Source organism: Paenibacillus sp. VTT E-133291 (assembly GCF_002264395.1).
GTDB lineage: Bacteria > Bacillota > Bacilli > Paenibacillales > Paenibacillaceae > Paenibacillus_AQ > Paenibacillus_AQ nitricinens.
In genome coordinates this window covers 1-51,983 of the sequence record NZ_NFVA01000050.1, presented here as the reverse complement: position 1 = coordinate 51,983, position 51,983 = coordinate 1, and the positions used below count along the sequence as shown (strand labels likewise).

General features: G+C 42.7%; 43 protein-coding genes. 15 read left to right on the top strand and 28 right to left on the bottom strand.

The genetic code is table 11. The features are described 5' to 3' along the window. The first annotated feature begins 187 nt into the window (after window positions 1-187). The gene (locus tag CA598_RS19315) at window positions 188-1,582 is read left to right on the top strand and encodes an MATE family efflux transporter (protein ID WP_094877529.1); all 1,395 of its coding nucleotides are present in this window, start codon (window positions 188-190) and stop codon (window positions 1,580-1,582) included. A 54-nt stretch (window positions 1,583-1,636) separates the two neighbouring features. On the opposite strand, the gene CA598_RS19310 is transcribed toward CA598_RS19315, so the two are convergent. From CA598_RS19310 to CA598_RS19295, 4 genes are all read right to left on the bottom strand, one after another. Then, window positions 1,637-2,977, bottom strand: a complete 1,341-nt coding sequence (locus tag CA598_RS19310; protein ID WP_094877528.1) for an FAD-dependent oxidoreductase — start codon at window positions 2,975-2,977, stop codon at window positions 1,637-1,639. Window positions 2,978-3,153: 176 nt separating this feature from the next. Next, window positions 3,154-3,909: an SDR family NAD(P)-dependent oxidoreductase gene (locus tag CA598_RS19305; RefSeq protein WP_094877527.1), complete on the bottom strand. Its 756-nt coding sequence runs from the start codon at window positions 3,907-3,909 to the stop codon at window positions 3,154-3,156. 153 nt (window positions 3,910-4,062) lie between these two features. Next, entirely contained in the window at window positions 4,063-5,430 is a 1,368-nt protein-coding gene (locus tag CA598_RS19300; RefSeq protein ID WP_094877526.1) for a sensor histidine kinase, read from the bottom strand. Beyond that, window positions 5,408-6,148: a response regulator transcription factor gene (locus CA598_RS19295; RefSeq protein ID WP_094877525.1), complete on the bottom strand. Its 741-nt coding sequence runs from the start codon at window positions 6,146-6,148 to the stop codon at window positions 5,408-5,410. Before CA598_RS19295 ends, CA598_RS19300 begins: the two co-directional genes overlap by 23 nt. Window positions 6,149-6,306: 158 nt before the next feature. On the opposite strand from CA598_RS19295, the gene CA598_RS19290 reads away from it, so the two are divergent. After that, a complete protein-coding gene (locus tag CA598_RS19290; protein ID WP_094877524.1) occupies window positions 6,307-6,954 on the top strand; it encodes a hypothetical protein in 648 nt (215 codons plus the stop codon). Window positions 6,955-7,089: 135 nt separating this feature from the next. On the opposite strand, the gene CA598_RS19285 is transcribed toward CA598_RS19290, so the two are convergent. Further along, complete coding sequence (locus CA598_RS19285; RefSeq protein WP_094877523.1) at window positions 7,090-8,028, bottom strand: DMT family transporter; 939 nt, start codon at window positions 8,026-8,028, stop codon at window positions 7,090-7,092. Window positions 8,029-8,168: 140 nt separating this feature from the next. Between CA598_RS19285 and CA598_RS19280 the strand changes: the two genes are divergently transcribed. Together CA598_RS19280 and CA598_RS19275 are read left to right on the top strand one after the other, a co-directional pair. After that, the gene (locus CA598_RS19280; RefSeq protein ID WP_094877522.1) at window positions 8,169-9,512 is read left to right on the top strand and encodes an aminotransferase-like domain-containing protein; all 1,344 of its coding nucleotides are present in this window, start codon (window positions 8,169-8,171) and stop codon (window positions 9,510-9,512) included. Between the two features lie 113 nt (window positions 9,513-9,625). Beyond that, the gene (locus CA598_RS19275; RefSeq protein ID WP_094877521.1) at window positions 9,626-11,104 is read left to right on the top strand and encodes an alpha/beta hydrolase; all 1,479 of its coding nucleotides are present in this window, start codon (window positions 9,626-9,628) and stop codon (window positions 11,102-11,104) included. Here the strand turns inward: CA598_RS19275 and CA598_RS19270 are convergent. From CA598_RS19270 to CA598_RS19235, 8 genes are all read right to left on the bottom strand, one after another. Continuing rightward, window positions 11,086-12,060, bottom strand: a complete 975-nt coding sequence (locus tag CA598_RS19270; RefSeq protein WP_256990552.1) for a MerR family transcriptional regulator — start codon at window positions 12,058-12,060, stop codon at window positions 11,086-11,088. The genes CA598_RS19275 and CA598_RS19270 overlap by 19 nt on opposite strands. A gap of 162 nt (window positions 12,061-12,222) precedes the next feature. Beyond that, window positions 12,223-13,320, bottom strand: a complete 1,098-nt coding sequence (locus CA598_RS19265) for a polysaccharide deacetylase family protein (protein ID WP_094877519.1) — start codon at window positions 13,318-13,320, stop codon at window positions 12,223-12,225. A gap of 15 nt (window positions 13,321-13,335) precedes the next feature. Continuing rightward, window positions 13,336-14,688, bottom strand: a complete 1,353-nt coding sequence (locus tag CA598_RS19260) for a 6-phospho-beta-glucosidase (RefSeq protein WP_094869208.1) — start codon at window positions 14,686-14,688, stop codon at window positions 13,336-13,338. Beyond that, on the bottom strand, window positions 14,636-15,649 hold the full coding sequence (locus CA598_RS19255) for an N-acetylglucosamine kinase (RefSeq protein WP_094869207.1): 1,014 nt from the start codon (window positions 15,647-15,649) through the stop codon (window positions 14,636-14,638). Before CA598_RS19255 ends, CA598_RS19260 begins: the two co-directional genes overlap by 53 nt. Before the next feature lie 30 nt (window positions 15,650-15,679). Then, window positions 15,680-16,669 carry a LacI family DNA-binding transcriptional regulator gene (locus CA598_RS19250; protein WP_094877518.1) on the bottom strand — a complete coding sequence of 330 codons (990 nt, stop codon included), beginning with the start codon at window positions 16,667-16,669 and terminating at the stop codon, window positions 15,680-15,682. 133 nt (window positions 16,670-16,802) lie between these two features. Further along, entirely contained in the window at window positions 16,803-18,188 is a 1,386-nt protein-coding gene (locus CA598_RS19245; RefSeq protein ID WP_094869205.1) for an ABC transporter substrate-binding protein, read from the bottom strand. Window positions 18,189-18,241: 53 nt separating this feature from the next. Next, complete coding sequence (locus CA598_RS19240) at window positions 18,242-19,120, bottom strand: carbohydrate ABC transporter permease (protein WP_094869204.1); 879 nt, start codon at window positions 19,118-19,120, stop codon at window positions 18,242-18,244. Beyond that, window positions 19,117-20,010, bottom strand: coding sequence for a carbohydrate ABC transporter permease (locus CA598_RS19235; RefSeq protein WP_036687229.1), 894 nt, complete (start codon window positions 20,008-20,010; stop codon window positions 19,117-19,119). Before CA598_RS19235 ends, CA598_RS19240 begins: the two co-directional genes overlap by 4 nt. Before the next feature lie 361 nt (window positions 20,011-20,371). On the opposite strand from CA598_RS19235, the gene CA598_RS19230 reads away from it, so the two are divergent. Next, on the top strand, window positions 20,372-21,169 hold the full coding sequence (locus CA598_RS19230) for an ATP-grasp domain-containing protein (protein ID WP_094877517.1): 798 nt from the start codon (window positions 20,372-20,374) through the stop codon (window positions 21,167-21,169). Here CA598_RS19230 and CA598_RS19225 read toward each other — a convergent pair. From CA598_RS19225 to CA598_RS19215, 3 genes are all read right to left on the bottom strand, one after another. Next, a complete protein-coding gene (locus tag CA598_RS19225) occupies window positions 21,164-22,513 on the bottom strand; it encodes a bifunctional folylpolyglutamate synthase/dihydrofolate synthase (RefSeq protein WP_179283709.1) in 1,350 nt (449 codons plus the stop codon). The two genes, CA598_RS19230 and CA598_RS19225, sit on opposite strands and share 6 nt — an antisense overlap. Before the next feature lie 14 nt (window positions 22,514-22,527). After that, window positions 22,528-23,574, bottom strand: a complete 1,047-nt coding sequence (locus CA598_RS19220) for a hypothetical protein (RefSeq protein WP_094869201.1) — start codon at window positions 23,572-23,574, stop codon at window positions 22,528-22,530. Between the two features lie 67 nt (window positions 23,575-23,641). Then, window positions 23,642-24,175: an N-formylglutamate amidohydrolase gene (locus CA598_RS19215; protein WP_143812425.1), complete on the bottom strand. Its 534-nt coding sequence runs from the start codon at window positions 24,173-24,175 to the stop codon at window positions 23,642-23,644. Between the two features lie 475 nt (window positions 24,176-24,650). Between CA598_RS19215 and CA598_RS19210 the strand changes: the two genes are divergently transcribed. From CA598_RS19210 to CA598_RS19195, 4 genes are all read left to right on the top strand, one after another. Then, window positions 24,651-26,033, top strand: a complete 1,383-nt coding sequence (locus CA598_RS19210) for an ABC transporter substrate-binding protein (RefSeq protein WP_094877514.1) — start codon at window positions 24,651-24,653, stop codon at window positions 26,031-26,033. Between the two features lie 156 nt (window positions 26,034-26,189). Continuing rightward, window positions 26,190-27,032, top strand: a complete 843-nt coding sequence (locus tag CA598_RS19205; RefSeq protein ID WP_094869198.1) for a carbohydrate ABC transporter permease — start codon at window positions 26,190-26,192, stop codon at window positions 27,030-27,032. After that, entirely contained in the window at window positions 27,032-27,865 is an 834-nt protein-coding gene (locus CA598_RS19200) for a carbohydrate ABC transporter permease (protein WP_094869197.1), read from the top strand. The genes CA598_RS19205 and CA598_RS19200 overlap by 1 nt, the downstream gene beginning before the upstream one ends. A 100-nt stretch (window positions 27,866-27,965) precedes the next feature. Beyond that, window positions 27,966-28,997: a LacI family DNA-binding transcriptional regulator gene (locus CA598_RS19195; protein ID WP_094877513.1), complete on the top strand. Its 1,032-nt coding sequence runs from the start codon at window positions 27,966-27,968 to the stop codon at window positions 28,995-28,997. Between the two features lie 281 nt (window positions 28,998-29,278). On the opposite strand, the gene CA598_RS19190 is transcribed toward CA598_RS19195, so the two are convergent. The 8 genes from CA598_RS19190 to udk form a co-directional block, all read right to left on the bottom strand. Then, window positions 29,279-29,509, bottom strand: coding sequence for a hypothetical protein (locus tag CA598_RS19190; protein ID WP_094877512.1), 231 nt, complete (start codon window positions 29,507-29,509; stop codon window positions 29,279-29,281). A 24-nt stretch (window positions 29,510-29,533) separates the two neighbouring features. After that, complete coding sequence (locus CA598_RS19185) at window positions 29,534-30,646, bottom strand: GerAB/ArcD/ProY family transporter (protein ID WP_094877511.1); 1,113 nt, start codon at window positions 30,644-30,646, stop codon at window positions 29,534-29,536. A gap of 18 nt (window positions 30,647-30,664) precedes the next feature. After that, the gene (locus CA598_RS19180; RefSeq protein ID WP_094877510.1) at window positions 30,665-31,867 is read right to left on the bottom strand and encodes a Ger(x)C family spore germination protein; all 1,203 of its coding nucleotides are present in this window, start codon (window positions 31,865-31,867) and stop codon (window positions 30,665-30,667) included. A gap of 42 nt (window positions 31,868-31,909) precedes the next feature. Beyond that, on the bottom strand, window positions 31,910-33,022 hold the full coding sequence (locus CA598_RS19175; protein WP_094877509.1) for a GerAB/ArcD/ProY family transporter: 1,113 nt from the start codon (window positions 33,020-33,022) through the stop codon (window positions 31,910-31,912). A 21-nt stretch (window positions 33,023-33,043) separates the two neighbouring features. Further along, a complete protein-coding gene (locus CA598_RS19170) occupies window positions 33,044-33,814 on the bottom strand; it encodes a Ger(x)C family spore germination protein (RefSeq protein WP_094877508.1) in 771 nt (256 codons plus the stop codon). Beyond that, the gene (locus CA598_RS19165; protein ID WP_094877507.1) at window positions 33,811-34,242 is read right to left on the bottom strand and encodes a Ger(x)C family spore germination protein; all 432 of its coding nucleotides are present in this window, start codon (window positions 34,240-34,242) and stop codon (window positions 33,811-33,813) included. Before CA598_RS19165 ends, CA598_RS19170 begins: the two co-directional genes overlap by 4 nt. Before the next feature lie 3 nt (window positions 34,243-34,245). Next, window positions 34,246-35,838: a spore germination protein gene (locus CA598_RS19160; protein ID WP_094877506.1), complete on the bottom strand. Its 1,593-nt coding sequence runs from the start codon at window positions 35,836-35,838 to the stop codon at window positions 34,246-34,248. Between the two features lie 152 nt (window positions 35,839-35,990). Further along, entirely contained in the window at window positions 35,991-36,626 is a 636-nt protein-coding gene (gene udk / locus CA598_RS19155) for a uridine kinase (RefSeq protein ID WP_076116417.1), read from the bottom strand. A 157-nt stretch (window positions 36,627-36,783) separates the two neighbouring features. On the opposite strand from udk, the gene CA598_RS19150 reads away from it, so the two are divergent. Continuing rightward, complete coding sequence (locus tag CA598_RS19150; RefSeq protein WP_094869191.1) at window positions 36,784-37,896, top strand: threonine aldolase family protein; 1,113 nt, start codon at window positions 36,784-36,786, stop codon at window positions 37,894-37,896. On the opposite strand, the gene CA598_RS19145 is transcribed toward CA598_RS19150, so the two are convergent. The 4 genes from CA598_RS19145 to CA598_RS19130 are packed head-to-tail and all read right to left on the bottom strand — an operon-like array spanning window position 37,870 to window position 42,883. Beyond that, a complete protein-coding gene (locus CA598_RS19145; RefSeq protein WP_094877505.1) occupies window positions 37,870-39,186 on the bottom strand; it encodes a glycosyltransferase family 2 protein in 1,317 nt (438 codons plus the stop codon). The two genes, CA598_RS19150 and CA598_RS19145, sit on opposite strands and share 27 nt — an antisense overlap. Before the next feature lie 19 nt (window positions 39,187-39,205). Further along, window positions 39,206-40,753 carry a lipopolysaccharide biosynthesis protein gene (locus CA598_RS19140; protein ID WP_094877504.1) on the bottom strand — a complete coding sequence of 516 codons (1,548 nt, stop codon included), beginning with the start codon at window positions 40,751-40,753 and terminating at the stop codon, window positions 39,206-39,208. Further along, entirely contained in the window at window positions 40,728-41,855 is a 1,128-nt protein-coding gene (locus CA598_RS19135) for a polysaccharide pyruvyl transferase family protein (RefSeq protein WP_094877503.1), read from the bottom strand. The genes CA598_RS19140 and CA598_RS19135 overlap by 26 nt, the downstream gene beginning before the upstream one ends. Beyond that, window positions 41,852-42,883 (bottom strand): glycosyltransferase family 2 protein, encoded by a 1,032-nt coding sequence (locus tag CA598_RS19130; protein WP_094877502.1) that lies wholly within the window; start codon window positions 42,881-42,883, stop codon window positions 41,852-41,854. The genes CA598_RS19135 and CA598_RS19130 overlap by 4 nt, the downstream gene beginning before the upstream one ends. Window positions 42,884-43,111: 228 nt before the next feature. Between CA598_RS19130 and CA598_RS19125 the strand changes: the two genes are divergently transcribed. From CA598_RS19125 to CA598_RS19105, 5 genes are all read left to right on the top strand, one after another. Then, complete coding sequence (locus tag CA598_RS19125) at window positions 43,112-44,338, top strand: Zn-dependent hydrolase (RefSeq protein ID WP_094877501.1); 1,227 nt, start codon at window positions 43,112-43,114, stop codon at window positions 44,336-44,338. Between the two features lie 282 nt (window positions 44,339-44,620). Further along, the gene (ald, locus tag CA598_RS19120) at window positions 44,621-45,754 is read left to right on the top strand and encodes an alanine dehydrogenase (protein ID WP_094869185.1); all 1,134 of its coding nucleotides are present in this window, start codon (window positions 44,621-44,623) and stop codon (window positions 45,752-45,754) included. An 812-nt stretch (window positions 45,755-46,566) separates the two neighbouring features. Further along, the gene (locus CA598_RS19115; RefSeq protein ID WP_094877500.1) at window positions 46,567-47,838 is read left to right on the top strand and encodes a PucR family transcriptional regulator; all 1,272 of its coding nucleotides are present in this window, start codon (window positions 46,567-46,569) and stop codon (window positions 47,836-47,838) included. Between the two features lie 68 nt (window positions 47,839-47,906). Next, window positions 47,907-48,635 carry a protein-glutamine gamma-glutamyltransferase gene (locus CA598_RS19110; RefSeq protein WP_094877499.1) on the top strand — a complete coding sequence of 243 codons (729 nt, stop codon included), beginning with the start codon at window positions 47,907-47,909 and terminating at the stop codon, window positions 48,633-48,635. A 357-nt stretch (window positions 48,636-48,992) separates the two neighbouring features. Continuing rightward, the coding region (locus tag CA598_RS19105; protein ID WP_143812424.1) for a purple acid phosphatase family protein at window positions 48,993-51,983 on the top strand (2,991 nt) is incomplete at its 3' end.

Here is a 51,983-nt window from a genome sequence, read left to right as displayed (position 1 = left end):
GGCAGACGCGCACGGTTCAGGTCCGTGTGGGTTAATCCCCGTGGAGGTTCGAGTCCTCTCGACCGCATACCTAAGTGCTTATAAATTAGCTGTACTTTTGAATTGCTCTTCAACCTGAAGAGCCTTTTTCTATTTATAAGGATATTTCAAATTTGGATAACTCTAATGTAAAAGAAGTGAAGCGAAGATGGAACCTATTGTAAATGTCAATACGAAGCGAAGTGTGCGGTTTCTTGAAAAATATTTTTCAGGAGAATCGTTAGATTATCGCCATATGATTGCTTTATTTATCCCTATTCTGGTAGATCAGGCCTTTATAGTGGGGCTAAATCTAGTGAATACGGCCATGATCAGTTCGTCCGGTGTGGCGGCTATCAGTGCGGTGAACATGATTGATTCCCTTAATCTTTTTCTCATTAGTGTGTTTATCGCGGTATCAACAGGTGGTACGGTTGTCGTAGCGCAGTATAAAGGAAGCGGCAATAGTCTTATGGTATCAAAAGCTACCGCAGGCGCCACTTCATCGGTTTCCCTTATGGCTTTTGTTATTGGTATGTTTGGCATTCTTTTTCACAATCCGCTGCTCAACTTACTATTTGGAGCGGCCTCGCCAGAGGTAATGCACAACGCCCGAATCTATTTAATTGGGAGCTGCATCTCCTATCTTGGAATAGCTGTGGTAGAGGCAGTTTGTGGTGCTCTTCGAGGAATCGGAAGGACGAGAGCCTCGCTTGCGCTATCGCTCATTATGAATTTAGTTTACGTCCTCTTGAATCTCGTATTTATTAACCTTTTGCATATGGGCGTTCTTGGGATGACTATTTCTATAAATATAGCCCGATATTTGGGTGCGATATGCGCTCTTTATTATTTGTTCCGGATGGACAATGAATTGCATATTCGAATTCGTGACTTATTGGTTGTTCAATTCTCTATGCTCAAAAAAATAATGTTCATCGGTATGCCTTTTGCGGCAGAGCAGATGTTCTTTAATGGTGGTAAGATTCTGACGCAAGTCTTTATCGTCAGTCTCGGTACTTACGCGCTTGCTACAAACGCTATTGCCTCTTCCTTTGCGGGGATTATGCAAATTCCGGGTAATGCGCTGTCTTTGACGATTATTACAGTGGTCGGACAATGTATGGGAAGCAATAATGTTAAGGATGCCCGGAAATTTATTAAATCGTTTCTCGTAGCATCTTCCCTTTCCTTTGTGGTGATGGGATTGTTAGTTATGCCTTTCTTCCATCCGCTAGTGTCGATGTTCCATCCACCTGCAGAGATTGTGAGGGATATCTTCATAATTGTACTTATTAATACAATCGTACAAATACCGCTGTGGTCTGTTAGCTTCATAACACCGTCAGCGCTTAGAGCAGCGGGGGATTCCAAGTTCACATCTATGGTGTCTATGTTGAGTATGTGGTTGTTCCGTGTAGTACTCGGATACATTTTAGGGATTGTTCTCGATTTCGGTCTACTTGGGGTTTGGTTAGCTATGAACTGTGAGTGGGGAATTAGAGGATTCATATTTCTACGGCGCTTCATGGGTAAGAAGTGGGTTCAGCATCGTGTTATATAGTAAAAGTAAAAGACACCCCGTGTGGGTGTCTTTTTGTTTGCCATGCATGTAGTATTATTCTTTGATCTGTGAGAACAAATCATTCAAAGCTTCACTCATTGTAGGGTGAGTAAAGATATGATCTCTCAGAAAGGTAAAATCTTGCCCTGTTTGTATTGCCATGCTCACGATATTAATCACTTCGCTGGATTCCGCACAGAACAATGTAGCTCCTAGGATTTTATTGGTTTTTGCATCTACAATTGCTTTTAGGAAGCCCTCGGTTTCATTGATTAAGCGGGCACGGGGGATAGCTGCTGAAGGTAACTTAGCGACTTTGATTTCAAGTCCTTGTTCCACGGCGGCTTCTTCACTTATTCCTATTCTGGATAGTGGGGGATCAATAAATACGCTATATGGAACAACGTCACGGTCATTTGTGGTATGGGAATGATCCCCGAAGAGATCATTTCTTACAATTCTATAATCATCTAGTGAGATATAGGTAAACTGTAAACCGCCTTTGACATCGCCGAGGGCCCAAATATGGGGAACAGTGGTTTTTAGAGAAGGGTCTACCTTAATGGCCCCCCGATCGGTCACTTCAATACCGGCGGCTTCTAAATTTAAACCCTCAATGTTTGGTTTTCTCCCCGTTGCAACTAACACAGCATCGACTTCCAACTCTTGAATAGTACCGTCTATAGTATAGGAGATGATGGCTCCGTCATTAACATCCTTCAGTCCTATAATCTTTGCATTCAGTTTGACCTCAATGTTCTTCTTGGTAAAGGTTTGGAGGACGGCGTCCGCGACATCGCGGTCTTCTTTAGGAATGAATTTCGAGGAACCCTCCAGCACCGTAACCTGTGAGCCGAATTGACTGTAGATCGAAGCGAATTCCAATCCAATATAACCACCACCAATGATGGCTAGTTTAGTTGGGAGCTCCCTAAGATCCATAATGGATGTGCTGGTATATACGAACTTACTATCTTGTATCCCATCAATAGTAGGAATGATGGTTTCAGCGCCCGTATTAATGAAGATTTTATCGGCGGTTAAGATTTTCGTCTCACCTGCATCCTTTACTTGGAGTTCGTGTTCCGATAAGAAGGAAGCTTCACCATTGATAATTTCTATATTCTCGTTCTGATTTAGATTATCGTAATTTTTTTGGCGTAGACTTGAAATAAGCTGATCCTTATTATGGACCGCTTCTATATAATCTTCCCCTTGATGGGCTTGATAAGCTAAGGATTTCGTAGGGATACAGGCGATGTTAATGCAAGTTCCACCGTACATTTTCTTAGAGCGTTCAATCACGGCTACTTTCCATTTTCGATTAGCTAGTTCTGTGGCAAGGGTCTTTCCACCTTTACCGAAACCAATAATAATAGCGTCAAACTTGTTCATTTTAATACCTCCGGGTCACACAGGATGTTTTAGATTATGCATATGCATAAATAGCATGTTACTTTATTATTACCCTAAATCCGAAGGTCATTAAACGAATAATAAGGAGAATTGAAGGCAAAAAAGAGATCTCCAAAAAAGGAAATCTCTTAGTCATTCATAGGATAGAGTATAATTTATCGTAATTTAATCGATCCCCCATCGACCATGATCGTTTGACCCGTAACATAGTCGGAATCTTCGCTAGCTAGGAATACTGCAACACGGCCGATATCACTTTCCAGCTCGCCCAGTCTTCTCAAAGGGATCTTCGAAATCATGCTTTGGTAGTACTCTGGGTTCGCTTCTGCCCACTCCATCATGCCAGGTGAATTAGCGATAGGAGAGATGAGGTTTACATTGATCCCGAATGGGCCAAATTCATTGGCGGCTACACGAGTAATTCCGCGGATGGCTTCTTTTGCGGCCGCATAGGAACCTTGATTGACATCGCCATTAATCCCAGCACCCGATGAAAAGTTTATAATCTTTCCTTTAGTTTCTTTTAAATAAGGTAGTGCGGCTTGCATGAAATAGAAGGTAGGATAGAATCCGGTGTTAAAAGATAAATCCAAATCCTCCTGTGTCATTTCTTCGATCGAACTCATTCTAGATGCATGTGCATTGTTGACCAAAATATCTATCTTTCCAAACTTCTCAGCCACCTGCTGTGTAATACCTGAAAGTTTATCGTGCTCCATTAGATTGGCTTGAATGAAGATTGATTCAGGTTGATATGCTTGTAATTCCTTAATGGTTTGGTTACCAGCTTCTTCGTTGAGATCGATAATAACTACCTTGGCACCTTCTTTAACAAATGCCATGGCCATTCCTTTACCGATACCGCCAGCTCCACCTGTGATGATTGCAACTTTCCCTTCGAGTCTATTCATGTTGACATCTCCTTATTTGAAAAAAATGTTGCCGCATGTCCAAACCTTTATCTGTATTAAGGGATAATTGTTCTTCTCCATACTTTACCCAAATTAGTAACTAACTTTACTATGAAGTGAAATTTATATTATTCCCACCCCATGAGTTTAAAATTAATTATGGATAAGTAAAGGGAAGCCTATGGAAATTATCGCTCCACCATCTCTACGGTTCCCCGCCGTGATCAGACCTCCGGAGCGCTCGACGATCGCACGGGATATGGCTAGTCCTAATCCTGATTCCCCATCTTTTCCTTTAACAAATCGGTGGAACAGGTACGGAAGCAGGTCTTCTGAAATGCCAGGACCATCATCACTAACGGATAGTTGAACTTGTTCCTCTTTAATAAAAGCATGAATGTAGATATGTTTGTTGGCATAACGAGTGGCATTGGAAACTACATTCAGAAGGGCTTGCAGCAGCTTATCTCTATCAGCCCGGATCGTAAGTGGCTTACAATCATCGTAGGCTACATGTAGGGTCAGCCCTTTTTTTATTAAAAGAGGGTTCATACGTTCAATCGTTTCTACGACTAAATCGTCCAGAGAGATCTCGCTAGATCTAAATATATCTTCTTCACTATCCAGCTTGGCAAGTAGGGTCATCTCCGTAACGAGTTTCTTCAGACGACTACTCTCACTCATAATAATATCCAGACCTTTATCGATGCCTTCCCCTTCAAAGATGCCATCCTTGATCCCTTCAGCATAACCAGAAATAGACATCAACGGGGTTTTTAATTCATGGGAGGCATTCTGGAAAAATTGCTTCTGCACGTGGTTAAATCGATTCAATTCGCCAGCCATGTCATATACAGATTTAGCAACAGCGCCAATCTCTCCACCAGCTTTAATCAGCTTAACTTCAGAGAAGTGGCGTTCTTTTACCTTTTTCAGCTCTTGCTGTAGCTTCATTAGAGGTTGGATTAGTTTTTTTGTGATAAATAGAGCAAATAGGAACATAAATGCACCTGCTGCACCGAAAACAATCAGTAGTCTTTTGAGCAGCGCTTGTTCAATCGTTGTAACTGCACTCATGGGTGTAAGCAGAGTTAGCGTGCCTATTGGCGTGGCTTTCACTTCTGTTATATATCTGGTATCTGTTCCATTCCAAATGCTCTGGAGATCAGAGGTCTGACCTGCGACAAACTGCGAAGTGGAGTCTAGCGTGATCGAACTCATATTCGATGAGGTGGACAATACTTTTCCTGTCTCATCGCTAAGAATGGCTTCGACGTTTGCTGCACCTACAGAGGAGGACATGAACGCTGGCAATGTACGGATTTCAGTCTCTATATCGGCCCTTTGTGCACTCTCTTGAATCATAGTGGCTGACATGGCTGTACCAAGGGTTCGTAATTCCGCCTTTTGTGTTCCAACGAAATGATTGAGCAGCACGAAGTGGATCACAAAAGCGGTAATAGACAGGAGTAACACCAATACAATGCTAAAAGCAAAATTAATCTGATGAGCTAGCTTCATTGATTTCCACTCCTTCCTCAATACGCATGCGATAGCCATGTCCCCACACGGCTTCAATCGGCAGCAGATCCAGCTTTTTTCGCATTCGTTTAATTAAATGGTCTACGGCACGGTCGCTCCCGAAATAGTCATCGCCCCATACATGGGTTAGTAGCTCATCTCTTGTAAATGCGCGATTCGGAGAAGTTGCGAACACTTTTAGAAGGGTGAATTCTTTGCTAGTGAGTTCAATCTCCTTTCCATGCCAGAACACTCGTCTTTCATCCAATAATAACTGTAGGTGGCTAACTTCAATATGCGTCGGTGTGTGTGGACTACTACTTGCGGATTCCATTGGATTACTCATTTTATACCACCGTTGTAACTGGCGTTTAATGCGAGCAACTAGCTCCCGAGGGCTGAATGGCTTGACCAGATAATCATCACTGCCAAGCTCTAAGCCTAATATTTTATCCACTTCATTATCCCTTGCGGAGATCATAATAATGGGTACTTCGGCTTCATTGCGAATTCGCCGGCAAAATTCGTACCCGTCCATGCCGGGCAGCATAACGTCGAGCACCCACATATCCGGGGGGCTTGTCTGCCATAAGGTCCATGCTTCCTCAGCACTGCCAAGGCCAATCGTGCGGTAATTTTCTTTTTGTAAATAAGCTTCTACAAGATTACGTATATGTTGATCATCGTCTACTACGGCAATGAGATAGTTGGTATTCATTTCGTTACCTCCAGATTATTCTTCTACAAGTATATCAATCTGCAGGTGGGTATAGGGGTCTGCCATCGTTTTTCCACAAATTAACCAATGTTATGCCACACCCCTTTTGTATGCTTGGACTTGTAAGATCATTCAAATCGACGAGGAGTGTTGTATTTATGAATCAACAGATGTTATTTAAAAAGTTAGCGTTGTCCGCCCTACTAGTGTCCGCAGTTGCCGCACCGACTGCAGTGAACGCAGCTAGTGAAGCTAAGGATCAAAGCGCGAAATCAACAAAAGCAGCGGTGGTTACTCCAGCAACGAGTGGAGCACTTTCTGCAACCTTAACTAAGATAGATTGGGTAGATCCTTTGGAGCTAGCTAAGACCTATGCACCTAATACCCTAGAAGATTGGAAGAAAACTTTGGACGAATATTATAAGAATGCTGGATTCAGTGTGACCGGAGCTACCGGGCTTGTGCCTGCGCAACCGGTGGAGGGAGTTCAATTCACAAAAGAAATTCTATCCGACGATGCCCTGCCAGTGAGTTATATTGAAGCGGGCCACAGTGCTCAATTAGTATTGCCTGATGATATGGAGCGGGATACTGAATTCACTACTACTTCAATTAAAGCTGTAGCAGCGACTTCAATAGCAATTTCCATGGCAGATCTTAGTGAAGCTGATAAAGCCTTTTTTAAAGCTCAAGAAGATCTGAATAGTGCAGCTAAATCCAAGGATGCCACCGTGATTAAGGAAGCTCTGGCTAATCTGTTGGACCATTATAAAGAGAAGATCAAGGATCTAGAAACAGCTAAGTAACAGCAATTAACGCGGCTGGGTACAAAGTAGAGATATTGAAAAGGTAAAAGTATAAAAAGACACCTCGAGGGGTGTCTTTTTTTCATGATACGAAGAATGGCTAAGCAATAATTCCTGCAAATCTGCAGGTTCCCTCTAATCCAACTCAATTCCACTCTTTACTTGAAGCCTAGCCTTTTTGCGCCAATTCACTCCTATTACCCCGGCGATAATCATCACGGTGCCGGTCCAATGGTACCATTCCAGTTGTTCATTCAGCAGAAGCACACCGCCGAGAATAGAGACAACCGTCGAAAGACTGCCGAAGATACTCACGCGGGATGCTTCCATTCGAGATAATGCGTAGTTGGAAAGGAAGGAGGTCACGAGGGAGGAGAGTACCCCAAGATAGATCATGGAGAATATGAATTTAGGCTCCTGAAAAGGTGTGAAATATTGATTCAAGGTTCCTGCCGAACCATGCTTAATGATGGAAAGTCCATTGAAGAATATAAACCCGAATAAAGTGATCATATAGGTAAGTTCCTTGGGACTCCAGGTACGTGTTAGCTTTCGGGCTGCGACGTTATAACCGGCAAGGGATAATGCTGAGATCAGTATGAGTAAAACTCCCCAAAGACTAGAGGAAGATATACTGACACCCGGAATGGCAAAGATAAGAATAATGCCCGCAACCGAGATTAGTGTAGAGATCTTCTGAAAGCCGCTCGTAGTTTCCTTCAAGAACAACGTCGCCAAAATGATGGTGAAGATAGGCATGGTCGCCTGAATAATGCCTGCTACAGATGAGGTTGTATGCAGAAGCCCGAAGGCTTGAAGCGTAAAATACAACGAAGGGTATAGTAGAGCAAGTGGGATTACCACTGCTGCCTTGGATATTCCGAACTTCACCCGCCGCCACCCTGGAAATGCAAATAACGAAGCGGCAAGGAAAGATAATGTGAAGCGGTGAGCTAATGTATCGAATGGGTCAGAGACGGTTAAGGCCATTTTTACAAATATAAAAGAAAATCCGACAATAACAGCATTCAAGACCGCAGCTATGATCGCTTTTTGAGTAGAAGATTTATTCATCAGTATGACCTCCAAAGTGTTGCGCGCATTTAGGACCGGTCCTGTTATGCTCTTTATTCTAAGGCTAGAATAGCTATGCTACAATGTAATTATTGTTCATCTGTACCGGTACAAATTAGATTCGGAGGAAGGTGAAGAGGATGTATAAGTATTCGGAAATAATCAATGATCTAGAATTACAAATCGTTGAAGACACGTATCGAGAAGGCGACAAGCTACCCTCTATTCGGGAACTAGCACTTCGTTATGATTGCAATAAGAGCACGGTGATTCGTGCACTCCAGGACCTTCAAGATAAACATCTAATCTACGCAGCTTCAAAGAGCGGATATTATGTCATGAAACGCAGTGGACAGCGGAAAGAGGAAGGTTCGCACTGGATCGATTTTACGGCATCTGCACCAGACCCTGATATTTTTCCATATCTGGATTTTCAACATTGCATCAATAAAGCGATTGATATGTACCGTAAGGATCTGTTTATCTATGGAACACCGCAGGGGCTGCCGTCTCTTATCCGTGAAATGCAGCGACAACTGGCTTCTTATCAGGTATTCGCTGATCCAAAGCAGATTTTTATCACCTCTGGTGTGCAGCAGGCCCTTGGACTCTTGACCCGTATTCCTTTTCCGAATGGTAAGGAGCGAGTATTGATTGAACAGCCGAGTTATCCTTTGTTTATGGAGTATTTGAAGACATATGAAATCGAGGCAGAGGGGATACGGCGTTCTAATGATGGGGTGGATTTGGATGAATTAGAGCGGTTATTTAAAACTGGTGAATTTAAGTTCTTTTATACCGTTCCACGGTTCCATAATCCGCTGGGCGTTTCCTTTACACGAAATCAGAAGAAGGCGATTGCCCAGCTTGCAGCTAAATACGATGTGTATATCGTAGAGGATGACTACATGGCAGATTTGGAGCAGGATGCGAAGCAAGATCCGATCTATGCCTATGATAATACATCACATGTTATTTATTTAAAAAGCTTCTCCAAGATTATATTCCCAGGTCTGCGCGTTGGTGTGGCCGTACTTCCCGAGGTGCTCTGTGAGTCCTTTAACCGATTCAAAAGACTGATGGATATAGATAGCTCTATGTTGTCGCAAGCTGCGCTGGAGTTGTATTTGAAAAGCGGGATGTTCGAGCGCCACCGAAAAAAAATGCGTTCCTGCTACGGAAAAAGATCAATGCTCCTCCACGATTCGATTATGAAGGAGGCAAATGCAGCGTCTGAAGAGCATTATTCCTATGTTCCAGCCAGTCAGCTAGGTGTTCATACTTATCTGAAATTGGAGGATAACCTTAGAGCAGAGCAGATGATCAAACGGCTGCAAAAAAAGTCCATTCGAGTGGAATTGGCGGATAGCGGTTACCTTTCCTATTTTGCAAAAAAAGAGAGGATTCTAAAGCTCAATGTATCTAGTGTAAAAGAGCCTGATATTCCCTCAGGTATTGAACAGGTCATTCGAGAAATACGCTGAATATTCCCCCAATCCTCCATTCGAATTAATTTTTTTGATTCTCCTCTAACAGGAGGTTTTATACTTGGTTCAGGTCGACAGCCAGTAGAGAAATCCAAGGAGGATTATAGATTATGAGATGGATTGAAATCATGCTTGTCTTATTTAATGTATTGATTTTGAGTGGGTTAATACTAGGACGCCCCAAATCACAACGCGGGTGGCTGATAGGCGGCGGAATTCCTGCTGCTTTACTGCTTGTCCACGCTTTCGTGGAAGGCTTGCGGTGGCCGATGATCCCAATGTATCTGGTCACACTGTGGGCGATTGTAGGAGGGGTAAGGCCTTTCTTCCGATCCACAGCAAGGGCAGAAAGAAAGCCGCGACAGCGCTGGAGGGCGCTAATTCTCGGAGGAGTTGGAGTGGTTTATGCTGCTGTGTCCATTGCGCTGCCGATCCTATTCCCTGTATTTTCTTTTGCGGAGCCCACAGGTCCTTACGCGATAGGGACCGTCACCTACCATTGGACCGATTCTGCAAGAGAAGAGAAATTTACGAAAACATCCGGTGATTCCCGCGAATTAATGGTACAAATCTGGTATCCGGCAAGTTCGGAGGCTACTGGAAAAAAGGCGCCATATTTATCTGATCCTGCTCCGTATATAGAAGGACTGCATGAATTTTTGCACTTGCCGGAGTTTGTATTCTCAGGATTTAAGCTAGTCAATACCCATGCTATTGCGAATGCCGGATTAGCCGATACAGAATCTAAATATCCTGTGCTGCTCTTCTCGCATGGATTTATGGGCTACAAGAATCAGAACACGTTTCAAGTCGAGCAATTGGCAAGTCACGGCTATATTGTCGTTGGGATTGAACATGCTTATAGCAGCGTAGCTTCAGCATTTCCAGATAAGCCTGTGGTGAAGTTTGATTCAGAGGGGAAAATGGGCTATGAGCAAATGAAGTATTCTTTTATGGATCGGCGTAATGAAGTTTGGGTAGAAGATGCGAAGTTTGTGCTTGATCGAATGGAGGCCTTGTCTGCGAACGACCCTAGCGGTCTGTTTACTGACCGGATCGATCTTGAACATATGGGCATGTTCGGACATTCCTTTGGGGGAGCTACGACGGTGCAAATGCTGCTGGATGATCAGAGAATACAAGCAGGCATCGATATGGATGGGGTACTTTACGGTGAAAAGCGGATTCCTGCAGACGGCCTAAAGAAGCCTTTTTTGCTCATGAGTGCCGATGAAACGTTAAAAGGAGTAGACCAAACCACTGATGAAGAAATCGCCGCATTGGGAGCGAACAGAGACGAAATTACAGCCTACTATAATGAGATGTTTGCCCGTTATGAGCCGGTAACCGTTGGCGGAAACTATTGGATGACATTCAAAAACAGCACACATATGAGCTTCTCCGATCTATATCTGCTCACCCCGTTGTTTAAATGGATGGAGGGCGTGGATGTGCGTGGAACGCATGAGCTGATTAATGAGTACACGCTCGATTTTTTTGACCATTATTTGAAAGGGCAGCCCTTGCAATATTTGAACATCAACCTGGGAGACCATCCGAAGTTCACACTTCAACAAGGCGCCGAATGAGCGTTGTCCTGCTCGAGTTTCCATTGTAGTCCTTGCATCAGCAAGGCATTTCCTTTTACAATAACATCCCATTTGGGGTTGAGGAGCAGGCACAGTTTATTAAAGCGTTCTATTCGTTTGGAAGGAGCAGTTTGCATGCATTGAGCAAATTGGCGGAAAAAGGCAGCCTTATCGCGGAACTGCTCTGGACCTGCATACATCATCACAAAATCTTCAACAATTGCCTGTACAACAGCGCTGTCTGCTGATAATTTGTGTTGCAGGGCTGTCTCCACCCGGATTCGGATACTCTCCAGCGTTCTGATCCAGGATGCAGCGGGAACACGAGGGTGCTTGACCATATTTAAGAAGGGTAGTTCGAATCGGACGAGCTCCTCCATGTACTGCGCATCATTCATTAGCGCTTGCAGCTCATTCCAAGCTATGGTTTGCCCGGCCGTCACTTTGACTTCATTGATAATATATTTATTGAACAAATACAAAAAAGTATTCTGCCATTCGGACGGCAATTGACCGAGCGGCTGTATTTCTTCTATTTTGCTGGAGATGAACTCGTTTCGTTTAGCAGCATTCATGGACAAGGAGTCAGCCAGCTCATTCATGTAATCCATGGAATTGCCTGATGAATGATGCTCTTCAGCTTGGCGTAGAATCGAAATCATATTAGTCAGTGTACTAACCTGCGTCTCCAGTGCTTCGATTTGCCAGTTGAGTGCTGTATTGAGCTGAATCTCTCCAGCGATGACTTGGCGAATCTCGTCAATGCCGAAGCTCAAATAACGCAGTGTTGTGATCAGCCGCAGGCGGGAAATATCTTCGGGCGTATATAACCGATGTCCACCTTCGCTATGACTCGATGGCTTCAAAAGATCAATGTCGTCATAATAACGGATGGTTTTAATGGTTGTGCCCAGCAGCTTAGCCGCCTCGCCGATGGTTTTGGTATCTTTACGCAAGAAATCACCCCTTCTGATGGAATCATACGATGTTAGAATTGATTGTACCGAAAGGAACGACAACTTACAATTTGCCATTCCCACAACGCAAAACAGCGATCCACCAATAATGGGGGACCGCTGTTTTTTACCGCAACTATTTATCAGTATGGATGATGTCTCTTATTGATCTTCTAGAATCTCTGACTGCCAGCCTAACTGTCTGCACATTTCGCTCATCTTGCGGATATTCAGCCTTGCCTCAATCCGGGTTAAGCCCAGTCTGATCGAAGTATCAGCAGCCCAGCGAAGTAAGTACACTAAGGTATCGGCTTGCGCTTCTTTAGCCGCATAATCTAATAATACGAGGGTATTGTCTACGACACCGGCGCGTACATATCCCCAATAGCTGCCATCAAATTGCCGTAGGGTAAACAACTCGCGATCCTCTGTCACTCCAACCTCTACTAGTGGACTCTCCAGATGCTCCAGCCACTCCTTTTCAGAAATGAAATGCAGTGTATATTGCGGAATGTTCCACTCAGTTGTCTGGGCCGCGAGATCGGCAAGCTGCTTACAATTTTCTAAAGGAACCCAATTTTCCGCGGAATGATCTAACTCCGCCGGAACTTCTACGGCTATTTTCCAAGGTCTATAGTTTACTTCTACGCCAATGGACCCTAGGATCTCAGGTACGCCGACACTCTCCAAGCCTCTTTGCTTGGCGATCCGAATAAGTGCTCTTAATGCATCCGGTGAACCCTTTGCAACATCATTGCTATGCATAACCACAATGGTTCCATTCTCTACCTTAGGTTCAACGTTGGCAACGATTTCTTCTGCAGAAATACCTGCCCAGTCTCCGCAATCAACGCCCTCAATATCCAGATAATCGCCCCATTCTGTCAGCCAATCGAGATTCTCATCCCGGTAGGAGCAGTATGGAAAACGCATGAAATTGGGAGACGGAAGACCTGTTGCGTCTTGATATGCCAGCTCAGTCAGCTTCAATTGCTCTAAGAATACCGTCTTTGGTACTTGGGCCATTCGCCGATGATGATACGTATGCGGAGCAAGCACATGACCCCGGGAGAGAATTAATCTCGCCTTCTCTGGATGCTGATCCATCCATTCTCCAGTGAAGAAGAAGGTACCAACCGCCCCTTCCTCCTCTAGAACATCCAGCCATAATTCAACGGGAAGCTGGGAAGGCCCATCATCAAATGTAAACGCGCATAATGCTTGGTTGACATCGCCTTTCCAAACCGCTTTAGCTGACATATTGACGCCTCTTTTCTATGATTGTTTGCCAAAAAAGTTCGGCAAGAACTCTTTATTGGCTTCCAGCATTTCATCCAGCATCCGAACCGCCACATCTACAGATGGAACGAGTGGATGATGTACCATTGCCTGAAGGGCAAGCGCACGATCACCTGTTACAGCGGCATCAATGGCTAGCTGCTCGTAGGTTTTGACAGCATGAATAAGCCCTTTGGCCATCGGTGGAATCTTAGTCAACGGTAAAGGTAGTGGTCCGTTCTTGGTGACAACACAGTTCACTTCAATACTTGCATCATCTGGCAAGAAGTCCAGTATGCCACGGTTAGCAACATTTAAGGTCTGGATGTCGTTTGAACCGTTATGGAGCGATCTCATGAGATTAACTGCTGCTTCTGAATAGAAAGCACCACCGCGTTGTTCTAGCTGTTTCGGTTTCTCGCTCAGCTCTAAGTTGGCGTATAGCTCAAATAGCTCTTCTTCTACGCGTTTGACGACTTCAGCACGGTTGATACCTTGCTTAAACGATTCCATCTGCTCTTCGAGCATGGCATCCGTCATATAGAAATATTTCAAATAGTAGGAAGGCACGGCGCGAAGAGATTGTAGGAATTCTGGATTCCACTCTCGGGCGGGCACGTTCTTGGCACTGTAGCCCTCTGTGAGCATGTCATCCAGTTTATCTTCACCATCAACGTCGATTCGAGTAATCCAGTGCAAGTGATTCAGACCCACAAACTCAGCATATACACGGTCGGCAGCTACGTTATATTTGGAAGATACTTGCTTGATCAGGCCGATAGGTGCATTACAGAGACCGATACTCTTTACTTTGGAGTATTTCAGAACAGCCTCAGTGACCATTCCTGCAGGATTGGTGAAATTGAGGAGCCATGCGTTAGGAGCCAGCTCTTCAATATCCCGGCATACATCCAGAATGACAGGGATCGTACGCAGTGCTTTCATCATTCCGCCAGGACCTGTCGTTTCTTGACCAATGACACCATATTTAAGAGGAATCGATTCATCACGTGCGCGGGCATCAAGCATACCGACACGCATCTGAGTGCTGACGAAGTCTGCGCCTTCGATAGCCTTCCGGCGGTCTGTTGTAAGATGAACTTCAATCGGTAGCCCGGATTTCTCAACCATACGTTTAGCGAGATTTCCAACAATGTTCAGCTTGCGAAGTCCAGGTTCGATGTCTACGAGCCATAGTTCACGAACAGGAAGCTCCTTGTAATGAAGAATAAATCCCTCTACCAATTCGGGTGTATACGAAGAACCCCCACCGATAACTGCGATCTTTAATCCTTGATTAGTTGCCAAGATCAACCACTCCTGTCTTTTTTGTTTGTTGGATCGATTCATAATCTTGAAATTGCCGCATACTCTCATACACTTCACTACTAAGGGTCAAACCATCTTGATCCATCGCAGACCATACGGCACCTACTACAGGCTCTGTGGCAAGAGTCACCACAGTTGCATGTGGGGCTGCGGCTTGTACAGCTTTCTCAATAGGTCCGCGAATCCAGCCGCGATCCCCACGGGTTAGCAGACTTCCCGCCAGAACCACATCGAAAGTATCCTGCTCCATCCCAAGCTTGTGGATGACTGCAGCAGCGGACTTCCCTAACTCAACGCCTTGCCGATTTAGAATCTCTAAGGCTACAGCATCTCCTTCAGCTGCTGCTTCGAAGAGCAAGCGTGCAGCATGAACAGGGACCCTTTTCCAATGATTGAGGAAATCATTAAACATATCTGCAACTTCCTCATAACCTAGCAAGTTGAGTAGAAGTCCGGTCAAGAGGGTAGGTTGTTCCCGTCCATCCCAAGCTCTTATGACAGAACGAAAGACTTCAATGTTGAGTGCACCGCCACCGCCGAAGTCACCATACATGTAGTCAAAACCACCACACTGATAGTGCTCTCCTTGCGTGTTTCTGCCAGCCGAATTGGTGCCTGTGCCGCAGATTAGTGCAACTCCATAAGGGCGAGTCGTCCCTGCACGTAATCCGATCATGGTGTCACAGTTAATGGTGTAATTGATAAATCCGATCTCGCGAATCATTGGATGGAGAATAGCATAATCGGCCTCGCGGTCAGCACCGGCAAGCCCAAGATAAGTATGTTGGATGTCCTCCAATCGGAGTCCGGCCTCATTTAGTGCCCCGAATGTGGCCTCTCGAATACTGTTGGCTGCCTCAAGGGCGCCTGTCTGGTGGTTGCCGTTACCGCTCCTGCCCTTACCGAGAACATTGCCATGTTCATCGCATAGCAGAGCATAGGTTTTGGTGCCTCCACCATCGATTCCCAAGTAGTAAGTCAATGGTTGTCACTCCTTGTTTATATTATTTAATTACTTGGAAGTAGTAGATTCCCGTACTATTAACTCTGGGTCAATCTTTACACCAGCTCCGCGCTTCATCTTTCCGGAGATACGCTTTAAGAGCATTTCGGCAGCTGCTAATCCAATTTTGTCCGAGGGCTGACGGATCGTTGTTAAATATGGATGAAGCTGTGAAGCGATATAATGATCATCATAGCCAATCACAGCTACCTGTTCGGGTACCCGAATGCCAGCTTCCATCAGCGCGTTGATAACGCCAAGGGCGATATTGTCATCGCCAGCGAATACTGCAGTAGGTAACTGTCCTTTGTTCAGCCAACGCTTACAGGTATCGTATCCCATTTCAATTTCGAATTCGCCATGTACAATTTCAAATGGAGTAAGATCTTTTTCCTCAAGCGCTTGTAGGAATCCGGCACGCCGCTCCCGTGTACTACGGAACATTTCCTGTCCACAGAGATGAGCGATTGATGTATGGCCGAGCGCTAACAGATGACGGGTAGCCATATATCCGCCTTTGAAGTTGTCGATTGTAATAGAGTAGGTGTCATTCTCAGGCTTTTGGTTATCGATTAGTACATAAGGGATGCCTCGTCGTTTCATTTCCACAATATAATTGTCCTCTTCTATCGGAGAGAGCAGAATCAAACCATCTACACGATCTTCTTGGATCAAATAATGGCTATCATCCGATTCGATGCCTGTTGAGATGGATATGGCTGAAAAATAACCATGCATCGCTAATACTTCATTCAGCTCTTTGACCACCGCGTCAAAAAAGGAATCCTGCAGCGTGGTGACAATAATACCGATAATTCCCGTCTTACCGCTTGCCAGACTGCGTGCCGCTGCATTAGGGCGATAATCCAGCTCTTTAATGGCCTCCAGCACCTTCTGGCGATTATTCTCGCGTACCGATTCGGCCCCGTTTAAGACCCGGGATACGGTTACAACGGATAATCCCGACTTTTTGGCTACATCAAAAATACTCACTTTCATCTCAAGCTCTCCTCGCGGCAGATTTTCCGATCCTGTTTTCTACCTTCAGTATACAGGGTTGGCAGACTGTCCGCTGAACGTATGATTTCAAACAGGCATACCGTCCCTAAAGGGACGGCATACTTGCCAAATATTAACGATGAATGATCTCCGTAACTTTTTTCTGAATCGTCGTCATCACCTCTTCCACCGTCTTATGTCCAGTTTCTACTGGCTGCAATTCATTAATGAACATGTCATTAATTTGCGAGTAGTTGGTGATCAAATGGTTATAGGATTCGAAGCCATAGTTCACAGCACCCTCGTAGACATTTTTGATATCTTGTGGATCGATGCCGTCAAAATGTTTATAGTAAGCTTCAGCAGCTTCGGTGTTGACGGGTGGGTTACCGCCACTAAGCTCAATGGATTTCTCCTGCACTTCGGTAGTGATCAAATATTTGATCCATTCCAAAGCTTCCTTCGGATGTTTGGAGTCCTTCAAGATCAGCAGCGGATCGACGTAAAGTGTGCTGCGCACCTTATCGTTTCCTCCCCATGGTACGGCGGCTACGCCGATTTTGAAGGGAAAGTCATTCGCACCTGCAAGGTTCCATGAGCCACCGATAGACATCCCGATTTTACCTGCAACGAAGGGATCGCCGTTCTGTCCGGCTACGCTTTTGCTCCACTCAGAGGAAGGGGAGACCTTATCCTTGAAGACGAGATCAAAGAGCTTGTTATAGGCGGCAATCACTTCAGGGGAATCAAAATAAGTCTCAGAAGGCACACCGCCATTAGTCCATGTATCCTCTGAATAAGGCTGCGCTCCAAAATATAATGGCCGCATATCGCGTTCAGACCAGGTAAAGTCTACGCCATATTGTGTTTTGGCAATATCATCGGAGACGAGAGTCATTTGTTTAGCTTGGTCGACCATCTTTTCAAACGTCCAGCTCTTATCTTCATAATCGCTTGTTGGGTAAGTCAGCTTGGCAGCATCAAACATGTCTTTGTTATAGAGCATTAAGGTGACATACATATTAACTGGGATACCATATGTGTGATCTTTAACCTTATAGATATTCATGAGGTTCTCTGGGATGTTGTAATCCGCTGGCTTGAAACCATCCTCTTTAATTAGGTCGGTCAAATCGAGCAGCATATCCTTGTTGTAGTATTCTGCGAAACCTCCATAACCCCAGTGACTTGTCACATCTGGTGATTTGCCACCGGCAATTAGCGTTTGCAGCTTGCTGTCGAACTGCTCATAAGGTGCTTTTTCCACTTTCACTTTAATGTTAGGGTGCTGCTTTTCGAAATCAGGAATTAATTTCTCAACAAATGTCCGGTCCTCTGAATCTATTGTGTAATGGGTGATGGTTACCGTTTCTGCCTTGCCTCCTGAATTGGTCGAGCCGCCATTTCCTTCGGATAGAGTGTTACCAGCCGATTTACCTCCGCTACAGCCTGACAATGCCAGAACAACTAGCATGGTTGTTGCAAGTAAAAGCGCACTACTTTTCCTGTTCTTGTTCATTAGCTAAACCCTCCATGATTTCAAGTATATTTGGCCGCCCTGTTGGCGGATTATTACTTAATCCCTGTAAGTACAATCCCTTCGACGAACTGTTTCTGTGCTACAGCGAACAGCGTAACGATTGGAACCATAGCCAGAACTGAAGCGACCATCAGCAGATGCCATGGTGGAATGCGGAATCTCGATGAGGTGAGAGAAGCCATCCCGACGGGTAGCGTGAACTTCTCTGAAGAGCTTAGGTATAGCACCGGTGTAAGCAGATCGTTCCAGTTGTAGATAAAAGCAAAGATAGCTACAGTGGCTAGGGCAGGCTTGGAGAGTGGGAGTGCTATAGTAGCCCACATCCGTATTTCGCCGCAGCCATCAATGCGTCCGGCATCAAACAGCTCTTCAGGCAACGTGGAGAAGAATTGGCGCAGCAGGAAAATGTTATAAGCTGAGCCGAAGAAAGCAGGCACAATCAAGGGTAGAAAGGTGTCGATCCAGTTCATTTGTGAAAAGAGTACGAATTGCGGAATCATAATGGCTGGATAAGGCAACATCATTGTGCTCAATAATAGAATGAACCATATCTGATTCCCTTTACCTCTAAATCTGGCGAATCCATAGGCGACCAGCGCCGAAGAAATTAATGTACCTACAACGCTGAGACCGGCGATAATTAAACTGTTTTTGTAAAGCGTACCGAACTGCAGGGTATCAAAAATTTCTGTGTAATTGCTCCACTGCCAGCTCTCCGGTAGAAAGGTGGGCGGGAACTTCAGCATCTCGCGTTTGGACTTAAGTGAAGTGGAGACCATGAAGAACAAAGGAAGCAGCATCAGAAAGGTTGTTACTACTAAAGTGATAAAGCTGAAAATCTTAACAGGTTCCACTTTCCGGCGGCGTCTTGTTCCTTTAGTCTGGGGGCTTAGCGCTCTTACTGTACTCATTTGCGTCCGCCTCCTTCGTAGTGAACATAACGGTTAGATAATTTCATAATTAGTGCGGTGCACAGCATAACTACGATGAGGAGCACCCAGGCCAAGGCTGAGGAATAACCGGCACGATATTCTTTGAAAGCACTGGTGTAGAGATTATACACATAGAACCAGGTTGAGTAATTTGGACCTCCTTGAGTCATGACAAAAGCTTGGGTAAAGACTTGGAAAGAATCGATCAGCCCCATAATTAGTTGAAAGAGCAGGACAGGAGAGATCATTGGTAAGGTAATGTTCAAGAAAATTCTGAAGCGTCCAGCACCGTCAAGATTGGCTGCTTCGATCAAACTGGCCGGTACGCCTTGCAGTCCTGCGAGGAATAAAATCATTCCTGAGCCTGCTGTCCAGAAAGTCATGATGATTAAGGCGTATAGCGCAGTGTCGGGGTTCATCAGCCAAGCCGGTCCATGAATGCCGAACCAGGAAAGAATGTAATTGAAGAGCCCGATTTGCGGGTTGAAGATCCAGTACCATAGCAGGGACATAGCCACGCCGGATACCATACTTGGAAAATACATTGCTGTTCGGAAAAAGCCGCGGAGAGGAATGGTCTGGTGGAGCAATAGCGCAAAACCAAGACCAAGTGCAAGCTGGATGGGAACACCGATGAAGGTATATCTCAGCGTGACAACTACCGATTTCCAGAACAGGTCATTGTGAAACATCTCTGTGTAGTTAGCGAGCCCGATGAACTTAGGTGGGTGAATGATGTCATAATCAGTGAAGCTGAAGTAAAGCGATGACAAAATAGGATAAAGGGCGAATACAAGGAAGCCGATAATCCAAGGAGAAATGAACAGATACATATAAAACGTCTGCCGCCTGTTCTCGCGATTGATCATGACACATCAACCTTTCAGTTTTAAAGTATAAGCGCTTTAACTTTTGATCATGACAACACTATTTAATAGCAATAATACTAGAAACTCAAAATCAAAAGTTTAACCGCTTTAACTTTTTGGTTCGCTTGATAAGCTTATCATAGAGGATGATTAATAAATAATCAACACTTATTTTTTCTGTAAAAGCGTTATCAGTCATAAAACATAACATAAACTCTATATATTTTCTGAGAAAGAGCCTATTTATCAAGATTTTGAGTGTGTGTTTGTTAGCTTAACTAACATATAAATATGTTTTCGATTGATATTTCTCATGCTATGATTAGGTTTGGTATTATTTTGTTGGAAATGAGGAAACTGAATGACGACTAGGCCTTACTTAAAAATGATCCAGCATTCTGTTACAACCTCAGGGATTACCTTTGAGGAAGTTACACCGAATTTCGTATATAGAGCGTCGGATGGATTGAAATCCTTTGTGATGGTAGACGCTGAAATAGGTCTGAATAGCAGTGCCTCTACAATTATTGCTATGAGTAAATCTCTAACTTATGACGTTCTTCACAAAGAGGATGTTGCGGCTGTAGAACATACCTATTTAGCACATCCCGACGAAAAATTTAATCATTCAGATCCTTATGAATTAGCCGAGCGTTCTTTTTATAAGTTCAATAAGCAGGTAGTTGTGAAGCAGGATAACGGGGCGCAGGGAAATCATGTTTATAAAATTAATGAGATAGCCGATCTGCACGAAAAGCTGGATTTATTATTTTCTTTGCAGCTTAATGGGGCGATAGGTCCTTATTATGAAGCGGAGATTGAGTATAGAATCGTAACTTTTAATCATCAAGCGCGTGTATTCCTTGGCAAAAAAAGAGTGCATTCCTGGAAGCATAATTTGATTAATGGGGCTCTTGCGATTGAAGTTAACGATCATGCCAAACGAGTGGCGCTAGCGGAGCTTGCTTCCCGGGCTTCTAAAGCACTAGGCCTTGATTTCTGCTCCGTAGATATTTTAGAGACAAATCAAGGCCTCATGGTTATTGAAGTCAATCATAAGGTGATGTTAGATGAGTATTGTAAGCAGAATCCAAGTAAGGTGCCAGCTCTATCTGATCTTTATAGGGAAGTAATTCTCCAGCGCTTGGATCAGTTATAATCCGATATCGAGCAGCGATTGCCCGAATAATCGTTTGGCGTTTCCGATAAAGGTTTGCGTGCCGACAATAACAATAATTTCGGAGGAAGAGCTTGCCTTTAGGTGTGAGAGAGCATCCTCCAAATAAGGGAACTCGTAGCTTTTTTCGATAAAATGTTTGGCGATATGAAGTGCATCTGTAGGAAAAGAAAGATGACTTATATCAGGCTTTGTGACGATGATTTGCTCCGAGACCGTACTCATCATTTCAATAACTCCTGTATAATCCTTATCTTTAGGGACACCGATGATTGAAGTTACAGAGCGGTTGCGGTCAGGATTAACGAGTTGAATAAGTTCAGCCAAATAGCTTGCAGATTCTTTATGAATCGCCCCATCAATAATCGTTAATGGATCATGAGAGATCACTTCACATCGCCCCGGCCACTGCAGTTTTGCAAAACAATTGCCAACGAGTTCCCTATTGAGGGAACCTCCTGTAATATCCTCACATAGTGCGACTGCAGTGGCTGCATTGAGTGCTTGAAACTGCCCTAATAACGGAATCGTTAAGGATGGATAAATCGCTTGATTTGTCCGAATATCAAAAGTAGTTCCAACCGGTCCAATCGCAATAGAATCAGTCCCAAATTGCTCCTCATAATACTGTGCAGAATGGGCGCTAAGGTTCTCCTTTATAGTCGCGAGTACGCTCGGTTTCTGTTTGCTGATATATACGTTTGTTGCTTTATTTTTGACGATGCCCAGCTTATGAAGCGTAATACTGTTTAGGTCAGGTCCCAAATTAGCTACATGCTCTTCCATAATCGGAGTGATGACAGCCCAGTCATTCTTCAGAACATTGGTGTCATCAAATCTTCCACCTCTTCCGCATTCAATCACATTGAAGTCAGTAAGATTCTCCTTGAAGTACAACGCCGCAATCGCTAGACCTACACCAATAGGACCTTGATACTCATCTGTGGCAAGCTGATCTTCAATCCTTTGGAATTCCTCGCCAACTATATTTCCTAATCGTACAAAATCGTCCGTGGATATGGCCTTCCCGTCAATCCGTATTCTTTCGTTGAAATCAACCAGATGGGGTGAGGTGAATAAGCCCACTTTATATCCTAAGTGACTTAACAAAGAGGAGATAAATCTAGAGGTGGAGCCCTTACCTTTACTGCCTGTGACTAGTATGTATTGTTGATCTCGATCCGGATTTCCGACTAGATCCAGCAATGCTCTGGTGAATTCCGGTCGTCTAACTTGTTCATCCAAAGATTCTGTGATGTTGTTAATGGCTCTCAGATAAGAGCTGTAGATCATATCTTCTACCTGGGATTGTGAAGTGAATTTCACGATCATCGCTCCATTTAGTTAATTTTTGCTCGTTCTTCGGATAGTGTTGTATAGATGATGATCGGAAGTAGTACAACGGAAATACCAACAGTCAGAGCGATGCTCCAGTTCAAATCTTTATACAGCTGCACTACTGTAAACAATAAAGCGATTACGGGCAAGACCAGCTTATTTAAGTGTTTTAAAAATAGAGAGTTCATGCTTCTTTTTACAGTAACCGATGTGCCGATGTTGGGGATTTCTAATTCATTTCGTGACAAAGCAGTGATTCCGATAAATAAGTGGCTGTCGATAAATTTAAGCTGCTCATTCTCCTCATTTAGCTTGATTAGCTGGGCAATATGCTCCGTATCTATGTCTAAGATGGGGACGGCGATTTCTTTATGGTTGTAGGAAATGACGATTTTATCGGTCTCTTCCATGCCCAGCAGTTTTCTAACATTGGGGTGAATTCGGCATAAGTTTTGGTGCTCATCAAAAGGGTAGGGATGTCCTACTCTTAGCGTAAGCTCTCTTTTGCCAATAAAAAGATTTCCTAATGCGGTTAAGGGCCGTTTGATTCCCAGATGTATAAGTTTATGTATGCCTGGCTTGGATTGAGGACTTGTTCTTGCACGGGTAATGATTAGTTGATCATCCTCAGTGGCCTGAGTCTCAAGCAACAACATGATGTACCTGTTGAAATACAGCGTATTCGGCTTGGCTGTGTGATCCTCTTTTAGAGTGATGTTTATGCGAAAGCCATTCTTAGGATTAATCAGCTCGACATGATTCGAATATTTACGGACGAGTGTTGGACATGCTTTGACATAAGGTTTGGCAATCTCGTTCACTTTAGGAATTCCCCGAAGGATTGTGTTGTACTCCGGTTTAGTGATGGTTAATCCTGTTAAGGGGCAGTCTCCTAGCTTGTCCTTTGCTCTTTTAGATAATTGTATACTCCCTCTTGGGATATCACCTTTTGATAAAAGTAAACAGCTAACCTGAGTGCCATTCTCTGCTGTAAGCTCGACAAAAATATGGTGAACTAAGCCTAAATCAACCAGCTCATCGGGATTCATCGTAATTTCATCTCTGGCAGTATAGCTTTGTTTGTCTAATATGGTGAAGGTCTGCTCGATGTTTATGTTAGGCGCCTCCCAATTGATTGATAATTTGTTCGAGGGAATGAATGGTTTTTTGGAATAAATCAAAGGATTTCGGGTTACGATAATTTCGATTAATTTCAATTTGAACACTTTGAACTAACAATTCTTTGGCTGAATATGAAGTGATCGTTCCGGGATGAGATGCAGAAAATGTATGGTTTTGATGAACATTGGTAATACCATTATTGAAAAAAATACGTACAACCTCATTTATATTATTTGCTTGTATGGATGTTCCGTGTAATGTGCCTAAATCCATATCGAATTCTCTATCTTTAGAAGCCCCATGCAGGTCTATAACGAATTTAATTTGATGTTCTTTGACAATTGTTCCAAGTGCAGCTTTATATTCTCCGCCAAGGATGTAATTGGGATCTTCTTTGGAGAAGCTATTGGAATAGATACAATGACAACCTGTGAGCTTTTGTAATAGCAGAGCAAGTGAACCTGTATACATATCCGCAGGTTTTACAGCATTTTCTCTATAGTGGTTAATGGCATGCGGAGCTGACACAAGTACCGGGAGAGCGCCTTTTACAATGGTGTAGGAGGGCTCCACTCCAATATCGCCAAAATAATTGTTATTAGAGAATTGTAACTCATACTTCTCGATCAGAGATAAGATATGCCATCACCTATTCCTATTTACTATTGTGAATACAAGAAAGTATAAGTTTCACGCTTTAGCTTATATTTTTATATTTCACGCTTAAACGATCACCGTCCTTACTTAGGACGCCGAAGGCGTTTATACTTGTCTATTATAACGTTCGAAGATTTCAGATGGCTAGTTTTACCAATAAAAAGGCTATTGTAATGTGGAAAACGGTGTGCTAATATTTCAATTGAAAACGTTACCGATAAGGATACCGGAAAAATAAAGAAGATTATTTAAGTCAATTGTAACCGCTGACATTATTTCGGTAGCGCTACTCGGAGAAACGTCTTCAAATGAAATCATTAAATAAAAAGTATGAGGGGGAAGAAAAATGAAGAACATCAAAAAATACTTAGGGCTCATGTTGGTAATGTCTATGGTTGTAGTCTTGGCAGCAGGATGCGGTAATAAAGAGAACAATACAGCAACAAATGATGGAAACGCTTCATCTGGAAAAAAAGGATCGGTTTACTTTTTAAACTTCAAGCCTGAAATTGCAGAAATATATGAAAAAATCGCTAAGGATTACGAAGCAGAGACAGGAGTTAAAGTGAAAGTCGTAACGGCTGCTGCAGGTACTTACGAAACGAAATTGAAATCGGAAATTTCTAAGTCCGAAGCACCTACGATTTTCCAAATCAACGGACCTGTTGGTTTTCAATCTTGGAAAGATTACACCTTGGATTTGAAAGATACTAAGCTGTACAGCTATCTATCCGACAAAAGCCTGGCTGTAACTGAAGGTGAAGGTGTATATGGTATCCCTTACGTGGTTGAAGGATACGGTATTATTTACAACGACGCGATTATGAAGAAATACTTTGCGCTACCTGATAAAGCTGTGTCGATCTCTTCCACCACTGAAATCAATAACTTCGACACTTTGAAAGCAGTAGTAGAAGATATGACCGCTAAAAAAGATCAACTGGGTATTAAAGGCGTATTCGCTTCCACTTCCCTCGCTGCTGGTGAGCAATGGAGATGGCAGACTCACTTGGCTAACTTGCCACTGTACTATGAATTCAAGGACAACACTGAGTTTGATAACACAGTTCTTGCCGGTTTAGCCTCTAAAGAAGTTGAATTCAAATACAATGATAAATTTAAAAATATCTTCGATCTTTACATCAAGAACTCTGTGACTAAAGAATCTTTGCTAGGCAGTAAGTCTGTAGCTGATTCCATGGCTGAATTCGCACTCGGTAACGCAGCTATGGTTCAAAACGGTAACTGGGCTTGGTCACAAATCAATGATGTTGACGGTAACGTAGTGAAAGCAGATGAGATTAAATTCTTGCCTATCTACACAGGTATGGAAGGCGAAGAGAAACAAGGTCTGGCTGTAGGTACAGAAAACTATTTTGCAATCAACAGCAAAGCATCTGCTGAGAACCAACAAGCTTCTATCGCTTTCTTGGAATGGTTGTTCTCCAGTGAAAAAGGTAAAGCTTATGTAACGAACGATCTAGGTTTCATCGCTCCATTCAATACCTTTGAAGAAAATGAAAAACCAGCAGATCCACTGGCTAAAGAAGTCTCCGCTTGGATGGAAAAAGATTTGACCTCCGTAGCTTGGACATTTGCAGCATTCCCAAGTGAAGAATTCAAAAATGTCTTTGGTGATGCACTCTTGCAATATGCTCAAGGGAATAAAACCTGGGATGAAGTTGTAACCATCTTTAAGGATACTTGGAAGGCTGAAAAAGCAAAATAAAAAAGGCGTGGAAAGATGATTGAATAATTCTCAGTTGTCATACAGATATAAGCTTAGTGCCACTGGAGTCGAGACGGATTTCAGTGGCACTAAGCAACAATTCGAGTAAATTACATCTAGTTCATCATTTTCCATACTGAGATAGGAGAAGACTCCATGGAAAAATCGATAAGAAAATATTTTGCTCTTTTTGCGTTACCGACCATGATAGCCTTTGGGATCGCGTTTGTTGTACCTTTTCTGCTGGGGATATATTTATCCTTTACAGAGTTTACTACCGTCAATGATGCAAAATGGATCGGGTTTGGCAATTACATTAAAGCATTTTCAAATCAAGAATTTCTAAATGCACTGGGTTTTACGGTTAAGTTTACAGTTCTATCGGTTCTTACGATTAATGTATTCGCCTTCATACTGGCGATGTTGTTAACTAGAAAGCTAAAAGGGACTAATGTATTTAGAACTATTTTTTTCATGCCTAACTTGATAGGCGGTATCGTATTAGGATACATCTGGCAGCTGATTTTCAATGGTATTTTGTACAAATTTGGAGTTACTTTAACCTCTGACGCAACTTATGGATTTTGGGGATTAATCATCCTTATGAATTGGCAATTGATAGGTTACATGATGATTATCTATGTTGCAGGTATTCAAAATGTGCCTAAGGATATAGTAGAAGCGGCAAGAATTGATGGAGCTTCACGTTCGAAGATTCTACGTAATGTGACGATTCCACTCGTAATGCCGTCCATTACCATTTGTTTATTCTTAACGTTATCGAATTCATTCAAATTGTTTGACCAAAACTTAGCGTTGACTGCGGGTGCTCCTTCTAAGCAGACCTCGATGTTAGCACTCGACATCTACAATACGTTCTACGGAAAAACAGGATGGGAAGGTGTCGGTCAAGCGAAAGCCGTCGTATTTTTTGCACTGGTAGCCTTAATCGCCTTAATACAACTTGTCATTACTAGAAGAAAGGAGGTTGAGAACTAATGCAACAGACTAGAGCAAAAGACTACTCCATTTTCACCATTTTGTTGGTCTTGGCCATTGCGTTCTTATCTCCGATCTTTATTGTTCTGATGAACTCCTTTAAAGGTAAGTTTTACATTAGTGATACACCTTTCTTACTCCCTAATGGAACTACTTTTGTTGGTTTGAAGAACTATACTAGCGGTATAGCGAAGATTGATTTCTTCAGTGCTTTCGGAATGTCCTTGTTTATCACGGTGTGTTCGGTTGCTGTAATCGTGTTATTCACTTCCATGACCGCATGGTATATTACTCGGGTCAAATCAAAATTTACAGGTATGATGTATTATGCTTTTGTGTTCTCAATGATCGTACCATTCCAAATGGTTATGTTCACCATGACTAAAACGGCTAACGTTCTACATCTGGACAATCCAATCGGGATTATCTTGATCTATTTAGGATTTGGATCAGGGCTGTCTGTGTTTATGTTTAGTGGATTTGTGAAGTCTATCCCTCTTGAGGTTGAAGAAGCGGTTATGATCGATGGATGTAATCCGCCACAAGCCTTCTTTAAAGTGGTATTGCCGATCCTGAAGCCGATTGCTGTAACTGTAGCTATTCTTAATGTAATGTGGGTGTGGAACGACTTTCTATTGCCAGACCTGCTGATTGGTACAGAATATAAAACGATTCCTATTGCGATTCAGTACCTAAAAGGTGGATATGGATCGATTGACATGGGAGCTATGATGGCGATGCTGGTCTTAGCGATTGTGCCAATCATTATTTTCTACCTGACTTGTCAAAAGTACATTATCGAAGGTGTCGTTGCAGGAGCCGTTAAGGGTTAAATAGAATATGTATGTAGAAGCGAGTAGGGTGCTTTTCTTGTTGAGTCTTTTCTTCAAGAATCCCCTACTTTCTTATTTAACGTGTAAAGGAAAGATAGAGATGGAGAGACTGACTATTATAGATATCGCTAAATTATGTGGGGTTGGCGTGACTACAGTATCTAGAGCTATAAATAATCATCCGGATATTAATGAAGAAACAAAAGCGATGGTTATGAAAGTCATCAAAGAAAATCATTATGTTCCGAATAACAGTGCCAGAAATTTAAAACGTTCCGATTCGAAAACGATTGCAGTGTTGATCAAAGGGATATCTAACCCATTTTTCAGCCCGATGATTAAAGTATTTGAAAAAGAGATCCAGCGAAAGAAATACTCCTTCATCCTACAACGTGTCGACGAGAATCAGGATGAGATCGAAGTGGCGATTGAGCTGGAGAAAGAAAAACGCCTGAAGGGAATTGTGTTCCTGGGGGGATTATTCTCACACTCTCAAGAAAAATTACAGCAATTGACGGTTCCATTTGTCCTGAGTACGATTGGAATGACGGAAGAGTTTGATCTAAGTGACTATTCTTCTGTATCTGTAGATGACTTTAATGAGAGCTATAAAATTGTGGACTATTTATGTAATCTAGGGCATGAGAAAATCGCAGTCATTACCGCGCCTGAAGATGATGTGAGTATCGGTAAATTGAGATATGAAGGGTATAAGAAGGCTCTTTCTGATCATGGGATAGCTTATAATGAACGGTTAGTACGCCGGATGAAAGAGAATATTGACAGCTATAGTATGGAAAATGGGTATGCGGTTACAAAAGAACTGCTGGAGTCAGGGGAAGAGTTTACTGCTATCTTTACCTCATCAGATAGTATGGCCATCGGTGCTTGTAAAGCAATATTTGAAGCAGGTAAGCGAGTTCCAGAAGAGTACTCTGTGGCAGGTTATGACGGACTGGATATTTCCTTCTATTATAATCCTTCCATTACTACCATCAAACAGCCTGTAGTAGAAATTGCGGAAGCGACGATTAAGATTTTGTTTGATCTCATTAATAAGAAGGTAAATCATGCGCATCAGATCTTCCCTGCAGAATTAATGATTAGAGAATCTACGAGGTCTATATTGTAGTGTCAAGCAGTTCATATGTTTAAGTTTATTTACGAATCGGGGTGGGGAGATAGAACCGCAAGAGATTAAATCTAACGATATCAACAGCATCACACGGTTTCTCACCGCATTCGGTGACCCTGCTGCTCGCATTGTGGACAATAAGAAGAGGGGACAGGAGGTTTATTACTGGTTGGCTCGTGAAAGGGTGGCGACAAATTTTAGTTCGCTTGCCGATTTGGCAACATCGTTTAATTTTTGGGACTAAGCCGTCTTTCTTAAGAGAGGGGTTTAGTCCCATTTTAGGATAACCAGGCACTTATCGTATCGGAGATGGGTTTATAGATAAATATCATCCATCCCAGTGGGTTAGAGACCGAGATATGTAACGCATTGATAAGACTGAAGAAAGCTCCCAGCAACAGAAGAAATGAGAAAACCCACATCTCCTTGAATAATTTTTTCTTCCACATCAGGGGAACTTCAAGGGCTGCAATAACGGCTACAACTATGAGGGTCACTACTATACCCAATGTTCACAACCTCCCAAACCATCTTTAGTTTCCGGATTTCAAGTCATTGCTTAGGGCCCTTCGAAACATAACCATGCTTAACAACACCAAAGGAAGAAATAACCCAAAGGTTATAACATAATACACCCAATAATTTTCAAAAACCGTGCTGTAATAGGTGTAATTTGGGGCTATAAGAGGTGCTAGTGCAACTAAAATCAACCCTGTGGGTAAGGTTAACACTCGATACTCTTTTAATTTTAATAATTGGGACAAACCCAGAATAAAAGCATAAAAGTATAAAGTTACTTTTATAAAGAAGGTTAACATCCACTGTAGAGCTATTAAGGCTTCAACTCGCTCGAAGAATCCGCCAACAGATATGCGCCTTGCGATGTTATAGCTGGGATATAAATCTCTAGCCGTCAGATCAGGACCTAACACTAGTATGGAGACGATGATCGTTATGAAAATTACAGTCCCCCCTAAAAGGGTGCCGTGTATAAAACTCCTTGTTATTTGTTGTTGTTTATTTACATAAGGAAGTATCATTAGAAAGACAACCGGCTCTAAGAAGGTGTAAGCCGTAATGGGAATAGACCCTTTCAGTATGGGCTTTATTCCATCTTCCATGACAGGGAAGATTCTAACAATTTCCATCTGAGGAACAATTGCAACCGTCAGGATCAGAAATAAGATAATGACCATGGGTGTGAAGAGCTCACCAGCTCGTCCGATAACTTCAATACCAAGCCGCGTAGCCATAATTACGATAAGTATAAATAAGAGTAGAATGGCCGGAATAGGAGTTGCAGGCAACATTTCTGAAATCACAAAATCACTGATTTCCCGCAAACTTCCAGCCATAACAACAAGAAAAAAAATTAAAGCCATAAGCGATAGCATAGTCCCAATCCATTTTCCAAAGACCTTTTGAATGATCTCAATAAGCGTTAATTTGGGATATACCTTTGCAAACTTGCTGTACATATAGTTGGCAAGCAAACCTAATGCCATCCCAATTAAAGTGGAAATCCAGGCATTTTGTGCAGCATAGTGTGTAGAGGAAGAGGGGATTAAAAGAATGGAATCCCCGATCGTAAGGAGCATAACCAGTATGGTTAGCTGACGAGCGCTTATTTTTCCCTTTTCCAACATGGTTCCGTTCACTCCAATCTAACGCTTCATCTCTTCTAAGAAAGAATTAGTTACTTTCCCTACCTGGCGAATCCTAATGTCCGCCTTTATCTTCACTGGAAGATTTGCAAACGTCTGATCCCAATCGTCTCGTAGTTTCTTCCACGCCTGAGGATAAGAGCGGTGTATGGCCTCGCCGAATCCAAAAATATCGCTTTTGTATTCACTTTGTACCTTTTTAATAGTTGTCTCGAATAAATTTATTACTTTTTTATTAGCGATTTGTTCTAATTCAGTGATGGTTTTTGTATCCGTCAGATTTAAATTTCTACATTGCACCTCTCCTACATCTACTTCCAAATGCTGCTCAATAGTGATTTCTGGTTTGTCACTCTGCATGCTGCCTTTCATTTCAGAACGTGCTTCAAACACCTCAAGCGAAACCTTTTTTCCTTCGGGACATTGGATATAGAAAACTGTATTCTTCACCTTATTTGTTAAATAGTTATACACTTTTGATTCCTCTTGATTTAGCCAGCCAATCAATTTATCCTCCTTGAATAGGGCCAAGCCAGAGTATTTCAATTCTGTTGGAGAGTCTACGGTTTCAACATTCTTCGGAGTTTCTCCCACATCTACATTTCCCTCGATGACAACCCCAGTTAAGATTGGCTGCTTACCCTTAGTTACAAGCTCTGTTATTAGTGTTCCTAATGTCACAGTAGATGTAGGTGCCCATTGTTTCTCTGATGTTTCCAGACTAGAAAACAATCGCACAGCAGGAATCTTTTCAAGACTGGTTAATATTTTCAAAGCATCTGCTGCCTTGGCATCCTTTGCCACCACTATAAAATAATCATTTCGCGTTTCAGTATCTCTTGACATAAAGTCAAGAACATCACTGATTCCCTCTTTAGCCAAATCTTCACCAAGAACCAGGATTCTTAGATGCGAGATATAAATTTTACGTGGACTAACGGTTGTGATTTTCCTAAGGGCTTCATATACGGTATTTCCGGTCGCTTTGTAAAGGTTTACGGGTGCTTGAGGTGAACCTCCCTTTGAGCCAGCGATTTGACTAGGTAAAACCACTTGTGCAGAAACTTGATATTGATCTCCGATTTTATCTATACCTATTCCTACTGCAATCGCAAGATCATTCAATTCTTGGCGACTCCAGCAACCTGTTAGAAATATTTGCATGAGTATAAGAACACAAATCAGAAGCGATCTTCGTTTCATGGTTTATTCCTCCGTTAGCTCTGAATACCCTCTAAACACGCCTTAACTTCGAGATTTTAGGTCATTGCTCAGTACACCTCGAAACACTCCCACACCTAACAACGCCAAGGGTAGAAATAATCCAAAGGTTATAATATAGTACACCCAATAATTATCGAACACCGCGTTGTAATAGGTGTAGTTTGGGGCAATAAGGGGAGCTAGTGTCACCAAAATTAACCCTGTGGGTAGCGTTAGCACCCGGTACTCTTTTAATCTTAATAATTGAGCCAACCCTAGAACGAAAGCATAGAAGTATAAGGTTACTTCTATAAATAGGGTTAACATCCAAAGTAGGGCGATCATGGCCTCCACCCGCTCGAAGAATCCACCAACGGATATGCGCCTTGCTATGTTATAACTGGGATATATATCTCTTGTTGTCAGATCTGGACCCAGCACTAATATGGAAACAGCGACTGTGAGAAAGATTACAATACCGCCTAAGAAACAGCCCCAAAGTAAACCTTTTGTTATCTTTTGTTGTTGGTTTACATTAGGGAGAAACATTAAAAAAACAACCGGTTCTAAAAAGGTGTAAGCCGTGATGGAAATAGACCCCTTCAACACTGGTTTTATTCCGTCCTCCAATATAGGCAGTAATCTGACCGTCTCCATCTGAGGAATAATGGAAACCATCAGGATGAGGAATAGGATAATAATCATAGGTGTAAAGATCTCAGTAGCTCGTCCTATGACTTCAATACCAAGTCGTGTAGCCATAATCACGATCACCATAAATAAGATTAAAATAGCCGGAATCGGGGTTCTTAGTAAGATTTCGGAGGTCACGAACTCACCGAGCTCCCGCATACTTCCAACGGTAACGATAAGAAAATACATTAAGGTCAAAAGCGAAAGAATAGTCCCTATCCATTTTCCAAGCGCTTTTTGAATCGCTTCGATAAGCGTTAGTCCGGGGTACAGCCTTGCAAATATGCTGTACATATAGACGGCTATCAAACCTACGATCATTCCAATCAATGCGGAAATCCAGGCATTTTGTTTGGCGTAATATGTAGTGGAAGGGGGAATTACAAGAATGGAATCCCCGATCGTAAGGAACATAACCAATATGGTTAGCTGGCGAGTACTTATTTTTACTTTTTCGAGCATGGCTTTGTTCACTCCAATTTATCACTTCATCTTTTCTAAGAAAGAGTTCGTCACTTTTCCTAGCTCACTAATTTTACTGTCTGGCTTTATGTTTATTGGTAAGTGGACAAAGGTTTGATCCCAATCATCGCGTAATTTCTTCCACGCCTGGGGGTTAGAGCGATGTATGACTTCGCCGAATCCAAAAATATCTGATTTATATTCTTGTTGTACTCTCTTAATCGTAGCTTCGAATAAATGGACAAATTCCTGATCGGCAATTAGTTCTAGTTCAGTGATGGTCTTTGGATCCGTTAGGTCTAGATTTCTACATTGCACTTCTCCTAGATTGGATACCGTATGTTGCTCGATAGTGATTTCCGGTTTACCGTTACGTATGCTGCCTTTCATTTTGGAGTAGGCTTTAAATACCTCGAGAGAGGCCTTATTTCCATCAGGACATTTGATATAGAATACCGTATTTTTTACCTTATTCGTTAAATAGTTATACACTTTTGATTCGTCTGGAGTTAGCCAACCAATCAATTTGTCCTCTTTGAATACGGCCAACCCTGAATATTTCAATTGTGTTGGTGAATCTACAGATTCTACATTCTTTGAAGTTTCTCCCACATCTACATTTCCATCGATGACAACCCCTGTTAAAATTGGATTCTTACCTTTAGTTACAAGCTCTGTAATCAAAGTTCCTAATGTCACAGTAGACGTAGGTGCCCAATATTTCTCTGAGGTTTCCAAACTAGCAAACAATCGCACAGCAGGAACTTTTTCGAGGTTGGTTAAAATTTTCAAAGCATCAGCGCCTTGGCATCCTTTGCTACCACTACGAAGTAATCGTTTCGCGTCTCGGTATCTCTAGAGAAGAAATCAAGAACGTCACTGATTCCTTCTTTAGCCAAATCCTCACTGAGGACTAAGATCCGTAGATGCGAGATATATATTATACGGGGACTAATGGTTGTAATTTTCCTAAGGGCTTCATATACGGTACTTCCTGTCGTTTTGTAAAGGTTGACGGGTGCTTGAGGAGAGCCGCCCTTTGAACCAGCGATTTGACTGGGTAAGACCACCTGTGCAGAAACCTGATATTGATCTCTGATTTTATCGATTCCAATCCCTACAGCAATCGCTAGATCGTTCAGTTCATGGCGACTCCAGCAACCTGTAACAAATATTTGCATGGGAATAAGAACGCAAATCAGAAGCGATTTTCGTTTCATGATTTATTCCTCCGTTAAATCTCCCGGCTTTTGCGGTGGTGTACTCTTTTCCCGAACGATATTTTTTTGATTGATTAGCCTAGGGCGGGTAAACATAGCCCAATGGGGCATTCGGAGAAGGGTATCCTTTTGATCGGTAAGAATAAATGGTGCTAAGGGGCTCATGTAGGGAATTCCAAAGGAGCGTAAGCTGCACATATGCAGAACGATCGCAATAACCCCGATAATGATCCCGAACAATCCAAAGGATGCAGCAAGGAACATCATCGGAAATCGTAGCATTCTAATCGTCAAGGAAAGATCAAAGGACGGTAACACAAAGCTGGAGATCGCCGTTATAGCTACGACAATAAGCATCGCGGCAGAAACTATGCCGGCATCAACTGCCGCAGTCCCGATTACTAGAGTACCTACAATGGATACAGATTGGGCTATGGTTTGGGGCATTCGTACACTCGCTTCCCTTATAATTTCAAAGGCAAGCTCCATTAAGAGTGCTTCGATAAATGCTGGAAGTGGTACGCCTTCCCGTTGTGCAGCCAGACTGATCAGCAGGGTTGTAGGTAACATTTCCTGATGGAAGGTAGTAATAGCTACATATAATGATGGGGCTAGTAGTGAAACGAATATACTGAAATATCGAAGCATCCGAACTAAGGTACTAACATCGGCACGTTGATAATAATCCTCCGCCGTCTGCATGAAAGAAACGAATAAGGTAGGGACAGTCATTACTATAGGCGTACCATCTACTAATATGGCTACTTTCCCCTCCATAAGCGCAGCGGCAACCACATCAGGACGTTCTGTATGATGGATCGTTGGAAACGGTGTGTAGGTTTCATCCTCGATTAATTCTTCGATATAGCCACTTTCCAGAATGGCATCAATATCGATACGATCTAAACGCGAATGTACTTCTTGCACAATTCCTTCGCTAACAATGCCGTTGATATACATAATGGCCACATCGGTCTGGGTTACACGTCCGATTTGCTGTGTTTCTAACCAGAGATTGGGGTCCTTTATTTTCCGCCGGATTAACGCGGTGTTTGTTCGCAGGCTTTCCGTGAAGGCTTCTTTAGGCCCGCGGATAACCGTCTCAGTGGCGCTTTCCGTCACTCCGCGGTCTTTCCAGCTTCGCATTCCAATGGTGAACCCTTGGGTGTCTCCATCGACTAAGAGAATCACATCTCCGGAGAGGAGAGAGGTGAACAAAGAAGTGAACTGTGTCACATTCTTGACATCACCTACGGTGAGCATGTGATTTTTAAAAAAAGAATAGTTATCACTGTCAGCTTTCAAGCTCGAATCTGGAATTTCTAAGATAAGAGACTCTAGAATGAAATCCTGAATAGCATTACTATCTGCCAGTCCGTCTGTATAGAAAATAGCTGCTTTGATCTGGTGTTTTAAACCAATCGTGAAATCTCTGATCACAAGGTCAGTGCTGTTGCCAAGCGTTGTTTTTATATATTCAATATTATCTTGTAGGATTTCCTTGAGAGGTAACTTAGGTAATTCTTTAATGGGGTCGGGGTGCCCTACTGAAGGCTTCTTGAAGGCTTTGGTTATTGTTCTGTTCAGAAATCCCATGGTTGTTATCCCTCTTCCGCAAGCTGCTGTAATTTAGCTATTACCATAATGCGGAGGGATTATTCTTTGAATAATCCATGGTGGGATTGGGGATGAGCTCGCAAAAAAAAGGCCATCGAGATTCTCTCGACAGCCAGGGTAGAACTAGATATTTAAGAACTAGAGGATGTCCAATCATTCGTCAGGTGTTTCTCAGTTAATATAGACAGCAACTGGATACCGACCTCATTATGGCCACCTTCTGGGATGATCAAATCGGCGTATTTCTTGGACGGTTCAATAAAAGCTTCATGCATTGGCTTAACCGTGCTCAAATATTGGTGATGGATCGATTGGATGCTCCGGCCACGTTCTTCGATATCGCGGAGTACCCGGCGGAGGATGCGTACATCAGGATCAGCATCAACAAAGACTTTGATATCAAGCATATCGCGGAGGTTCTCGTCGGAAAGAACATGGAGTCCCTCGATGATTACAATGTTGTTTGGTTTCAGTTCTACAGTCTCCGTAGTGGAGCGGGCATGAACTGTGAAGTCGTACACCGGTGCATATGCGGTCTGATCTTCACGCAGACATTTAAGATGCTCAATAAGCAGCTCATTGTCGAAAGCGAAAGGATGATCGTAATTGATGGATTCACGTTCAGCGAAGCTGAGGTGTGAATGATCTTTATAGTAGTTATCTTGAGATATGAAAGTTACCTTTCCCGTTCCAAGACGGTCAATGACGGAGCGGGCTACGGTTGTTTTTCCCGAGCCGGTGCCGCCGGCGATACCAATGATAAGCATGTGATTCAATAACCCTCCCTAAGATTGCCGTTGCAATTCCAATATTGTAGCACAGCGCTCATGTTTTTTCACCTTAGATCGGGTAAAATTAAGATGGGATTTTTTGAAATTCGTCTATATTAGGGACAAGGCAAACACGGAAGGGGCAATTCTACCAATGAACGGAAAAAAATCAGTGCAAGAGGCCTTTAATGAAACGACATATCGGATCGTAGGACATGGAAATCGAGAGGTTCAAGTCTTGAAGGAAGCCTTTGAAGCTGTAGAAAATAGTACACCGTCTGATATTTATGGATCGGGGAAGGTTATTGAGGATTTTCAATCGGAGATGGCGAAGCTTCTGGGTAAAGAGACAGCGGTCTTCTTTCCGAGTGGAACAATGGCACAGCAAATCGCTTTAAGAATATGGTGTGATGAAAAAGGACTCAAGAGCGTCGCCTATCATCCTTTATGTCATTTGGAGATCCATGAGCAGGATGGGTTGAAGGAACTGCATCATATTGAGCCTGTCCTACTTGCGAACAAGGATCGACTAATCACCTTGGATGATGTATTACATATGAAGGAAGATATTGCTTGTCTGCTGCTCGAATTGCCGCAGCGCGAGATTGGTGGACAGTTACCGGAGTATAAGGAGCTTGAAGCGATTTCTGCACATTGCCGTGCTCGGGGAATTAAGCTGCATTTGGATGGCGCAAGATTGCTTGAGACGCTTCCCTATTATGGCAAGACAGCTGCTGAGATCTGCGCCCTCTTTGATAGTGTCTATATCTCACTGTATAAAGGAATCGGAGGAATTGCAGGCGCGATTCTTGCAGGCGGTGAGGCGTTTACGAAGCAATCGAAGATATGGAAACGGCGGCATGGTGGCGACCTTATCAGTCTGTATCCATACATTATTTCCTCTGATTATTACTACCAGCAAAGAGTAGATAAGATGCAGCAGTATTACGAAGGGGCTAAGGAGCTTGCTGCTTTAGTTAATCAATGTCACGGGGTGACTACGTTACCTGCTGAGCCTGTCTCCAACATGTTTCATATGCATTTTCAAATGTCTAGGGAGAGCATTGAACCGATCCTGTCTTCTGTATATGAGTCAACAGGAATCGGTTTAAGCGCAGCGATAAGACCAACGGGAGAAGATACTTCTTATTGTGAGATCAGTATTGGAGACAAGTACGCCGACATTCCTAAAGAAGAGGTAAAAGGATTCTTGTTGCTGCTCGATAAGCTAATGCGCGAGTCATCTTCCGAGCAGTGTTCGAAGTAACGAGATCCGTAATAATTGCTTTTTAATAAGCTTCGTACGGAATTCATTTCTTAACTGATTGTAAATAGGCGGGCAATGGTTGAGAGCCCAATGATACATGAATTTAAAGTCTGTAGCGTCTTTTGCAGAATTTAATAAATAGTAGGAGATCGTATCATAAGCATTATGGTTAAACCATTCCGCCATTTCTGGCTCGCTATATCCATATTTCTGAACGGCCATATTCTTAATCAACAGCTTCTCCTCCAGATTCTCAATTAAGAATCCCTGACTCAGATTAAAGGTGATATTGTCCCCGTGTAATCTGTATACACCGGCAAGTGTATCTATGAAGCCGGCATCACCGACCAACAAGGAACGCAGATAAATAGAAGCATCATTAACCATGTTCATATTTAGGATATCCATAGCTATTAAAGCCTCACGCTTAAAGACAGTTGTTAAGGTGGAGGAGGGCTTCGGATATCCTTTTTTCTCGAAATTCATGAAATAATCCTGCTTCTTAATAATCTTGCTTAGCTGTAGGCTGTTGATCTTCAGTTGCTTGGCCTTTGAAAATTCAAGAAAAACATTAGCAGCCACAAATGATATTTCGGGATGGTGATTGTGAAACTCTACAGCCTTACTTAAATAATTCATGTCAATCAGATAGTCATCATCATCGAGAAAAAGAACATACTCGCCATTACCATGAGCAGCAAAAGCTATACGGCGATTATTTCCCGGCCCGCTGTTCTTTTCGTTTCGCATGTAGATTACCTGTGACTCGCCTCCGAAGCTTTGATGCATTAACTCTTCCGTGCCATCTGTAGAGCAATCATCAATAACTGTAATCTCTTTATGCGGATAGTCCTGCATTAAGATGCTTTGGATTGCTTGATTTAGGAATGCCTTTCTATTGTAGGTAGTGATAATGACACTGACCTTAGGATAATCGGCAAAGGAAAGGAGAGTGGAGTCTGAAATAGCCATATCTGAGGACTGATGTTTGATTGCGACGATCCCATGGATTAACCCGTCTATCTCTTCGTTTACGATACTGAATTGCTCTGACAGATAGAATCTTATTGCATCCTCTGAAGCTCTCCCTGTGAGATAAGCACGGATCACTTCGGATAGGGTTTCTAGAAAGGTTTTGATTTGCGGATTTTGTTCTTTATCTAGGATCAGGCGGCATCGTTGAAAGATTTCCTGATCATCCATTTGAAGGGCAGATGAATGGTTTATTTCATCATTCAGGTCATTTAGAAAGACGTAACAGGCTTGCTGCAAAACCTCGCTATGATCCATTTCGAGTCCTCCTGATGTGTTATTTAGATACACTACTTACCTTAGGTCTAGCCAGAACCTTATGCTTGAGCTTCGCCCGATATCCTCTGAGATGCTCCCATGTATACAGGAAAACTTCCCGTTCCATTAAGGAGGCGATCACGAAATATATAGGCAGGATTACAAGCCCTAGCAGTACACCCCACAACATAAGCCCCACATAGGAATGGATTCGGATAGGGATGGCGCTAGAGATCAGAATAATGCCCGCAAAAACCACTGCATTCGTTAGCCATCTTCTAAAGGTGACCCAAGGGCTCCGATTCAGCAGATGTTTGCTAGCATAGACCACAATATCTACGGAGCGGTATAAGAGGGCAGCTATGGTTCCCATCAGTACACCGTAAATTCCCATAAAGATTACAAAGACAATAGAAGCGACTAGATTGATTACGGATTCTAGAATGGAACGGTTCTGTGTTTTCTTGAAATGTCCGGCAATTGTTATCACATTATTGGAAGAAGCTCTGGCATTGGTTAATAATTTGATGACTACGAACAAGACCGGCAGCCACATATCGATATAATTCACGTCGTTTACCCCTGCGGTATACAATTTCATAAAAGGTAGAATCAGAATATAGGCCACTGTTAGTATCGAGAAGATGAGCCCCATAAAATACACTTCGTAAGCATCATAAAATTTAATAAAGGCCTCTTTACTCTCATGAAAGCTCTGACCGAGAGCAGCTTTCACGCTTCCGTTTATGGTTTGGACGATGTTATCAACAATCGTAAAAATCATGTTGTACATGACATAAATGCTGACGATCTTTAAGTTCGTAAATATAGTCAGGATCAGCACGTCGGTATTTCTAAACACCAAGTAGGAGATCTCATGGACTAACACGGAATTTTTTTGGCCAATGGCTTCATAGTCTGGTTTGAGAGTTAGGTTGATCCATTTGTAATGTTTATTGATATAGATATAGAAGACGACGATTTGAAGTACGGTTAATATGAAATAGGAAGCTTGCACAGCGATGATGTTAACCCCTTGAAGCAATAACAGAATCCGAATCACATTGTTCAGAATGTTAGCTACAGTGACTATAGATGTCTCTACATAGCTTTTTCCCTCTGCAGCAAGCAGAACTTTGAATTTTCCTTGAAAATAATAATTGATCGCCCCGCCCATTCCTGTGAGTAAAATAATGAGCGTAATCGATAATTTATCGATTTCAGAAGTAATCACTAATGGATACAGGGTGGCGATTAGAAGGACGGCGAAAAAATAATAAATGCCTGTTTTTTTATAATAGCTGGAGGTGGCGGCCAGAATAGAGTTGATATGGTTCTTATCATCCGAAGCCACTGGCTTATATAGGGCTTGTATCGAAGCGGCTCCTACTCCGGCTTCCAGCAGGGCCAAATAACTAATGATCTGTACAATAGAAGCGATTAAACCATTGGCTTCAGAGCCATAGTTGACCATAATCAGTCGGGGGATAAAAAAACCAAGGATGATCGTGATGAGCTGACTCCCGAGTCCAAAGGATAAGTTAAGAATGCTCCGCTTGGCTCTCATAACGTATCCTCCTTTCGTAAAGCGATAAATACTTATCCAGCTGCTCGAAATGTTCTTCGGCATGTTTGACTTGTGGCGTGACATCCATGCAGTGGGTAATCATACTATCAAACACCTGTACAGGCTGGAGCTGCTCCAGTGTAGTGAAATCAGCATATAATCCTTTGAACTGGACATCTTCCATTACGTTGATCATTTTTTGGCTGTAAGCCACAGGAAACACAGGTTTGCCCAATACCCAGCCCAGGATCATCGCATGGAATCTTGAAGCAACTATAAAGCTGGAATTGGCTAGAACGGACAAAACCTCTTCCATATTTGTTTTATATAAATGCACTTGGATGGCATCCTCATAGGAGGGCCCCATAAGATTCTGGATCTCTTCAATCGCCAGCTGGTCCCCTTCATGTTCACAAAAGGACATGAAATGAACAGCGTAGCCTTTTTCAATGAAATAAATTGCGAGTTCTTTCATTTTTTCATAATAGAGGTTGTTAAAGCCGTTCAGACCTTTAATAGAAGGCTTAATGACGGATAAGACAATGTAATCCTCGGGTTCGGCTTGAGGATCTGGTGGATCAAGCTGAAAAATAATATCTGGCGCTAAACGGACATTATCCAGATCCTCAAATAAATCATAAGAATATTTTTCTCTAAAGCAGATGTCGGTATAGTCCTTAAAAATGCGCTTATGTTCCTCGTAATATTCTTTATCTGTATAAGGGCCGAAATTCGAACCTAATAAATAGTAAGGCTTATTCTTATTCCGAATGGTTTCTGCGTTCTTGAAATGCTCTGACCAATGCTCTGCCTGCATAAAGATCGAGCCGCCGATATGAACGACACCATCGGAGTGATCGGCCATATATTTTTGCGCCAGATTATGTATCTTTAACCTTCTGCAAATAAAGGCAATGCCTCTAAAGAAGAATGAATCGGAAGGATACACTCTGAGGTTCTTGATCTCTTTGAAGACCAGCTTGTATAAGCGTGGAGCGCAGATTCTGAATTCGGTATCCGGATACCTCTCACATAACACCTTTATGAATAAATCATCGCCCAAATTAAATTCGGTATAGGCATAGATCAGCAGCTTTTTCATATTCTAAATTCCTTTCGCTTGAACCTGGATAAGCTTTTCTCCACAGAAATGAATCTGTGATATAGAAGCGGGGAGATTAAGAATGTTCGGATATAAAGGGCTAATCTTCGATCATTACCTCTATAACGTCTTATGAGTTCATACATTTCTTGGTTTAGTTCCGGATAGGTATGATCGATGTCGCGAAGTAACTTCTGAATGCTTTCGCCTTCTGTCTCATTTAGACAGGTTTTTAGGTTGAAAAAGTAATTCTCGATCAATTCGCGATTTCTTATATAAGGAGATATCATATCCAGGTTCTCAAAGGGATGGGCCTCGAAATAAGCATCGACCCGTTTGAATACATCAACGACATCAAATTTATTCACATTATAGCTATTGGAAATGGACGTATTTCTTTGTAAATAAAACGATAATATATCCGGTAATGTGATGACTCTAGTAGCTCTGGATAAAGCTTTGTAGATAAATTCCTGATCTTCTCCATTCACACAGCGTTCCGTATATTGGAGTTCGTGAAGGAGTAATAATTCCCGTTTGTACGCAATGCTCCCTGTCCATATTCGCAAGCTTTTGTTCACGAAAATATGAGTCAGCGCTTCACTGCCTGTGATGTCGCTATATGCAGAGGCGTAGCTCAAAGTAGCAACTCCATCCTCTGTGACATGGCTATATCCCCAGCAGATAATTTCGGGGTTAGATGGTTGAGTATAGGTATGAACGGTCCTTACTAAATCTGTAGAGATATAATCATCTCCATCCAGAAACAGCACATAGTTGCCTGTGGCTTCTGCTAAGCCTCTATTTCTAGCCGCACTAACCCCTTGATTCTCTGTTCGAATGACTTTGCAAGAAAGCTCGGGATGAAGTGAGAGGATCTTTTCTATCACATTGTAGGTGTGATCCGTAGATCCGTCATCCACGATAATGACCTCAAAATGCGGTTCACTTTGGGCAAGGAGTGTATCAAACATAGGGGTCATATAATGTTCAATATTGTATACAGGGACCACAATGCTTAGATTCATGTGCTGGCTCCTTTCCTTGGTAGAACTGGATAAACAGCTATCTTAAGCTTACCCTTCGTATCAAAAGATTGTATATACTACTTTAGTTTACTTATGGCTACCTCTAATTCGTTGTAACATCACGTGAATAATAATTATTACAGTATGTAAAATGACAATCATATCGATTGGTATAACATATATAGAAAGTCTATAAAATCATGAACGCTCGAAGCGGAGGGACCTGCGATGCAGCTGCAAAAAATATTCGCGAACGGAGAAAGATTAAAGAATACGATAGAGGCATTTGCGGATTATGGGCGTACAGATAACAACGGCGTGACCCGGTTATCGCTGACGGAAGAGGACGTGAAGGTTCGAAATTATTTTCGTACCTGTTGTGAAGAATTGGGCATGTCTGTGAAGGTGGACGATATGGGCACGATGTACGCCACGCTTGCGGGTGTAGAGTCTGGCCCGCCTATTGTGATTGGCTCGCATATGGATACTGTGAAAAAAGGTGGAAGATTCGATGGCGTTCTTGGGGTAATTGCTGGACTAGAGGTAGTTCGCACACTCGAGGACCACGGGATAAAGCCGAAGCTGCCGGTGACCATTATGAATTTCACAAATGAAGAAGGGGCTCGCTTTGAGCCTTCGATGATGGCCTCTGGTGTGCTGGCCGGTAAGTTCGATAAGGCAGAAATGTTGAATAAAAAAGATCCGGAGGGCATTACCTTTGGCGAAGCGCTGGAGGAAAGTGGATATAAGGGGGAAGCGATTAATCGAATTACCGAAGCCACTGCTTATTTGGAGCTTCATATCGAGCAAGGTCCTGTGCTAGAACAAGAAGAACTGTCGATTGGTCTGGTAGACTGTGTAGTTGGTATGGCCTGTTATGAAATTGAGGTGACGGGGGAATCGGATCATGCGGGCACCACGCCTATGGCAATGCGCAAGGATGCCTTGTTCGCTGCCACGGATTTGATCACGGAGCTTAGAAGCAAGCTTAGTGCGCTCGACTCTGAACTGGTGTATACCATGGGCAGAATGAATGTGCTTCCTAATATTCATACCGTTATTCCTAATAAAGTGATCTTTACGATTGAGGCAAGACATAAAGATATGGAGATTGTCCGTAAGGTGGAAGCCATTATTCATAGCTTGCCGGAGATGCTACTGGACTGTGTAGTAAGTAAGACCAAGCTTTGGGGCAGAGAGACGGTTTGGTTTGACCGGGGAATATGTAATTTAGTGGAGCAAGCGGCACAAGCCTTGGACTATTCTAACCGGAAGATCGCAAGTGGCGCAGGGCATGATGCTCAGTTCGTAGCAAGCTTTCTGCCATCCGCGATGGTGTTTGTACCTAGTGTGAAGGGGAAAAGTCATTGTGAAGAGGAGTTTACCTCCTATGATGATTGTGAAAAAGGGGTAAATGTAATCCTAGAAACAGTGTTGTTATTACTGTCAAATTAATACGTGTTACTAAACATAACATTACATGATGGTAGTAGTGCTTTAATTTCATACAAAATCGTCAAAAAGGCACTCTAAGCAGTGTCTTTTTTTATGAGATAATGATTAGGGTTGTGTTGGGTACCAAATGAACCTGAAGTTGATAGGCAGTTTAAGACGAATCCTTTGTGTAAAAACACAATGATGATAGATAATATTTTAATTTTTTACCAAATTGGAAATACTAAACGTATGTTATTATTCTTTACATAAGGGATCTACATTAGACGGGAGAGATGAATGATGATTATCGGAGTGCCTAAAGAAATTAAAAATAATGAGAATCGTGTAGCCATAACACCTGCGGGTGTAGTTAGCCTTATTAAAGAAGGACATCAAGTGCTGGTGGAAGCTGGGGCTGGTGTGGGAAGCGGATTTCCAAACGAAGAGTATGCTTCTGCCGGGGCAGAGCTGATTCAGGACGCAGCCACCGTCTGGAGCTCTGCCGAAATGGTGATGAAAGTGAAAGAACCACTGGAAAGCGAGTACCCCTATTTCCGTCCAGGCCTTATCTTGTTCACGTATCTGCATCTTGCACCTGAACCTTCTCTGGCCGCTGCGCTCAAAGATAAGGGTGTGTTTGCCATCGGGTATGAGACGGTTGTTCATGAACGTACCTTGCCGCTATTAACACCGATGAGTGAAGTGGCGGGCCGGATGTCCGTTCAGCTTGGCGCTCAGTTCTTGCAAAAGAACTATGGCGGACAAGGGATTCTTCTCTCCGGTGTTCCCGGGGTTAGTCGTGGCAAAGTTAGCATTATCGGCGGTGGTGTAGTAGGTACTAATGCCGCGAAAATGGCTATCGGATTGGGTGCCGATGTTACAATTGTTGACCTCAGTGCAGAAAGATTACGTCAATTAGATGATATTTTTGGTGCACAGATCAATACGCTAATCTCGAACCCTTACAATATTGCCAAAGTGGTAGCTGAGGCAGATTTGTTGGTAGGTGCGGTGCTGATTCCGGGTGCGAAAGCACCGAAGCTGGTGACAGAAGAAATGGTCAAGACCATGAAGCCGGGTTCGGTGATTGTTGATGTGGCGATTGACCAAGGTGGTATCGTGGAGACGATCGACAGAGTGACCACACATGATAATCCTGTATTTATTAAGCATGGCGTACTGCATTATTCTGTTGCTAATATGCCGGGTGCTGTGGCCAAAACTTCGACGATTGCTTTAACCAATGTGACTGTTCCATACGCCTTGCAAATTGCCAATAAAGGCGTGATCAAAGCGATTCAAGATAATGCCGGTTTAAGAAGCGGTGTAAATGTGGCTAATGGTAAAATCACTTGCCAAGCCGTGGCTGAAGCACTTGGTGAGAAACATTTTTCGGTAGAACAAGCCATGGAGCAGACGTTCACGATGAGCTAAATAGAGCTAAATAGAGCTAAATAGAGCTAAATAGATGCATTCAAAATGCTTGAAAATATTTGGAAACCAATAGACAGCAAATTTCCGTTATGGGAGTTTGCTGTTTATTGTTCTGGGAGTAATATTTTCGGCTCAGTTCGGTGTGGGGAGGATCTGGCAGAAGTCTGCTAGTTTGATCTAGGAGGTAGCTAGGAGTGGCTTCAGTGTGCTAGATCCAGCAGAAATCTACTAGTTCGGTGTTAAAGGTTGTAGGACCGTTATGAAGATCGTTGGATCGGGTGGATGTTTGTTGGTGATGATTTTTAGGGAAATCCTCCCTATAAATTACGTAAAAAAAGCTTAAAATGCTATTTATAGGTAATTTATCCCTATAAATACGAAGAATATCCCCGATTGTGCCTGAATTGGAGGAGTTATAGGGAGGTTTTCCCTGATTAGTAGCAGGCAAACCTAAAGAGACACAATTACAGGGAGGAATTCCCTAAAAATTATAAGGGGGCTCTCTCAAGTAGCGGTTTAAGTGTTGTCGCGCCACTCCGTCACCTCGCTTCTCGTCACCCGCATCAACGTAACCTGCAACTCCGTCCCGCGCGACTCCATAATCCCGCCATTCCGCAACCAACTTAACCTGTGACTCAGCAACTCCGCCCCATGTAACTTGTTAACCTCGTAAATCCTCTATCCGGCGATCTCAAGGTCCCAGCCATCGCGCCCCCATCCCATTATCTTATAGTCAGCGGGGAGCACGCATACTATAATAAAATCACTCTAAAGTACAAGGTTCGGCTATTTTTCAGGCAGGGGTGGGGCTAGTGACGGAAAAGGATCCATTGTTTGATCGTTTCTTCGATAGTATGGAATCGTTGGCGGATGCTATTAGTGAATCTCTTCAATCTCAAGTTACCATTGAGGACAGCAATCACCATGTGATCGGATACAGCTCCCATCAATTTGAGAGTGATTCTGCAAGAATTTCAACCATTATTGGAAAACGCGTACCTAACGCTGTCATTATTGGTTTGCGTAAGAAGGGGATTATGCAGCAGCTTGAGAACGCTACACGTCCGATTCGGATTCCTGCGGTGATGGAGGTAGGTCTTGGACCCCGACTCGCTATTTGCATCAAACATCAGAAGGAAATTCTCGGGTACATATGGGTAGTGGATGCAGGCAATCTAGTTGAGGGACACGCGGAGAATATCGTTGAGAAAGCGGCGGGCATCGTAGGGCGCTACTTATTGAAGCAGCGGGGGTGGAAGACGAAGCAGGAGAAAACGCAGGAGGATTTTTTCTGGAAGCTGCTCACCTCCCATTATGACAATGAAGCGAACATCAAGCAGGATGCGGAAGTTTGGTCAATTCTTTTGCCGGAGAAATATTATATTAGCGTGTTAGAGAGTGACAAAGTCATCAATGATCATTTTGTACTTCGGATTCGGCAAACTATGGCTTCCTATTCAGGCATGCAATTATTATTTCTGACTGCAGAGCATAATCGGTTGATTATATTGTTTTCATTCAGCTTTCGTATGGAAGGGACGGGTGGACTGTCTTCTTTTATGCGAAAAATTATTGAAGATATGCGTAAGAGTGAGGGCTGTATGCTAAGCGCAGGCTGTAGCCTGGATTACACCGAATATATGTCGGCAGCCATTGCGTATTGGGAAGCGGGGTCCATTCTGGAGATCAAGAAGCTGCTGCCTTTTCATGGCCGAGAGTTATTATTGTATGAGGATATTGGATTTTGGGCGTATGTTCCGGCTATTATAGAGCAAAAACGTAGTCGAACCCGTAAAAGTCCTTTGCTGTATCCGCTAAAAGAGCATGATCGCGAGCATAAAAGTGATTTTCTAAAAACGATCGCCGTTTATTTATCACTCAGTGGAAACTTGAAGGAATCCGCCGTTTTTTTACATATTCATACCAACACATTGCTGTACAGATTAAATCGCATAGCAGAGATAACGGGAAAAAGCTTAAAGGATACGGGATACCGCACTTCTATATATTTGGATATTTTGACGGAAGAGACAAGGCAGCTTAATCAGTGGTTTGTTGAGTCTCACGGGAATAAAATGAATTAAGCACCAACTGGGCAGCGAACACGTACAATAACCTATATTTAGAACCTATAATATTGGAGGGACTAAGCATGGTGAAGGAAGTTCGTTCACCCGATGCCCTTGACTTTGAACGGAAAATGAGAGACAGCATCGTGGAATCGGCCAAAGCTTTAAATAACAGTGGAGCGGATTTTGCAACATTTGATGAGTCGCGCTGCAACCCGCAGTTTTGGACGCGTACAGATATTGGAGGACTACAGCTGAACGCTGGTGTGGCGCCTTCGGTAGGGATTAAAGACATTTTTCAGAATGGACATTTATATGCCTTCGAATGCGCGACAGCCATGGTCATTGTTATGTACAGGGCGACAATTGAAGCTATAGGTGAAGAAACCTTTAATAGGTATTTTAAGGATTTGTTCTTATGGGATTGGAATTACGACGAGAATCTACGCTTAATTACGAACTATAATAAGGATCAGATGCTGCGGGGAGATATTGTGTATTTCAGGAATCCAGATCATGCACCTAGCAAGCCAGAATGGCAGGGTGAGAATGCGGTTAAGCTTGAAGAAGACCTGTTCTATGGCCACGGTATTGGGATAACTACTGCGGAAATCATTATAGACTCTCTTAATGAAGAAAGAGTGCCCGGAAGTAATACCTCAGCGTTTCTTACGAATGAATCCATTCATCCTGATTTTAACTATTTACAGAGATTATCTTCAGGTTCGGTCTTACCCGGAGCGGAAAATAGAGGCTCTGATTGCACTGTGTTCTCAAGAATAGGGACTAGAAGTTACATTTATAAGATCTAAAAGCTAAGAGGGTAACCAAGAAGAGTAATCTTCCTGAAAAAAAGAGGCTGTCTCATAAGTAGATGTTCTACAAAAGAAACAGCCCATACTTATTCAATAGGCATTCTGGAATCAGTTCCCATCCGTTTGATCCGCCATACGTAGATTCAGTAAAGACACCATCTAGGGTGTCTTTTTTTCGTGATTCAATAGTTTTAGTTCGTAATCATTGAAGCTTGAGTAGTTATTTATGCGTTAAGAAAGAAATTTCATTGCATACAATCTAAATCTTTAATAGTAGCAAAGGTTTAAATTTACATTGAACTGTTATAGTTCTCATTGATCAATACTTTACTAATAGGGGGAAGGATAAGCGCTATGAATACATTACGTAAGACAATAGTGATTGCATCAGCAATAACGTTGCTAGTAGGAGGGTTGAATACAGGTTTTAGTCAAAATAATTATGCCTACGCAGCAGATGATGCTAAGCCATCCGTCGTGGTCGAAGATTTTGAAGATGGAATCAATGATGTGAAATTTAATCCTAAACGTATGTATAATGCTACGCTGCACTTAGAAGATAACAAGAAGCTTGTAAGAAATGGACAATATTCTGCTAGAATTGATTACGATATGATCGGCATAGTAGATAATCCCTCTCAAATTGAAGTCGGGTATAAAACGGGGAATATCCCAGTAACAGGTTACCCTACTAAAGTAGGCATGTGGGTTTATGCAAACAATGAAGGACATTTGCTGACGACAAAATTTAGAGATATAGGCGGATCTTCTTTCCAAGCAGAATTTTATGATGTAAATCAAGTGGGTATCAACTGGTCCGGCTGGAAATATATCGAGGCAGATGTTCCGCAAGGTAAACCTGGCCCGATTGTTCTTGAATTGTTTTTCCAATTGAAACAATCGGATATGAGCAAGAAAAACAAGGGCTCTATTTGGGTAGATGATATTACCTTTATCTATGATGAGGTTGAAGAGGATAAGGATGTTCCTGCCATTAAACCTATAGCCCCTGTTGAAAATGAAGTATTAAATACTCCACTTGATGAAGTGAAGGTTGAGCTGACCGATAACGGATCAGGTCTGGATTTGAGTACCTTATCTGTTCAGTTAGATGGTACGGATATTACGGATGAAGTGCAATATTCTCCAGATACAAATGTATTAACTTACCCGGGAGAATATGTAGATGGTGGTTATCATGAGCTTGCTATTGAAGTGAAGGACAAGAAAGGTAACCCGGCAGCAAAAACATTCACCTTCACAATAAATGCAGGAGAGCGTTTATTCATGGCTGCGGACGAAGAAGCAGTAAGTAATGAAATCTATCCTGTTCATATTAATATCAAAGACTACTTGAAAGCAGAACAGGCAAAATTCACCTTAAATTATGATGCAAGCACCCTTCAAGTTGAAAGCATTACACAGGCGACTGGAGTTTCCCTAACCTCAGATATTGATAATGAGCACGGTATGGTTCAAGTAGCACTTGATAATGTAATAGCGGCAGCTCATGATGCCGTTACTGTTAACTTCAGAGTGAGCTCTCATGCCGTCTTAGAGCGTGGCGAAGCGTATAAAACCATAACAATGAGCAATGCGAGTCTTACTGCTGGCGGCGTTCAGACGAGTACACCCTTAGCCGCGCCTATTCATTATACAATCGGTTTCCCCTATCAGCTGAAAATGACGGGAGTTGGTTTGGGTACACCTTCTACATTTACAGTGTTAGACCATGGAGGCAAGCCGTATGAAGGTGCGGGTATTATTTTTACTGGATTATTAAAACAAAGCTCAGTCGTGACAGTTAACACTGTTACGTCTAGTGTATATGAGGATGATGATACATCTTCTAATGTAATCATGGTTGCAAATGCTGGTGAACGTTACTATGCTTCAACAGCAGCTAAGAATGGATTTTACGAGGTTATTCTCGCAGACGGACAAACAACAGGTTATATCTCGGAAGCTGATGTTAGTAGTCAGTTATTGAACAGCAGCCTAGGCAAAACAGATGCTAAAGGACAGTTAACAACAGATCTCACTACATTGGCACTTGGTACCTATCAAGTTCAAGCTGTCATCGGTGATCAGAACAGTAAGGTTGTCAATTATGAAGTTGTGGAGCAGTATGGTACGAATGAAGCGCAATATATTCAAACCTATGTGACAGAGGATATGTCTTCACAACTAAGTGCTGCCTGGCAAACAAAACCAGATCAAACCTCTACTTATATTCAATACATTGAAGCTGGTGAATGGGGAGCAGGAGTAAGCCCAGACTTTAATATGGTAAGGCAACAGCAAGCCGAGAGTGAGCTGCAGGTGCTTAGCATGAAGGAAAATGGAACGAAAGGCGAAATCCGGTTTCATAATGTCCTGGTTAAGGGCTTGAAAGCAGATACTACTTACAAATATCGTGTAGGCTATGAGGACCATTGGTCAGAATGGAATGAATATTCTACTGTTGATCAGGATAAAAAAACACCGACCTCATTCTTATTCATTACGGATTCCCATACGAATCAATTACAAGGATTAGAAACCTATCAAGCGCTAATGACTAACGCATTGACACAATATCCATCAACACAGTTTATTATGCACGGTGGAGATATGGTTGATGTAGGCGGCGCATTCGAAGAATGGCAAAAGTTCTGGCTAGCATCTTCTATTTATGCAACAAAACTTCCGACTGCACTAGCACTGGGCAACCATGATGTGAAGAGTGAAGGAAAAGATGTGTTCACCAAAGGTGCGAATTTCCCAGAGAACGGCCCAGAATCCCAACTGCAATATGCTTACTCTTATGAAGTCGATGATACTCATTTCGTCGTATTGAACTCAGAAGGCGTAGAGGAACAGATGATTGCTCAAGCAGCATGGTTAAAAGAAGATTTGGATCAGAATGATAAAAAGTGGACTGTCGTTATGTTCCATCGTCCAGCTTATCATACAGAGAATGGTCGGGAATCCCTTGTTGAGTATACCCAAACCTACTTTGCACCCATATTAGAAAAGAAAAAAGTCGATTTGGTTCTGGTTGGTCATGATCATGTATATGCACGGACCTATCCAATGAAGGATGGAAAGCCAAATAAAGCTACCAATGAGGGAACTGTATACCTTGATGGTGGTGCTTCAGGCTGGAAATTCTATGATGGCACGCAATATAATTATTTGAATTATATTTTTGATGAAGACGTTCCTGTGTACTCCGCTATTGAAATTACAGAAGATGCGATTCATGTGAAGGCACGTACAATTGCGGGTACATTGATCGATGAGTTTTCTGTCAAGAAAACAACGGAAACTGAGACACCAACACCAACACCAACACCAACACCA

Bases quoted from the DNA above. Each gene is read 5' to 3' on its own strand.
- CA598_RS19210 (WP_094877514.1), top strand. From the start codon at position 24,651: ATGAAGAACATCAAAAAATACTTAGGGCTCATGTTGGTAATGTCTATG.
- CA598_RS19240 (WP_094869204.1), bottom strand. From the start codon at position 19,120: ATGAGTACAGTAAGAGCGCTAAGCCCCCAGACTAAAGGAACAAGACGC.
- CA598_RS19185 (WP_094877511.1), bottom strand. From the start codon at position 30,646: ATGTTGGAAAAGGGAAAAATAAGCGCTCGTCAGCTAACCATACTGGTT.
- CA598_RS19280 (WP_094877522.1), top strand. From the start codon at position 8,169: ATGTATAAGTATTCGGAAATAATCAATGATCTAGAATTACAAATCGTT.
- CA598_RS19205 (WP_094869198.1), top strand. From the start codon at position 26,190: ATGGAAAAATCGATAAGAAAATATTTTGCTCTTTTTGCGTTACCGACC.
- CA598_RS19250 (WP_094877518.1), bottom strand. From the start codon at position 16,669: ATGAAAGTGAGTATTTTTGATGTAGCCAAAAAGTCGGGATTATCCGTT.
- CA598_RS19305 (WP_094877527.1), bottom strand. From the start codon at position 3,909: ATGAATAGACTCGAAGGGAAAGTTGCAATCATCACAGGTGGAGCTGGC.
- CA598_RS19110 (WP_094877499.1), top strand. From the start codon at position 47,907: ATGGTGAAGGAAGTTCGTTCACCCGATGCCCTTGACTTTGAACGGAAA.
- CA598_RS19135 (WP_094877503.1), bottom strand. From the start codon at position 41,855: ATGAAAAAGCTGCTGATCTATGCCTATACCGAATTTAATTTGGGCGAT.
- CA598_RS19310 (WP_094877528.1), bottom strand. From the start codon at position 2,977: ATGAACAAGTTTGACGCTATTATTATTGGTTTCGGTAAAGGTGGAAAG.
- CA598_RS19275 (WP_094877521.1), top strand. From the start codon at position 9,626: ATGAGATGGATTGAAATCATGCTTGTCTTATTTAATGTATTGATTTTG.
- CA598_RS19165 (WP_094877507.1), bottom strand. From the start codon at position 34,242: ATGAAACGAAAATCGCTTCTGATTTGCGTTCTTATTCCCATGCAAATA.
- CA598_RS19245 (WP_094869205.1), bottom strand. From the start codon at position 18,188: ATGAACAAGAACAGGAAAAGTAGTGCGCTTTTACTTGCAACAACCATG.
- CA598_RS19295 (WP_094877525.1), bottom strand. From the start codon at position 6,148: ATGAATACCAACTATCTCATTGCCGTAGTAGACGATGATCAACATATA.
- CA598_RS19195 (WP_094877513.1), top strand. From the start codon at position 27,966: ATGGAGAGACTGACTATTATAGATATCGCTAAATTATGTGGGGTTGGC.
- CA598_RS19200 (WP_094869197.1), top strand. From the start codon at position 27,032: ATGCAACAGACTAGAGCAAAAGACTACTCCATTTTCACCATTTTGTTG.
- CA598_RS19145 (WP_094877505.1), bottom strand. From the start codon at position 39,186: ATGGATCATAGCGAGGTTTTGCAGCAAGCCTGTTACGTCTTTCTAAAT.
- CA598_RS19140 (WP_094877504.1), bottom strand. From the start codon at position 40,753: ATGAGAGCCAAGCGGAGCATTCTTAACTTATCCTTTGGACTCGGGAGT.
- CA598_RS19220 (WP_094869201.1), bottom strand. From the start codon at position 23,574: ATGAATCCCGATGAGCTGGTTGATTTAGGCTTAGTTCACCATATTTTT.
- CA598_RS19290 (WP_094877524.1), top strand. From the start codon at position 6,307: ATGAATCAACAGATGTTATTTAAAAAGTTAGCGTTGTCCGCCCTACTA.
- CA598_RS19230 (WP_094877517.1), top strand. From the start codon at position 20,372: ATGACGACTAGGCCTTACTTAAAAATGATCCAGCATTCTGTTACAACC.
- CA598_RS19265 (WP_094877519.1), bottom strand. From the start codon at position 13,320: ATGTCAGCTAAAGCGGTTTGGAAAGGCGATGTCAACCAAGCATTATGC.
- CA598_RS19125 (WP_094877501.1), top strand. From the start codon at position 43,112: ATGCAGCTGCAAAAAATATTCGCGAACGGAGAAAGATTAAAGAATACG.
- CA598_RS19130 (WP_094877502.1), bottom strand. From the start codon at position 42,883: ATGAATCTAAGCATTGTGGTCCCTGTATACAATATTGAACATTATATG.
- CA598_RS19260 (WP_094869208.1), bottom strand. From the start codon at position 14,688: ATGAATCGATCCAACAAACAAAAAAGACAGGAGTGGTTGATCTTGGCA.
- CA598_RS19160 (WP_094877506.1), bottom strand. From the start codon at position 35,838: ATGGGATTTCTGAACAGAACAATAACCAAAGCCTTCAAGAAGCCTTCA.
- udk (WP_076116417.1), bottom strand. From the start codon at position 36,626: ATGCTTATCATTGGTATCGCCGGCGGCACCGGCTCGGGAAAAACAACC.
- CA598_RS19300 (WP_094877526.1), bottom strand. From the start codon at position 5,430: ATGAAGCTAGCTCATCAGATTAATTTTGCTTTTAGCATTGTATTGGTG.
- ald (WP_094869185.1), top strand. From the start codon at position 44,621: ATGATTATCGGAGTGCCTAAAGAAATTAAAAATAATGAGAATCGTGTA.
- CA598_RS19285 (WP_094877523.1), bottom strand. From the start codon at position 8,028: ATGAATAAATCTTCTACTCAAAAAGCGATCATAGCTGCGGTCTTGAAT.
- CA598_RS19175 (WP_094877509.1), bottom strand. From the start codon at position 33,022: ATGCTCGAAAAAGTAAAAATAAGTACTCGCCAGCTAACCATATTGGTT.
- CA598_RS19150 (WP_094869191.1), top strand. From the start codon at position 36,784: ATGAACGGAAAAAAATCAGTGCAAGAGGCCTTTAATGAAACGACATAT.
- CA598_RS19315 (WP_094877529.1), top strand. From the start codon at position 188: ATGGAACCTATTGTAAATGTCAATACGAAGCGAAGTGTGCGGTTTCTT.
- CA598_RS19180 (WP_094877510.1), bottom strand. From the start codon at position 31,867: ATGAAACGAAGATCGCTTCTGATTTGTGTTCTTATACTCATGCAAATA.
- CA598_RS19235 (WP_036687229.1), bottom strand. From the start codon at position 20,010: ATGATCAATCGCGAGAACAGGCGGCAGACGTTTTATATGTATCTGTTC.